This is a genomic window from Mesorhizobium sp. M5C.F.Ca.ET.164.01.1.1 (assembly GCF_004792125.1).
Lineage (GTDB): Bacteria > Pseudomonadota > Alphaproteobacteria > Rhizobiales > Rhizobiaceae > Mesorhizobium > Mesorhizobium wenxiniae.
Map to the genome: position 1 here is coordinate 2,623,638 of NZ_SRTG01000001.1, position 57,671 is coordinate 2,681,308.

General features: G+C 61.0%; 41 protein-coding genes and 2 pseudogenes (2 of these 43 cut by a window edge). 16 read left to right on the forward strand and 27 right to left on the reverse strand.

The genetic code is table 11. The features are described 5' to 3' along the window. The 3 genes and pseudogenes from EN807_RS12925 to EN807_RS12935 all read right to left on the reverse strand — a co-directional run. Window positions 1-2,915, reverse strand: a pseudogene (locus EN807_RS12925) (efflux RND transporter permease subunit) (its annotated part extends 121 nt beyond the left edge of the window); the annotation flags it as partial. Next, window positions 2,912-3,985, reverse strand: a complete 1,074-nt coding sequence (locus tag EN807_RS12930) for an efflux RND transporter periplasmic adaptor subunit (protein WP_135935172.1) — start codon at window positions 3,983-3,985, stop codon at window positions 2,912-2,914. The gene EN807_RS12930 and the pseudogene EN807_RS12925, both read right to left, overlap by 4 nt. Then, window positions 3,985-5,433: an efflux transporter outer membrane subunit gene (locus EN807_RS12935; RefSeq protein ID WP_246684147.1), complete on the reverse strand. Its 1,449-nt coding sequence runs from the start codon at window positions 5,431-5,433 to the stop codon at window positions 3,985-3,987. The genes EN807_RS12930 and EN807_RS12935 overlap by 1 nt, the downstream gene beginning before the upstream one ends. A 394-nt stretch (window positions 5,434-5,827) precedes the next feature. On the opposite strand from EN807_RS12935, the gene EN807_RS12940 reads away from it, so the two are divergent. The 6 genes from EN807_RS12940 (at window position 5,828) to lpxD (ending at window position 13,652) form a co-directional block, all read left to right on the forward strand. Next, entirely contained in the window at window positions 5,828-6,583 is a 756-nt protein-coding gene (locus EN807_RS12940) for a response regulator transcription factor (protein WP_065011412.1), read from the forward strand. Next, on the forward strand, window positions 6,580-7,989 hold the full coding sequence (locus tag EN807_RS12945; RefSeq protein WP_135935173.1) for an ATP-binding protein: 1,410 nt from the start codon (window positions 6,580-6,582) through the stop codon (window positions 7,987-7,989). Before EN807_RS12940 ends, EN807_RS12945 begins: the two co-directional genes overlap by 4 nt. A gap of 1,064 nt (window positions 7,990-9,053) precedes the next feature. Beyond that, complete coding sequence (locus tag EN807_RS12950; RefSeq protein WP_210239977.1) at window positions 9,054-10,091, forward strand: aspartyl/asparaginyl beta-hydroxylase domain-containing protein; 1,038 nt, start codon at window positions 9,054-9,056, stop codon at window positions 10,089-10,091. 224 nt (window positions 10,092-10,315) lie between these two features. Next, window positions 10,316-11,182 carry a MipA/OmpV family protein gene (locus EN807_RS12955; protein WP_164783766.1) on the forward strand — a complete coding sequence of 289 codons (867 nt, stop codon included), beginning with the start codon at window positions 10,316-10,318 and terminating at the stop codon, window positions 11,180-11,182. 275 nt (window positions 11,183-11,457) lie between these two features. Next, window positions 11,458-11,946 carry an SAM-dependent methyltransferase gene (locus EN807_RS12960; RefSeq protein WP_245477511.1) on the forward strand — a complete coding sequence of 163 codons (489 nt, stop codon included), beginning with the start codon at window positions 11,458-11,460 and terminating at the stop codon, window positions 11,944-11,946. A gap of 665 nt (window positions 11,947-12,611) precedes the next feature. Further along, entirely contained in the window at window positions 12,612-13,652 is a 1,041-nt protein-coding gene (gene lpxD / locus EN807_RS12965) for a UDP-3-O-(3-hydroxymyristoyl)glucosamine N-acyltransferase (protein WP_065011415.1), read from the forward strand. Window positions 13,653-14,236: 584 nt separating this feature from the next. Here lpxD and EN807_RS12970 read toward each other — a convergent pair. From EN807_RS12970 to EN807_RS12985, 3 genes and pseudogenes are all read right to left on the reverse strand, one after another. Then, window positions 14,237-14,359 (reverse strand): annotated as a pseudogene (locus tag EN807_RS12970) (integrase); the annotation flags it as partial. 949 nt (window positions 14,360-15,308) lie between these two features. Further along, the gene (locus EN807_RS12980; RefSeq protein ID WP_065011409.1) at window positions 15,309-16,100 is read right to left on the reverse strand and encodes a response regulator transcription factor; all 792 of its coding nucleotides are present in this window, start codon (window positions 16,098-16,100) and stop codon (window positions 15,309-15,311) included. A 445-nt stretch (window positions 16,101-16,545) separates the two neighbouring features. Further along, complete coding sequence (locus tag EN807_RS12985; protein WP_065011410.1) at window positions 16,546-17,253, reverse strand: Crp/Fnr family transcriptional regulator; 708 nt, start codon at window positions 17,251-17,253, stop codon at window positions 16,546-16,548. Between the two features lie 869 nt (window positions 17,254-18,122). Between EN807_RS12985 and EN807_RS12990 the strand changes: the two genes are divergently transcribed. Further along, window positions 18,123-19,955 carry a polysaccharide biosynthesis/export family protein gene (locus EN807_RS12990; protein WP_135935177.1) on the forward strand — a complete coding sequence of 611 codons (1,833 nt, stop codon included), beginning with the start codon at window positions 18,123-18,125 and terminating at the stop codon, window positions 19,953-19,955. 139 nt (window positions 19,956-20,094) lie between these two features. Here the strand turns inward: EN807_RS12990 and EN807_RS12995 are convergent, their stop codons facing one another. The 9 genes from EN807_RS12995 to EN807_RS13035 form a co-directional block, all read right to left on the reverse strand. After that, on the reverse strand, window positions 20,095-21,255 hold the full coding sequence (locus EN807_RS12995; RefSeq protein WP_135935178.1) for an NAD(P)/FAD-dependent oxidoreductase: 1,161 nt from the start codon (window positions 21,253-21,255) through the stop codon (window positions 20,095-20,097). 111 nt (window positions 21,256-21,366) lie between these two features. Next, the gene (locus EN807_RS13000) at window positions 21,367-22,548 is read right to left on the reverse strand and encodes a GNAT family N-acetyltransferase (protein ID WP_135935179.1); all 1,182 of its coding nucleotides are present in this window, start codon (window positions 22,546-22,548) and stop codon (window positions 21,367-21,369) included. A 91-nt stretch (window positions 22,549-22,639) separates the two neighbouring features. Next, window positions 22,640-23,974 carry a hypothetical protein gene (locus tag EN807_RS13005; protein WP_135935180.1) on the reverse strand — a complete coding sequence of 445 codons (1,335 nt, stop codon included), beginning with the start codon at window positions 23,972-23,974 and terminating at the stop codon, window positions 22,640-22,642. Further along, a complete protein-coding gene (locus tag EN807_RS13010; protein ID WP_135935181.1) occupies window positions 23,965-25,242 on the reverse strand; it encodes a glycosyltransferase family 4 protein in 1,278 nt (425 codons plus the stop codon). Before EN807_RS13010 ends, EN807_RS13005 begins: the two co-directional genes overlap by 10 nt. Before the next feature lie 14 nt (window positions 25,243-25,256). Then, complete coding sequence (locus tag EN807_RS13015) at window positions 25,257-26,012, reverse strand: hypothetical protein (RefSeq protein WP_135935182.1); 756 nt, start codon at window positions 26,010-26,012, stop codon at window positions 25,257-25,259. Beyond that, on the reverse strand, window positions 25,999-27,996 hold the full coding sequence (locus tag EN807_RS13020; protein ID WP_135935183.1) for a hypothetical protein: 1,998 nt from the start codon (window positions 27,994-27,996) through the stop codon (window positions 25,999-26,001). The genes EN807_RS13015 and EN807_RS13020 overlap by 14 nt, the downstream gene beginning before the upstream one ends. After that, window positions 27,972-29,117 (reverse strand): glycosyltransferase family 4 protein, encoded by a 1,146-nt coding sequence (locus EN807_RS13025; RefSeq protein WP_135935184.1) that lies wholly within the window; start codon window positions 29,115-29,117, stop codon window positions 27,972-27,974. The genes EN807_RS13020 and EN807_RS13025 overlap by 25 nt, the downstream gene beginning before the upstream one ends. Beyond that, complete coding sequence (locus EN807_RS13030) at window positions 29,117-29,935, reverse strand: glycosyltransferase family 2 protein (RefSeq protein ID WP_135935185.1); 819 nt, start codon at window positions 29,933-29,935, stop codon at window positions 29,117-29,119. Before EN807_RS13030 ends, EN807_RS13025 begins: the two co-directional genes overlap by 1 nt. A 640-nt stretch (window positions 29,936-30,575) precedes the next feature. After that, on the reverse strand, window positions 30,576-32,231 hold the full coding sequence (locus EN807_RS13035) for a hypothetical protein (RefSeq protein ID WP_135935186.1): 1,656 nt from the start codon (window positions 32,229-32,231) through the stop codon (window positions 30,576-30,578). A 358-nt stretch (window positions 32,232-32,589) separates the two neighbouring features. Between EN807_RS13035 and EN807_RS13040 the strand changes: the two genes are divergently transcribed. The 5 genes from EN807_RS13040 to EN807_RS13060 are packed head-to-tail and all read left to right on the forward strand — an operon-like array spanning window position 32,590 to window position 38,076. Continuing rightward, complete coding sequence (locus EN807_RS13040) at window positions 32,590-33,879, forward strand: cellulase family glycosylhydrolase (protein WP_246684074.1); 1,290 nt, start codon at window positions 32,590-32,592, stop codon at window positions 33,877-33,879. Then, the gene (locus tag EN807_RS13045; RefSeq protein ID WP_135935187.1) at window positions 33,876-34,412 is read left to right on the forward strand and encodes a glycosyltransferase family 2 protein; all 537 of its coding nucleotides are present in this window, start codon (window positions 33,876-33,878) and stop codon (window positions 34,410-34,412) included. The genes EN807_RS13040 and EN807_RS13045 overlap by 4 nt, the downstream gene beginning before the upstream one ends. Next, complete coding sequence (locus EN807_RS13050) at window positions 34,400-35,572, forward strand: glycosyltransferase family 2 protein (RefSeq protein ID WP_210239978.1); 1,173 nt, start codon at window positions 34,400-34,402, stop codon at window positions 35,570-35,572. Before EN807_RS13045 ends, EN807_RS13050 begins: the two co-directional genes overlap by 13 nt. Further along, window positions 35,573-37,189, forward strand: coding sequence for a GMC family oxidoreductase (locus EN807_RS13055; RefSeq protein WP_135935188.1), 1,617 nt, complete (start codon window positions 35,573-35,575; stop codon window positions 37,187-37,189). 5 nt (window positions 37,190-37,194) lie between these two features. Further along, window positions 37,195-38,076 (forward strand): NAD-dependent epimerase/dehydratase family protein, encoded by an 882-nt coding sequence (locus tag EN807_RS13060; protein WP_135935189.1) that lies wholly within the window; start codon window positions 37,195-37,197, stop codon window positions 38,074-38,076. Window positions 38,077-38,566: 490 nt separating this feature from the next. On the opposite strand, the gene EN807_RS13065 is transcribed toward EN807_RS13060, so the two are convergent. Continuing rightward, the gene (locus tag EN807_RS13065) at window positions 38,567-39,283 is read right to left on the reverse strand and encodes a class I SAM-dependent methyltransferase (RefSeq protein WP_135935190.1); all 717 of its coding nucleotides are present in this window, start codon (window positions 39,281-39,283) and stop codon (window positions 38,567-38,569) included. A gap of 1,723 nt (window positions 39,284-41,006) precedes the next feature. On the opposite strand from EN807_RS13065, the gene EN807_RS36500 reads away from it, so the two are divergent. After that, on the forward strand, window positions 41,007-42,560 hold the full coding sequence (locus EN807_RS36500; RefSeq protein WP_135935191.1) for a family 16 glycosylhydrolase: 1,554 nt from the start codon (window positions 41,007-41,009) through the stop codon (window positions 42,558-42,560). Between the two features lie 355 nt (window positions 42,561-42,915). On the opposite strand, the gene EN807_RS13075 is transcribed toward EN807_RS36500, so the two are convergent. Then, complete coding sequence (locus EN807_RS13075) at window positions 42,916-43,320, reverse strand: hypothetical protein (protein ID WP_135935192.1); 405 nt, start codon at window positions 43,318-43,320, stop codon at window positions 42,916-42,918. A 383-nt stretch (window positions 43,321-43,703) separates the two neighbouring features. On the opposite strand from EN807_RS13075, the gene EN807_RS13080 reads away from it, so the two are divergent. Then, a complete protein-coding gene (locus EN807_RS13080; protein ID WP_135935193.1) occupies window positions 43,704-44,516 on the forward strand; it encodes a response regulator transcription factor in 813 nt (270 codons plus the stop codon). A 122-nt stretch (window positions 44,517-44,638) separates the two neighbouring features. On the opposite strand, the gene EN807_RS13085 is transcribed toward EN807_RS13080, so the two are convergent. From EN807_RS13085 to EN807_RS13120, 8 genes are all read right to left on the reverse strand, one after another. Further along, on the reverse strand, window positions 44,639-44,941 hold the full coding sequence (locus EN807_RS13085; protein ID WP_348640236.1) for a PfkB family carbohydrate kinase: 303 nt from the start codon (window positions 44,939-44,941) through the stop codon (window positions 44,639-44,641). Between the two features lie 207 nt (window positions 44,942-45,148). After that, entirely contained in the window at window positions 45,149-46,231 is a 1,083-nt protein-coding gene (ugpC, locus tag EN807_RS13090; RefSeq protein WP_135935195.1) for a sn-glycerol-3-phosphate ABC transporter ATP-binding protein UgpC, read from the reverse strand. An 8-nt stretch (window positions 46,232-46,239) separates the two neighbouring features. Beyond that, the gene (locus tag EN807_RS13095) at window positions 46,240-47,286 is read right to left on the reverse strand and encodes a carbohydrate ABC transporter permease (RefSeq protein ID WP_135935196.1); all 1,047 of its coding nucleotides are present in this window, start codon (window positions 47,284-47,286) and stop codon (window positions 46,240-46,242) included. Next, the gene (locus EN807_RS13100) at window positions 47,283-48,266 is read right to left on the reverse strand and encodes a sugar ABC transporter permease (protein WP_246684148.1); all 984 of its coding nucleotides are present in this window, start codon (window positions 48,264-48,266) and stop codon (window positions 47,283-47,285) included. The genes EN807_RS13095 and EN807_RS13100 overlap by 4 nt, the downstream gene beginning before the upstream one ends. Before the next feature lie 57 nt (window positions 48,267-48,323). Further along, window positions 48,324-49,586 (reverse strand): ABC transporter substrate-binding protein, encoded by a 1,263-nt coding sequence (locus tag EN807_RS13105; protein WP_135935198.1) that lies wholly within the window; start codon window positions 49,584-49,586, stop codon window positions 48,324-48,326. Window positions 49,587-49,671: 85 nt separating this feature from the next. Then, complete coding sequence (locus tag EN807_RS13110) at window positions 49,672-52,197, reverse strand: hypothetical protein (RefSeq protein ID WP_246684075.1); 2,526 nt, start codon at window positions 52,195-52,197, stop codon at window positions 49,672-49,674. Beyond that, window positions 52,194-53,030, reverse strand: coding sequence for a 5-dehydro-4-deoxy-D-glucuronate isomerase (kduI, locus tag EN807_RS13115; RefSeq protein WP_135935199.1), 837 nt, complete (start codon window positions 53,028-53,030; stop codon window positions 52,194-52,196). The genes EN807_RS13110 and kduI overlap by 4 nt, the downstream gene beginning before the upstream one ends. Next, on the reverse strand, window positions 53,027-54,106 hold the full coding sequence (locus tag EN807_RS13120; protein ID WP_135935200.1) for a glycoside hydrolase family 88 protein: 1,080 nt from the start codon (window positions 54,104-54,106) through the stop codon (window positions 53,027-53,029). Before EN807_RS13120 ends, kduI begins: the two co-directional genes overlap by 4 nt. A 128-nt stretch (window positions 54,107-54,234) precedes the next feature. On the opposite strand from EN807_RS13120, the gene EN807_RS13125 reads away from it, so the two are divergent. After that, window positions 54,235-55,278: a LacI family DNA-binding transcriptional regulator gene (locus EN807_RS13125; protein ID WP_135935201.1), complete on the forward strand. Its 1,044-nt coding sequence runs from the start codon at window positions 54,235-54,237 to the stop codon at window positions 55,276-55,278. A gap of 38 nt (window positions 55,279-55,316) precedes the next feature. On the opposite strand, the gene EN807_RS13130 is transcribed toward EN807_RS13125, so the two are convergent. After that, complete coding sequence (locus EN807_RS13130) at window positions 55,317-55,862, reverse strand: flavin reductase family protein (RefSeq protein WP_135935861.1); 546 nt, start codon at window positions 55,860-55,862, stop codon at window positions 55,317-55,319. Between the two features lie 67 nt (window positions 55,863-55,929). Next, the gene (locus tag EN807_RS13135) at window positions 55,930-57,087 is read right to left on the reverse strand and encodes an LLM class flavin-dependent oxidoreductase (RefSeq protein WP_135935202.1); all 1,158 of its coding nucleotides are present in this window, start codon (window positions 57,085-57,087) and stop codon (window positions 55,930-55,932) included. A gap of 139 nt (window positions 57,088-57,226) precedes the next feature. Between EN807_RS13135 and EN807_RS13140 the strand changes: the two genes are divergently transcribed. After that, on the forward strand, window positions 57,227-57,671 hold the 5' portion of the coding sequence (locus EN807_RS13140; protein WP_135935862.1) for a GntR family transcriptional regulator. It continues 233 nt past the right edge of the window; 445 of the gene's 678 nt are visible here — the first part of the coding sequence; its start codon is at window positions 57,227-57,229; its stop codon lies off the right edge, out of view.

Consider the following 57,671-nt stretch of genomic DNA (forward strand, 5'->3'; position numbering starts at 1 on the left):
AAACTGGGGTCGCCGCCGCTGAGGCTGAGGGCCACGGGCAGCATGCCGCAGCCCATCGCGATCGTTGTCATGACGATCGGGCGGGCGCGCTTATGGCAGGCGTCGACGAGGGCGTCGAACCTAGAGAGGCCTGCGCGGCGTGAGATGATCGCGTATTCAACCAGCAGGATCGAATTCTTCGTCACCACGCCCATGAGCATGAGCAGCCCGATCACCACCGGCATGGAAAAGCTCGTACCGGTCAGCACCAACGGCAGGAGCGCGCCGCCGAGGGACAGCGGCAGCGCCATCAGGATCGTCAGCGGCTGAAGGAAGTCATGGAAGAGAAGAACCAGCACGGCATAGATGCAGAAGACCCCGATAGCCATGGCAATGGCAAAGTTGTCGAAGAGTTCGGAACTGCGCTCCAATTCGCCCTGCTCGACAAGTTTGACGCCTTCCGGAAGGGCCCGAAGGGCGGGCAAAGCCTTTGCCTCGCTATAGACATCGCCGAGGATGCGCCCGTTGAGTTCGACTGACAGCGTGACGTTTCTTGAACGGTCGATGCGGCTGATCTCCGACGGGCTGCCGCCGATGCCGATCTCGGCGACCGAGCCGAGATCGACGCTGCCCCTGGCGCCGGCGACGCGAAGATTGGCGATGTTGTCGAAGGCCGTCCGGTTGCTGGGATCAAACCGGACGCGGATGGAAAGCTGGCGTTGCGGCAGGTTCAGCTTTGCAAGTGAGGAGGAATAGTCGCCGTTCGTCGCTACGCGGACCGCTTCGGAAATCGCTTCCGCTGTAACACCAAGGGCGGCCGCAGGGTCGAGGTTCGGGACGATCTGGATTTCCGGCGCCTCCAGGGAGGCACTGGAGGTCACCGCGCCCGTGCCCTTGAGGGTGCGCAGTTGTTCCTCGAGCGCGGCGGCCGCCTGATCGAGCGCACCGGAATCGTCGCTGGCGAGTGTGATTTGCAATGTATTGCCGCTGCCGCCGGTGCCCACGGCGAGCCTGACACCTGGCAAAACGGCCAAGGCTTGCCGGATATCGCTTTCGATCTCCGTCTGCGTGCGGGTGCGTTCACCGATCTTCTTCAGGTCCACAACGAGTGAGGCGATCGCGGTGTCGGCGGTCGTGGTGGACTCGGTCAGATCGTCCGAAGAGGCGCTTCCGACGGCGGAGAACACCCGCGTCACGTCTGGCAGTCGGGAAACAATATCAATGGCCCGTTTGGTAATCGCGTCCGTCTGCTCGGTCGTGCTGCCGGGTTGCAGCGTCAGAGTGACCCCTGTCTGCGCATCGTCCGATGCGGGCAGGAAGCCGGAACTGAGGAACGGGATCGTCGAAAGCGAGAGACCAAGGAACAGGCAGACGCAGGCGACCGTCACTTTGCGATGATGTAGGCACGCTTCGACGACGGCCATGTAGGCGCGCATAATGCGGCCATCCCTTGTTTCGACCGGATGGGCTTTCATCAGGTAGGCCGCCATCATCGGCGTCAGCAGGCGCGCGACAACCAATGAGGCGAGAACTGCGACCGCCGCCGTCACGCCGAACTGACGGAAGATCAGGCCCGGTATGCCGCTCATGAAGGCTGTCGGCAGGAAGACCGCGACGAGCGTCAGCGTCGTGGCGATGACCGCAAGGCCGATCTCGTCAGCGGCCTCAAGCGCGGCCTGCTTCGGCGGTTTGCCCATCTGCAAGTGGCGCGCGATATTCTCGATCTCGACGATCGCATCGTCGATGAGGATGCCGACCACGAGCGAGATCGCAAGCAGCGTCACGGTGTTAAGGCTGAAATCCGCCAGGTACATCACAAGGAAGGTCGGGATAACCGATAGGGGAAGCGCCACCGCCGAGAGGAAAGTCGCCCTCCAGTCACGCAGGAAAAGCCAGACCACCACAATCGCGAGGATCGCGCCCTCGTAGAGCATGTGCATGGAGCCGTCATAGTTCTCGATGATCGGCCCGGTCGTGCTGTAGGCCGGGATAATCTCGACGTCGGGATTGGCAGCAGCGAAAGTCTGCATGGCTTTCTGGATCGCTGCCGCGACACCGGTATCTGAAAAGCCGTTCGAGCGCTTGACCTGCACGGCGATGACCGGCGTCCGGTCGAGATAGGCGATGGATGAGCGGTCAGCGAAGCTGTCCGTAACCGTGGCGATCTCGTCGAGGCGCATCAGCGCGCCGCTGGGAAGCGGGATCGCGAGCGCCCTCAACGCCTCTACCGAAGAAACCGCGCCGAGTGTGCGGATAGCTTGCTTGCTGCCGCCGATTTCGGCTCGGCCGCCCGAAGAATCCGACTGCACCGATTTGAGCCGCGCGGAAACGGTTGCCGCGCTAAGGCCAAGCGAGCTCATCAGACGAGGATCAAGATCGATATGAATTTCGCGATCGATGCCGCCGATCCGGCTGACCTCGCCGACGCCGGACAGGGCAAGCAGAGCTTTCGTCATGTGGTTGTCGACGAACCACGAAAGTTCCGTCTCGTTGAGACGGATGGAGCGCACGGCATAAGTAATGAGGGGCGAACCTTGCACCGTCGATTTCGTCACGCTTGGCGTCTGCATCTGGGCAGGCAGGTCGCCGCTCATACTGTCGACGGCATTGCGCACTTCGTTGAGCGCTGCCTCGCCGTCCTTCTCCAGCTTGAATGACACGTTGATGCTGACCGCGCCGTCGATGATCGTGGTCGTGACGTGGTCCAAGAGGCTCAGCGAAGCGAGCTTGTCCTCGATCTTGCGCGCGACTTCGGTTTCGAGCTGAGCCGGCGCGGCACCTTCAAGCGCCGCGTTGATCTGGACCGTCGGCAGAACCATGTCGGGAAAGTTCTGCACTCCCAGGCGATCGAAGGCGAGCAGACCGCCGACGGTGAGCAGGATGAACAGGAGGATGGCGGGGACCGGATTGCGGATCGACCAGGCGGAAAAGTTCATCGTGCGTCCTCCTCCACCCGGACAAGCGCCCTATCCGAAAGGAAAGTGCCGCCCGCCGCCACCACGTCGGCCCACGGATCAAGGCCTGAGAGGATTTCGACTTCGCTGCCATTGCGGCGTCCGGTTTCCACACGCACGCGTAATGCGCGTTTGTCCGAACCCACGGTGAAGACGTAGGCGATGCCGTCCCGCATGATGAGCGCCGTTTCTGGCACGGTCAGCGCCGCCGTGGCCGCGAGCTCGATCTCGCCGGTGACGTAGAGGCCGATGGGCGGGTGCGCCTGCGCAGGCAGCGCCACATAGGCGAGCGCCCGGCCGGTATCGGTGCTGACCGTTGGTGCTACAAGCCGAACGGTCCCTTGCATGCGCCGCTCGCCGGGGCCGACGATCGTGGCGATCAGGCCTGCCTTGATGAGGGGCAGATAGCGTGCGGAAATTTCGGCTTGCCACTCGACGCGCTGCTGGCGCACGAGACGAAACAGCTCCGTGCCGGAAGAGACGACAGCGCCAAGCTGTGCCGAGCGGGAGGTGATCAGTCCGTCGTCCGGGGCCCGAATGGTCGCCTGAGCGAGCTTGATCCTCTGGCTTTCCAGCGAGGCCTGGGCGGAATCGACCGCCGCGACCGCCGTCTGCTCGGCGATGAGATATTCGGTTATTTTCTCGTCGGAAAGCGCGCCGCTCCCCTGAACCTTGCGTGCCCGGTCGGCGTTTGCCCTGGCCTTCGCAAGGTCTGCCTTGGCACTTGCCAGAAGAGCCTCTTCCTTGCGCAACTCGGCGCGGACCGTCTCATCGGCAAGCCGGGCTAGGGGCTGGCCCTTCGAGACAACAGATCCGACGTCGACAAGGACGTCTGTTACACGCAGGCCGCCGATTTCCGCGGCGATCACCGCCTCATGCCATGGTCTGAGCCAGCCGCTGGCCGGTACAGTTTCGGGCCATTGGCGTTCCACGGGCTTTGCCGCGACAACGGTCAGCGCGACCGCCTCGTTCTGCTGCGCCGGAGCGGCTTGCGTGTCGAGAACAAGCTTCCCGCCGATAATAGCCGCGCAAAGAAGCTGGGAGCATCGCATCAGAGAAGGTTTTCCTTCGTCTTTCGCGGCAGGTCTTTGGGAAAGGGGGCGCTCGCATCCCAGCCGCCACCGAGTGCCTTGTAGAGGGCGATCCAGTAGCGCACGGAATCGCGACGGATCTCGATGAGCGAGACCTCCGCCGACTGCGCCGAGCGCCGGGCATCCTCACGGTCGAGGAGGCTTGCGCCACCGGCCCGCCAGTTTGAATCCACGGCTTTGAAATAGGCGCGGTAGTTGCGCGCCGCGATTCTTGCGTCGCCAATGCGCCGCCGCGAACTGTCGATCCGCACCAGCGCGGTCTCGACGTCGGCGACCGCGTCCAGCACGCCTGCTTTGTAGGTGGCCACCGCGATTTTGTATGCGGCCGCCGCGCTGCCCACTGCCGCCCGGCGCGAGCCGCCGTCGAAGAGCGGGATCGAGATGGCCGGGCCGAAGGACCAGGGAAGAGACGTTCCCGTCAGCGACGAGCTGCTGATCGTCACCGAGCCGCCGAGGCTGAGGCTCGGATAGAGATCGGCTTCCGCCGCGCCGATCTCGGCGAGCGATGCCGCAACCTCGAGTTCGAGGGCGTCGATGTCGGGGCGCTGGCGCAGGGCTTCGGCAGGCACTGCGGACAGTTTGAGGTTCGCCGGCGCGGGTAAGGCTTGCTTGCCCCTTGCCAGAATTTCTCGGACGCGGGGTTCGTCACCGCCGGTCAGGCGGGCGAGGGATTTGACGAGAACCTCACATTCCGCACGTTGGGCGGTCCGTGCCGAGGCCGAGGCTGCAGCGCTCGCCCGACCCAGAGCAAGGTCGGCGCTCGACATGAGGCCGGAGGTTGCGGCCGTTTCCATCGCCCGGATCGTCTCGCGCTGCGAAGCGAGTTCCGTGGCATAGATCTGCTCCAGCTGCCGGCAGGCGCGGTACTGCACATAGTAGTCCGCCACCTCCGCCGCGAGCGAGACGCGCGCTTCGTGCCAATCGGCGGCCCGCTCGTGCATCCGCAGCCGCGCGGCTTCGCCTCTCTGGCGCGTCTTGCCGAACAGATCGATCTCCCAGGAGGCGTCGAGGACGCCACTGGTCGTCGTTTCGGCAGCAATCTGGTTGGCTTTGTTGCCGCCCGTCCCCGCGCGCGTCAGCGAACCCGAGCCGCCTATCGCGGGAAAAAGGCCGGCCTGCGTTGACGCCAGCATGGCGCGAGCCCTTTCGATCTCCGCTGCAGCGGACTCGAGAGTGGGACTTTGCGCCTGCGCCGACGCAATGAGGGCCGTCAGGGATCGATCGGCAAATGTCGCCCACCAGGACATGAGATCGCCGGTCCGGCCGCCATGCGGCAAGGTCGCATGCCACGCCTTTGCTATTTTGACATCGGGCTCCTGTACGCTGGCGACGGTCGTGCAGCCTGAGACGATCAGGCATGCCGCGATGCCGCCCGTGCCGACAGTCCCGCGACGGGCTGGCTTTGTCACCGCGTGCAATCGGTGAGTGGTGCGGTGCGGCGTGAACCCGCCAGCAAGAAAGGCCATCGTGACGATAGCCACCAGTCGATGCATGTCTACCGCCTTGTCTGGGCCGTTGCAGGCAGGAACCATCAAGGTCTCCACGCGCGTCGGCATACTTCGCGATCGCTTGATGATCGCGTCTGGCGGCACTAACCCCGATTTGTCATTGCCGTGGATTATGTATTGTTAAGAGTTGCTAAGCCGCGGCCCCCAGGGTCATCGGCGCCGCGTTGCAAAGGTTTGCTTTCGTGGAAGCAGATGCGGTGGGTCTCGCGGGAGCGGCGCAGCAACAAAATTAAACACAATTGTTGCTGACAGCCATGATGTTGGGCGGTTATTCGGAAAGCGAAAGGGCAAGAAGATGGCCAGGCCTATGGATAACGTCGGGTGCAGCGTCCCCAGTCCACCTTCAACCCGTATCCTAGTCGTCGAGGATGATCGGGACATAGCGACGATGCTGATCGAGTTGATGAAGGATGCAGGTTATGCCGCCGAGACGGTCGGATCGGCCGTCGAGATGGACCGCGTCCTGAAAAAGAGGGAGTTCAACCTGATCGTCCTGGACGGCATGCTGCCGGGAGAGGATGGTTTCAGCATTTGCAGAAGGATCAGGGCATCCGACACCACACCTATCCTCATGCTAACCGCGCTCACGAAAGAGGTGGACAGGGTCGTTGGACTGGAAATGGGTGCTGACGACTATGTCACAAAGCCGTTCAGTTCCAGGGAACTTCTGGCGAGAATAAAGGCGCTGTTGCGTCGATCGTCCTATTCAAGCCAGGTCAAGCCAGGCCAGGACCCTATGACGTTCGCGGGCTGGCGCATCGACCCTGTCACGCGCGAACTGACTGACATGGACGGTGTCCATGTGCCGCTCACGACAGCGGAATTCGATGTACTGCTTGTGTTCTGCGAGAATCCTCGACAGGTCATGAACCGGCAAGACATACTCGCCCGCACCCACGCTGGCGCCGCCGGACCTGTCGAGCGCAGCATCGATGTGCATGTCAGTCGTATCCGGCAAAAGATAGAACCCAACTATAAGGAACCAATTTTCATCAAGACGGTGCGACTGGGCGGTTATATCTTCACGCCAGAGGTCGCGGTGGCCTCATGATCGGCCGGTTCAGACGGGCGCCCATTCGCCTTCAATTCGTCGTGCTCGCCGCGATTCCCATTCCGGCAGTGCTGCTTAGCGTCATCGCGCTGATGCCGGAGCCCTACATCTTCCAGAATGGCCCAGCCCAGCAGGCAGTTACCGTCAGACGCGCACAGATCGAATTGATCGTGGAGCAGCTTAGGAACACGGATGATGCGGGCGCCGAGAAACTGCTGCCGGCGACCGCTCCCGTCGGGTTGGAAATGAGGATTCTGCCGTGGCGCGATGTCATCGTCGCCCGCAGCGATGAAGACGATATGCAAGTCATCGCCGACAAGCTTCGCGTCGCGCTGCCTGCTGATTTTTCGGCCACGGTTCTTCCCCAGGACGCGGAACACAACGCCCTGGCAGTGCGCGTCGACGCGCAGCGTGGGCTCTTGATCCGTTTCGCGGACGCCGACACCTATCCAACGTTCTTCGGCACAATTGTCGAACTCGTTGCAAAGATACTGATTCTGATCCTGCCGATGCTTCTGCTGGTCCTCTACATAGGCGGCGTGATCACATCGCCGCTCGTGCGCTTTGCCGAAGCGGCAAAGAGCCTGCGGCTCGACGGTAACGAGGAGCAATTGTTCGCGGTCGCAGGCGCCAAGGAACTTCGCACCCTGGCAATGGCGCTCAACGATATGCGAGGTCGAATTCGCAAGATGGTCGACGACCGCACGCGGATGCTGACCGCCGTGAGCCACGACTTGAGAACGCCGCTGACGCGGCTGAGAATGCGCGTGGAGCGATCAAAGGAAATGCCGTCCAAACAAGCGATGCTGGGTGACATTGCCACATTGACGGCGATGATCGAGGAGAGCCTTCAGTACCTCAGCAGTACGGCCCGCGACGAGCCTCTTCGAAAGGTTGATATCGCAGCTCTGATGAAGACGATCGTTGCCGGATTCTCCGACCTTGGACATACGGTGATGTATGTCGGCCCTGAGCGATTCGTCTATTCATGCAAGCAGAAAGGGTTGTCGCGCGCTGTTACCAACATCGTGGAAAATGCCGTCAGATTCGGCAAGATCGTGCATGTCCAGCTCTCCAATTTCCCGTCAGACAGGGTGTCCATTGTTGTGCAGGACGATGGCCCCGGCCTTGCAGAGGGCCTCCACGAGAAGGCTCTGGAGCCATTTTTCAAGGCAGACCAGGCTCGATCCTCGAATACCAACAGCGGTTTCGGACTGGGCCTTTCGATCGCAGACGAGATCGCAAAGAGCCACGGTGGTTCTTTGTCCCTCGAGAACATATCGCCGCATGGGCTGCGCGCGACGATATCATTGCCGCTGACGCGCGTTGTTGCGCTCAGCAGCAGCAAGGCCGAGGATGTGCAGAAGCAGGCTTCCGCGAGGCAGGCGCTCGTCAAAGGCAGATAGTCGGCGACAGAGCGAGACCCTGGGGCGCGGATGGCGGGAGCGGCGTTCAAAACTGTATCACGGTGGAGAGCGTCTCCTGGACCTGGATGGCTGATCCTTCCCAGCAAGCGGGTGGGACCGCGCCACATCCTGAAGCAGTTTCTTCATCGCTCTGACGGACACCCGGTCCGCACGCATCATCTGTCTGATGAGCGGGTCTTTCAGGATGTCTGCCAGCTTTAAATCATCATCCTTGGCCATGAGGGCGTCCGCGCTTGTCTTGTCTCGACGGAGTCGCGGCCCTGACCGTTGCGATGTCAAAAGCAGGACGAAACCAAGGCAGTTGGTGAAGTTTTGTTGCCGGTCATCGTGGCCGCCACTGCCCTGAGCGGCAAGCCGTCCTCAGCCGAGATGATCATGAGATCGATAGGGTTCGCGCATTCTGACCCTAGCGGTCCGGCCGCCTTCTTCCAAATCGATCGCCGCGAATTGCTTGTTGCATTAGGCCGTATTGCGTATCGGCGCGCTATCAGTAATCGGGTAAGGCGGAATCCCTGAGGTGTTGGCGCTGGCAAAGGAGCCAAGGTCCGCCTGGTCATGGCTCGTTCACCCTTCACCGTATCTTGAGGGCAGTGTTCCCATCGACTTGCTGGGACGAGGCCTTGTCGACGAAGTCGCAATTGCTGCGAGACGTTCGTTCTAGCTAACGCGCTGGCCGACGGCGCGTTTGAAGCCCGGGAATCCCGGGCGAACTCGTTGCCGGCTAGCCGCCCACCGAGCGGAGCGGGCACCTGTGGCGCGGGGAGTGCGACACCTCAGGCGACAGTGGTTGGTCAAACGGGGCAAGGCAACCACGCCCGCACTCATCGAGGACTTAATCCCGTCAAGGGAGAGCCTGGGCTTGGCTGCTCCAGCCGGGTGCTTGCCGGCATTCATCACGACCAACTGTCAAGAGATGTGGGGCACCGAAGGCGAGGGCGCCGTTAGGATAACAACTCTTAATAATACAAAATCCAAGGCAATAACAAATCTGAACTAATGCCGCCATCCGGAGCGTGTGAGCGCGCGCTTCGGATGAAAACATCTTGAAGTGGCTGACTTGGGTCAGCGCAACGGGATCATCGATCAACATCGCGGCAACCGGCGTATTCAGGTCAAATCGCATGCTAATTCTTGTCGTCATGGTCGCGCTTGTGGCCGCGAGCATCGTGTATGTCTATCGTTTCCGGGGTAGAGCCCGTTACGAAAGCCTGTCGGAGTACATCCGCAAAGGATGGCCAATTTTCTCGCCGCTGAATTGTGCGTTGTACATGACGACGCAGCAGCGCGGATCGAAGGCTGTTCTCGACCCGGCCGATTTCCCGGATCTCGCGGTGCTGCGGCAGAACTGGCACACCATTCGCCACGAAGGCCTCGAACTGCTGCGCCAAAACTACTTCGACTCCACCAAACGGCCGGGCACCGCAGGGACCTACGACGTAGGCTTCCGGACGTTCTTCAAGTACGGTTGGAGCCGCTTCTATATCAAGTGGTACGGGTATGAGCATCATTCCGCGAGACGCCTGTGCCCCACGACCGTCAAGATACTGCGGAGCGTCCCGAGCGTGCATGGTGCGATGTTTGCCTATCTTCCCAAAGGAGCCCAACTGACCCGGCATGCCGATCCGATCGCTGTGTCGTTGCGCTACCATCTCGGTCTCGCCACTCCGAACTCCGACGCCTGCTTCATCAATGTGGATGGCCGCAACCTGAGCTGGCGCGACGGCGAGGTCATCATGTTCGATGAGACCTATCTACACTTCGTGCGCAACGATACCGAAAGCGACCGCCTCATCCTCATGTGTGATGTCAAAAGGCCTTTGAACCCGCTCGGGGAGGTGTTCAATTTCTTTTACGAAGGCCTGACGCGTGCCACCGTGGTGCCCAACACGCCGGAAGATCGTCGCGGCTTGGCCAACAGGATCTTTGCGGGGCTCGCGCCGTTGCTGACAGGCACCAAGGCGCTGAAGTCGACGAACCGACCCTTGTACCTAGTTATCAAGTGGTCGGTGAATACCTCGCTGTTGCTATTGGTGTTGGGGCTGATTGCCGGAGTAGCGCAGTTGCTGAGTCAACTGGTCTAACGCACAGTTTTGGCCTCGCTTCTGATATGCATGATCTGAGCGAAGGCCGCGCGTTTGTTGCCCCGCCATACCCGCCAGGCGTGTTGCGCCGCAACATTTCTTAACATCACAAAACCCAAAGCAACCTCGTAGTCCGAGATAGTGCGCACGCTGGGGGTACGACTGCGTCGGGCTTCCCTTTTGCCGTCTTTGAATTCCTCCACCATCCCTAGGAGCCGATTCGCATGTCAGCCAAAATGTCTCTCTCAACCCGTTCACGGCATGCTGTTGTCGCCACGAGCCTCTCAGCAGTCGCTTTTTTCCCGTTCCAAGCAGGCGCAGCTGAACCGTTCGAGAATGAGGCGGCTGCAACAGCGCCCTCTGCGGATGCTGTCGACGAGAGACGGTACGGCCCTATACGCCAGAAGCTTGCCGACTGGAACGTGATGCTTGCCGCCGGAGCTATGTACGCGCCAAAATACGAAGGATCCGACGAGTTCGAACTCGTCCCGCTACCGATGATCTCCGCAACCATTGGTCGTCTTACCATTGATCCAGGCGGCCTGAGCATCGATGTGCTGGAAACCAACGGTTTCAAGGTCTTGGTGAAGGGCGGCTATGACATTGGCGGAGGGCGAAAGGAAAAGGACTCCAAGCACCTGAAAGGCCTCGGTGATATTGACGGCGGCGGTGTCGTCGGAGCGCAGTTCTCATACGAAGTGGGGCCGATGGAATTTTATGCGTCTGTCGACAAGACGTTCGGCGGCAGCGACGGCCTGATTGGTCAAATCGGTGCAAACGTTTCCCATCACTACAATGCGTTTATTCTCTCTGCGGGCGCGTCGGCGACCTTCGCTGACAAAAACCACATGCAAAGCTATTTTGGAGTGACTGCTCTGCAGTCTGCAAGATCGGGGTTGCAGCAGTATGATGCGGGTGCAGGGCTTAAGCGCTTCGATATCGAAGCTTCGGTGACCTATATGGCATCGCAGAACTGGTTTGTCCGCGGCCAGGCAGGGGTGGGCTTCCTCACAGGCGACGCGAAGGACAGCCCCATCGTCCGGAAAGCCGCGCAGCCTTCCGGGATGCTCATGGTGGGCTATAGATTCTAGGAGTTCCGTGCCGTTCGCCGGCCCCGTCGGCAAACTGGCGGCACAACAAGCCATTGGCAACCGTCGGGGCGCCGACGCTTTGCGGTCAGCAACACCTCATCCCTTCAGAATCCGCGGCTGGCGTCTCCCGGCAGGGCTTGCGGGTGAATCAATGTTCTCTGTCGTCAATGCGGAGCTTTGCAATGTCGAACCCAACTACTCTCTTGCGAACGTGGATGTCGCATCCTTTTCGGACCGCCTTGCCCGTGCCTTCCAGGCGAGCCCTGGCGGTGGCAATGACGCGCGAGATCAGTTCCTCGCAGTCTCCGGTTGTCGAGCTCGGCCCCGGGACCGGTGTCTTCACCAGGCAGCTGATCCTGCGCGGCGTGCCGCAGGAGCGTATAGCGCTGATAGAAAACGCCGTCTCCTTTGCCCCCATGCTGCGTCGCCAGTTTCCGGCTGCCGCCTTGCTGAACGTTGATGCGACGGAGCTACGCCGATGCGATCCCTTCAATGGCGAGAAGATAGGAACGGTGATCAGCAGCCTTCCGCTTCTCACGATGCCGGCTTGGCGTGTGTTCGCCATTCTGTACGGCGCTTTCCGCATTCTTCGCCCGGAAGGCGCCTTCTTTCAATTCACCTATGGCTGGCGTTGCCCGGTGCCTGACTGCGTCCTTGACCGGGTCGGCCTCGAGGCGGCTTTCACCGAGTGGGTTTTCACCAATGCCCCGCCTGCCCAGGTTTACCGGATCGCCCGGCGTCCAGACGCGACCGGAGGAGCGTGATGGCTCAGCCGTTCGCGGTCTGGCGTCAAGGCCGAGGTCGCCCGCACGGAGAAGAAAATACCAGGTGTCGCGGGTTCGTGCGGGAGAACCCAAGCCATCGTCGATCCGAGGGTAGGGGACGCATCGATATCGCCTCAAACCAACCGGGCGCTGACTTGAGCATGCCAGAGATCGCGTGCGGGTGACAATGCCGCGTACTTCCCCTGGCCAAAATCGAAAAAAGGCGTACCAAGCGAGGCGTGGAGTGGCGTCTCGGCCATCGGGACCAGTTCATGGTCCTGATCCGCTCGACAGGACGACCGCAGAAGCATCAGCATTACGCGGGTCGCGCGGCGCGACTGTGGCCGATTGCCTCGCGTTTGCACGGAAGGCCGCCAGCCATTCGCTCGGACAGCGTGGCCGGGTGCCGCGTCACGGTCCCCGGGACACGCGCACCACCCATCCCAGTGGGTTTGCCGCCTTCGTGGACCGACAAGCCGGTACGGCCGCAAAGCCAGTAGAGCAGAATTGTATCGCGCAACACTCGTAGCCGGGTATCCGGCTTTATGGACTGCGTCGTCCGCATGCGGACCCGCGGTAAGTCGGTCGGCCTGCTCCCCCCGCCCCGGGCAGGCCGACCGACGCACGATGGCAAACCCTATGCCCAATCCTCCCATGAACCGAGCCTGACCGTGTCACCGATTCCTCAGCCAGCTGGACTAGCATTAGCCGAACTCGCACAAGAGGCCGGAGTGCCTTTGCCGGCATCCGCCGATCCAGACATGGTTTTGCAAAGTGGGGCCAGCCTTGAGGCGGCACAGTCGTGGCATATCGCCTACATTGATCATGCCCGTTATACTGACGCCCTGCGGATCACCAAGGCCGGAGCCTGCCTTGTCACAGAGCGCTTCGCCGAGATAGTCCCGTCGGGTACGGTTCCCATAACTGTGCGGGAACCCCGATTGGTTTTTGCCAGAATCCTTGCGCGCCTGCACCCCGAGGCGTTGCGCGCTGCGCCGCTCATCGGCAGTACCAATATCACTGAGAGATGTTTTGTTCATCCATCGGCTCAGGTCGGAGCCGGCGTCTTGTTCGATCCGGGGGTTGTTGTCGGAGAGCGGGTATTTATCGGGGCCGGCACCACTATCGGTGCGCATTCGGTGCTGGGTCCAGACGTGGTGATCGGCTGGGACTGCTCTATCGGCCCCAGTGTCACAATCGCGCATTGCAATATGGGCGATCGATCGATCGTTCATGCCGGAGCCCGCATAGGCCAGGATGGCTTCGGCTTCGCGATGAGCGCTTCAGGACCTGTGAAGGTACCGCAAATCGGCCGTGTCACTATTGGAAACGACGTCGAGGTTGGCGCCAACAGCACTGTTGATCGTGGCAGCGGCGGCAACACCGTCATCGGGGACGGGACTAAGATCGATAACCTCGTTCAGATTGCGCATAATGTTCGGATTGGGCGACATTGCATCATCACTGCCCAGGTCGGGATCGCGGGCTCGACTGTGCTGGAGGATTGCGTTGCGGTGGGCGGCCATAGCGCCATCGCGGGTCACCTCCACATCGGCCACGGCGCTCAAGTTGCGGCAGCATCGCGGCTCATGAGAGACGTACCGGCAGGCGAGCGCTGGGGCGGAATGCCCGCCAAGCCGCTGCGAGAATGGTTCCGCGAACTGACGACGCTTAAGAAACTAGCGAAATATCGCCGCGGCGTCTGAACTTTCCAGCGACCTCACCCCGGTCGGATTATCTTAGAGCATGAGTTTGCGTCGGGCGTCATGGGCCGATCCGTCGGCGCTGCGCATTCGGAAGGCTCTCGCATGAGACGCTTTCCCTGCAGTGCCAGATCCATATGCGACCGGCCTGGATGCCAATGATAATCGTTCCTCAATATTCTATCGTCTCAGGGGGTCGAAGAGTTCCGGTCACAGCGAGAAGCCGACAGCTGGAACATCCGTCTTGGAGGCAACGTTGAGGGCGGGCATTTCCTCTGCTGCACTTGCGGCGAGCGTGCGTCATTACCCAGGCCACTGCGGCCCGGGCGCGGGACGCGGACGAGCTGGATCGACATCTCTTACACCGCTGACAGAGCCATCATTTTGATTCAGCAGGCCGGCCACATGGATAAGATGTAGCTCACGCCTGCTGCGGAACCAAAGGAATCATACGGGAAGGTTCCTCGATACGTGCCCACAAAAAACCTAACGAAATCAATGTCTTGTGATCGCCCTACGGGCCTACCATTATCGTCATTTATCAATAGTTTACGGATAGGTTCGCCAAGCAGCGGCTTGCGGGTCACCAGCCCCACGACTCGATCCATACCTTGCACCGCCAGACGAACTTGAGATGCCTCGCGTGAATAGAGTTCCGCGTGATCGATGTCGTCGTGATCTAGCACATCCATGAGCTGCCTGGTCGAAGCTTCTGCTGCGAACTGCGAGGGGGCGCTTGCATCGTTGCGCTCATTCCGGAGCGTGTGCAGCGAGCCTGGGCTACACTATGGCAGGTGAGATGCTCCGCCATCGATAATCAGTCGCTCGTGCTCCGAGAAAGAATGCCAGATCACTTGCCGCGCGTCGCGTTCGTCCACCATCTGTCCGCACTTGGGGCAGCGGTAGAAATACTCACTTTCTTCAGCGGCAGTCTTGCCGTTGAGATGAGGCTCAAATCGGCCGAGATCGGATAGCCTTCATCATACTAACGGGTTCAAGGTTCAAAAGCCAAAATGTTCCGGAACTAAATTAGCTTTGACTGCCCCCTATGTTCGCCTTGCACCGTGCGCATCGCCAATCTACCCGCTAATCGTTTAGGGGCGGCCCAGCAGGCGCGGGCGTGACCGGTCGGCCGCTGGGCCTGACCGGCGTGTTGGGGGCCGCCAGCTGAAACGGCAGCTTAGTCCTTTTCCTATAGTTGCTAATTCAACAAAAAGGGGGATGCTCCGTAAGCGTTAGCGCCCGAATGATCCGGCCCTCTGACGGACGAGCGCCAATGAGCGGTTCGTTTCGTGATGTCCGCGGAAGCCCCAGTTACTGCTCGCTCGCGGAGTGGGAGCAACGCATCCCGCCAGTTGGTCGCAGTTCTTACGCAGCTCGATGAGGAAGTTTACTCCACGAAAGGAAAGTGGTTTCTCGAGACAGGTTTCTGGCTGCTGATCGGGCAGCGCAGGAGTTTCGACACGGTCGAGGAAGCCGTGCGTTGGGTGGCCGAGCACATGTTCTATGATCGCACTGTAGATCGATCGGCCATATTTGCGGCCGGAAGGTAGTTTGGTCGGGATCCCACAATACACTCAAGCCGAAGTGAAGTTGCTGATTGCCTCTGTGCTCACTTTCATGGATTGCCGTCTTGGCTGTTGTGAAGATGCCGGATGGTTATGTGCGACGGGAGCCTTCTTCTTGTTGGTTTCGCTCTTCAGCCAGATTTCCTTCTGTGAAAAGATCGTTGACCTTGTATGCGACTTCGGTGCGATTAGTCGCCTTCAGCTTTCTCATGATGTTTCGGATGTGTACCTTTACCGTGCTTTCGCGCAGGTTGAGTTCGTAAGCTATGATCTTGTTTGCTTTGCCACGCCGGAGCGCCTCGGCGACCTCGGCCTGCCTGAGGGTGAACATGTCTGTCAAAGGTTGCGCGTCGCGGCTGCCTGGATTTATCAGATGCCGAATTGACAGAACGCTGCTCGCCGGGACGAAGATGCCTCCCGCCGCCGCAAGGTTGACAGCCTCGACACAGACATCGATCCCAACCGAGGTCGGAATATAGCCGCGCGCGCCGCATTCGAGAGCCGCCAATATCTGCGCAAGATCTTCGGTGTCGGCCAGGATTACGACAGGGACCGACTTGAATTCGGACGAAATACGCTTGATCTTGTCTGCGACACGATTATCGGTGACCTTCTGGCCGCCAAGGTTGAAGAGAATGGCCACGAGGGGAGAAGCTGATCGCTTCTTGAAGCGCCATTCTTCGATCGAACGCATGGCGACTATCGCCATTCCGATTTCGTGGTCCAGGAGGGCTGATGCCAGGCACTCGCGGTCTATTGCCCTTTCGTCCAGGATAAGGAGATATCCCCTTTCTTCTTTTTCGTGAAGCGCTCCCGTTTCCCGGGATATAGCGACTGACCGATTAGCAGAAGTGTTACTATGCAGTCCTATCGTAGAGGTCATGATCTATCCCCAACCTTTCCCACGCAGTCCGCCTTTACGGCGGCCCAATACGGCTCCCTCGTTCCGATTTGACAGTTGATATTTTCCTCGCAAAAGATTCAGGTCGATTGCTCCAACGTTTTAGGTTTTCGAGCTGTTTCTTCACCTGGCCTTACGAGAACAGCCCGCACAGCTTACGACCTGTATATAAGCGAGCGCTAACATGGATCAATTTGGCACAATTTTTACCTCAAGGTAAGCTAATGCCCTGCGGTAGCCAAGGCCGCTATGCGCCCCGGGCTTCCCGGACGGTGGCTAAACCGAATGCGTCCGAATTTCCAAATGGACGTTTTCATGACCGCGAGGCAGGTTCTTTTCGAAACACCCTGTTCCCGCCAGGGAAGACCCAGTTGCTCGCCATCGGCTGAAGATCCTGCGCGAACGAAATCAATAAGTTAAGCCCGAGCTACAAACCATACCTGAGATACTCATTGTCGAACCCAGCCATTTTGACCAGTTTCTTGCGATTGATCAGTTGTACATGGCCAGCCTTGAAAGAGAGGAGGTCGGCGTTGCGGAGTTCCCGCAGCGTGCGGTTAACATGAACAGCGGTCATCCCGAGAATGTCAGCCAGATCGTGCTGGGTGAGGGGACAATCGTACCGTCCCTGGGCGGATATGCCAGCAATGGAGAGTCTCTCCTCCAGTTCAAGCAAGAAGTGGGCTGTGCGGGTTATCGCATTGCGCCGCCCGATATTCACTAGATGCTCTGCCAAGATAGCGTTCAGGCGAGCTAAGGAACAGGTAACCTCTTTCGCCAGCGAGCCTCCCGCAAAGATGGCCTCAGTCAGTTCCTTCCTGGAAACGTCAAAAACAGCTAACTCAGTTATGGACGATAGTGAAGCGTAGCGGGGACCTTCTACGAAACGGAAATCGATAATGTCCCCCCGAAGAGGAGTGTCAACGATCTGCCGTCCACCATTAAGCAGATCGCGATAAAGTAGGGCCCAACCCGATTTTACGATGAAGATCCTGTCGTCTTCGTCGCCCTGGTGGCATATGATCGAATGAGGTTTGTAGCTTTTTGTGACAACGCCAAAAAAACCGTTTCCCCAATCCCTTTCCGACCACGCCCGAACGGGATGCGAACGTATGAACTGTATTAGCGTCTGCATGTAAAGCCGAGCTCTCCTCCGGTTCCCTTACGCGACATCATTTTGCGTCTGGGCGAGACAACACTTCGACAAGGAGGGAGCAATCAAGTTCGTCAGCGTACAAAGCTTGCCGGTCAGCTTTAAGAAAATTAGCAATGCGAAGCGACTTCAACCTAGCCGTTTTAGCGGCCGGTCCGCGCGCTCAGCCGCTGCGATCTCCGATCGGTCGTTCATAGTGCCAACACATCAGCCAGATCTCGTGAACGTCTTCAATGAAGCGTGCCGCAGTCCTCCTCGCTTTAGGGGCAGGGTTCCACAGGCGCCGGCATATGTCGCCCTTCATTGTGATGAAGGTGGGCCAACACAACGGCCCTGACCCGCCACCATTGTCATGGCGGGCTTTCCCCGTTCCCGCGGCAGTCTTTTCGGCAAAGCATTTGGTGTTGTAGCCCCTCATCCTGGGACCGTTGCGATGGACGCTGTCGCGACGCTTTTTTGTCATTCCTTTATTCCGGCCGAGTTAGTCGATAGGCGGTCGCTTCGGTGCGGTGGCCGGGTAGGATGGTGCCGTTGAGTATTTGGAGCCGCTCCTCCAACCCCGTACCGCGCAGCCGTTGCGTTAGCGGATGTCCAAGGCGACGGAGTATGATCTTGCGGACGCCTGGTGATGGGCGAGCGCAGGACTCGGCCGACCCCGATCGCCTTCGGCGTGTGTGTCATATGCGTCGCATCCGCTCATTGAACGAGCTTGCGCCCATGAAGGACGATAATCCAAAAGGAGTGCCCACAAAGGATCATTGTGCCATTAGCGGCCAAGGCTCAAGGTGACGTCTTGCTCGCTGCCCTATCAGTCCGGGACCGGGTGGCCACCATAGTGAAAGCCACACGCCATGGTCATCGACGCAAAACGCAATTCCGAACCTGTCGCTCCACAGGCGTCTCGCAGTAAGGGGCAGGTAGCGAACGCCATCCTTATTGTCTTTGGGCTCTGCGGGCTCGCCGCCTTGGTCGGTGCAGCGGTCAGAAACTTGGATGCCGCCGAGGCCATCTCCGCGGCCGTGGCGCAGAAAGCGGAGGCTGTCTCCACAGCCGTGGTGCAGAGGACCGAGGCCGTCTCCGCAGCAGTGGCGCAGAAAGCCGAGGCGGTCTCCGCAGCCGTGGCGCAGAGGACCGAGACTGTCTCCGCAGCCGTGGTGCAGAAGGTGTTTGCCGCTATCGATAGCTGGCAAGATCAACCGGCTCAAGCCACGACCGAACCATCCCCTGCAGCCCCGCCCGGGCCCGATGCGTCGGCCGCGATGTTAGTCGAAAGGGGCATCGTCTCTACCCCCACAGCTACTAGCGCCGTCCCTAGCGCCCGCGCTGCTGCTGCTGCCGATTCAAGTGCCGAGCGCCCCAAAACCCTCAGCAATGCGCCAGGCGTGCCGATCGGAGCCCTGTTCGGCGTCGGCGACCGCCTCAAGGTCGCGTTCTACGAGCGCGTCGACGTCGAGGAAGACAAGTGGGGGCGCGCGTCCTCGGCCTTGCACGGCATCCTCCAGCGTCCGGAACTGAGCGGCGAATATATTGTCCAAGAGGACGGCACGATTTCAGTGCCCTTGCTTGGCTCCATTCCGGTCGCCAACCGGTCGACGCAGCAGGTACAGGCCGACCTGGTGGAGACCTTCAATCAACTGCTGGGCCGCGAGGGACTGGTCAACATCCTGGCGCTGGAGCGCCCGCCCATTTACGTGCTGGGACCGGTCAAGAATCCTGGCTCGTTCAAGTACGCGGCCGGCATGACGATCCTGCACGCGATCGCGCTGGCCGGCGGACTCGACCGGGCCGAGAGCGAGCCGTGGCAGAAGATCGAAGCCGTGCGTGCGACCCAGAACCGGGGCGGGGCGATCGATGCCATGTTGAAGTTGCTCGCGCGCGCGGCGGTGCTGAAAGCCGAGCGCGACGGTACGGCACCCACTATCCCGCGCCAGTTGCTGGAGCTGGCCGGCGCGACCGAAGCTGCCAACCTCGTCAACGAGCAGGTCGACCGGCGCAAGGCCGTCGCCACGGCCCGCAAGGATCGCGAGCGCGCGACGATGCGTGCGCTGGAGGCGGCCAAGCAGGATGTTGTCGCTTATGGGCGCATGGAGTCGCTCGACGAACTCGTCAAGCTGCGCCAGGAGCGCGTCAACAGCATGCGCACGCTCGTCGACCGCAAAGTTCTCAGCATGACGGTGATGGCTCAGATCCAGAGTGAGTTGTCCGACGCGGAACAGCGTCGGCAGGACGCCCTCAACCAGTACGCGAGCGCCAAGCAGCGCCTCGCTTGGCTAGAATCTGAGGTGTTGCGGACCCGGGCCGACCTCAGGAACGATCTGGAGGTCGAGATCGAGACCACGGAGAGCCAGATCGCGGCCAATGTCCGCGAGTTGAACGCCAGCGAAGGCGTCCTTTACACGTTGCCGGTGACCCGCGCCCAGTTTGCGAAGGACGCAAACAGCGCAACCTATCAAATCGTGCGGCAATCGGCAGCCGGGCCGGTCAGCATCGAGACCGTTGGGATGACCCTGTTGAAGCCAGGCGACCTCGTCAACATCATCGTGGGCGAAAGCGAGCCAAGAGAGCCGGCCGATTCGTCGGACCCGATCTTGTCGCCGACCTGCGAGGGCTTGCCGGCCGCGTGCAACCCAAGCGATGTCGACCCTGCCCGCGTGGTGAGGGAGGAGAGGATCGGTCCGAATTGATGTGGCTGCTTGTCTCCTGCCAGAATGGGCTCCTGTCAGTTGCGATGCGGTCCTGGTCGGCGCCAGCCTGACAGGCCTTCACCGCGACGAAGCGGCTTCGGCCGCGCAGGCGGGAGACGGGGCAAGCTCAGCCTGCTCCTCAACGAACTGCGCTTGCCACCATCAAGCGAAGTTGTGGGATCGAGATTCCCATCATATCGAGACCAATCCAGCCCATCCGACGAATACGCCACAAAAGCGTTGTATCGGACGCCAGTGATCGGTTGTAAAATGCTGCATCAAGCGACCATTCATCACAGGCAACTTTGACGGGATCCCTGTAGTATGTCTGAATTTTCTCGACCCCCATTCCGGGCGTGGCTAACCATGTCGGGATATGATGGCATACCCGATCAACATCGGTTAGCACTTTATTGAGACCGGTACCCGCCGCCGGATCGCTGGTAGCAAAACTGTCACCAGCCAATATCAGACCGGGTTGCTGTTCGTGATTCTGCGCGGCGTAAAGATCAACGGGTCGAATCTGAATATCGCTTGACAAGACAGCATCACCGAGGAGACGCTTCAATCGGGGCATTACCGCATACAATGCAGATAACGGCGATGTGCGCACTTCCTGACACCACGGATGGCGTATATCACCATGGTAGACGAACACATTGGCGCGCATTCTTGAACCAATCGGAAACATGCTCACATAACCCATAGGCCCTGGCTTTTCCGCAAAATATGTTAAAGCTTGAAATTTGAAACCAGCTTTAGAGGTGAGATCAAAACCAACACTGATCGAGTGGCATTTGCTGATCTCGGATCGCGTGATCGCACCCCGGACGACATTGTTTAAGCCGGTCGCCACCACAATCAATCGGGTCGACCATGTGTCACCATTTGACAGGGTAATTTTCTGCCGGTCGGAACTCGTCGTTATTTTGGTCACTTTAGCGCAGATGAATTGGACACTATCTGGAATCTGGCGGCGAATAACATTTACTAAATCCTCGTAAGCCACCCCATATTCGCAGGGCTCGCCGTGTTTCCCATGCTTTTTGCCGATGACATAACCGTGACGGGCCACCAATATCTCAGTCATCGGTGTCGCAGCCGCCAATACGGCATCCACCAGCCCGGTTTTTTTGAGCAAGTCGACTTGATCGCCATCGAGTTTTTCGCAGCGAAACTCCACCGGATAGACTTGATGGATATCAACAAGGATAGTCGAAATCCCCATCCGGCCAAGCATCGCAGCGGCTAACGAGCCGGCGGTACCACCCCCGAGGACCGCTACATCAATATTATTCAACTCCCGCTCCTACATCATCGTCTAACGCAAAGTAATCGCATTATACTATACTCTTTCTCGAAGCTCGATCGTTGTATCCCGCGCCAAGATCAAAAACTCGTGATCTGTCGGTCAGACAAACATGCGATGCAAGGATCGTCTTGTTTTACGAAGAACCTGCCGCAGCGGTGGCTTTAATAATGGCGTTTGATTATACCATGTATCCACATAATGGATCGCCATTCGCATCGCAATGACAATACGACCGCGGAAATTTCTGCTAGCAAAATGGAAAAACAATGGCAAATTGATATCGGACCAAGCAAGCTTATAGGGCTCGTCGCCGATCGTAAAATCGAACTTCTGCATCTTCTGGCCAATGGCATATTGCATCATTTCCTGAATATGCTGACGCCCGGGACTGTATTTGGCGAACTCGTCCTGATAACTGGACATCACCAGTGAATAACTGGAGTTGAACCGGAGACCCAGACCCGTCGCCACCGGAATCCCATCCACATCCAGCCGCGTGACATGGATGACCTCGCACAACCGAGGATTGGCGACAATCGCCAAATAAAATTCGCGAAAACCCGGACGTGCGAACATATCATGAACACCCATTCGGGCATAGCTGCTCCGTTTTTGTTCGATCAGCTTTGCAATGGTGCACTCGATCTCGGCCTGATCTTGCACGTCTACAAAGCGAACCGACCCGCCACCTTGCTTGGCGAGGTTTTTGGCCTTGCGCCGGTGGGTATGCAGCGTCGAATTCGAAAACTTTGACGCATAAAACCGATCCCAGTTCGCTTCCGGGAGGGTTGCGACATGTCCGCCGCAATTAGCCAGTAAGACTGGCAAGTCGAGAAAGGGATTAGGTTGAGAGCCGACAACACTGGGCATATTGTAAAATTCAACAGCGTCGAAACGAAGTTGAGGATAGTCTTGAATCGTCCGTATTATGTCTTTCCACAGGCGGCCGAATTGCCCAGGTTTCACGTGATCGCTAAAATTTATCGCCAGGATGGGCGAATTATAATCGCATAATTCCGATCCAAACCAGACCAGCCGGCGGATCAGACCATGGCGTTCGATCGCCAATGGCAGAATAAAAACCGCCACGCCGGTATCGTCGAGACCCAGCACGATCACCGGAATCAGTTTCTCTTTGGAGCCGATATGGCGATACCATTCCATCTGCCAATCAAACAATTGGAATACGGTACAATCCGCATGCTGCTCTAATGTTCTCCACTGAGCTTCCACCGCGTCCATATCGGTGAAAATTTGCAGAGCAATATTCGCCGTCGTCATTGGGTGTCCTATGCAGCAATGGTTTTAGCCAGTCCTGCTGTTAGAGAATGTTCTGCTTGAAATCCCAAACCCAGCGCCATGATCGGTGTCCTCAAGTCTGGAGCGGCGACGCGGTCGGTCGTTCGTGCGCGGGGCCGGCGGCAGAATCCAGTTTCATCGCGAAGGCCAAAATCAGGGCGGCACATGCACCCTCGATGCTGACGGCGAGCGTCCAGCCTAGGACCAGGCCTTGAAGTCCATCAAGCTTCGCCCCCGCGACCACGAAGCACAGCTCCAGCAATCCGCCAAGCGCGAACCAGCGAGATGCCTTGCGCATCCTGTCGCCCAGCCGCGCCAGCGTACAGGCATGAAATTTGAGCGTTGATCCCAACAGGCTGAAGCCGAGGAAGCGCAGGCTCGAACCGGCGATCTCCGGATAGGCCGGATTGAAGGCCGCAAGGATCTCCTGAGAAAAGGTGAAGATGAAGACGGCACAGGCCAGTGAGAAGAGCAATGACGCCGTCAGCGACAAAAGGATATCGTGCCTGGATTGTTTCGGGCTTGCTCTGACCACGGGGAACAGCACCGTGGCCATGGCTGCGGGAATCAATGAGGCCATGGAGACCAGCATCCACAACGGCACGAAGGCGGCATTGGTGGTCGGCGACAGGAGAACCAGCACAAGGTAGGGCATGATGACGCCCGGGGCCTGTGCGGCCACATCGAGCGCGTAGTGACCGAATACCTTGCGCCGAAGCGTATGGAGCAGCCGGAAATCGGGGCGCCCAACGAGGCGACGCGCACCGCCCCGGGTCAGGAGATCAAAGCCGATCCAGGACGCCGGCAGCGCGGCCACCCACGACAGAAGAATCGCGGAATTGGAGGCGTAGCCGGCAGCCGCGAGGGCGGCGATCAGCATCAGCTTGACCACGGAGAACAGCACCTGCCGGATCATCTTGCCGCTGCTCCGCAAGTGGCCGACGAGCGCCTGATCGCCCACCATGCTGAGACCAGTCAGGCCGCAGCCGAGGACGAACGCAGCGCCCACGAACCAGCCGCCGATCGGCCCGGTCGAGCTGTTGAGGTGCGCCTCCCCAAAGACAAACAACAAGGCCAGGCCGACCGCCAGCGCCACCCCGACGGACGCTGCAGCGGCCACGAGGCCGCGCCCCTTGCCGGGATGCCGTACGATTTCACCCATCAGCAGGGTCCCGAGCCCGGCCTCCCCCAGCAGGCCGACGAGCGCCATCACGGACAGGAGGGCTGAGGCCTTGCCGATCACCTCCGGCGGAAACAGCCGGGCCGCGAGCCACCAATAGACAAACCCAAGACCGGCCGCTGCAATCGTTCCGATCGCCAGAGCGCCGGAATTCAGAACGAGCGCGGCGCTCTTTCGAAGCTCTCGTCGGGCGCGAATAGTGGCCGTCCCGACGAGGCCTACCGGCATGATGGCTCTCCCGAACCTTGGTGCGCCGGCACCGCGGACCTGCTGGCGGTTGGGCGCAGGACGTCCCGGTAAACCTGCTCGATCCGGGTCACGACCGCTCCGGCCTTGAGGCGCCCAACCCTGGCGAGGCTTGTCGCCTCCAGGCGGGCAAGCAAGGCGCGGTCCTCCAGAAGTGTCTGCATCGCGTGGGCCAAGGCTGACGCATCGCCCGGCGGCACGAGAAGCCCCGTTTCGCCGTGATCGATCATATCGGGCATGCCTCCGACGTCGGTTGCGACGACGGCCTTGCCGGACGCCATCGCTTCCATGATGACGGTCGCACAGGGTTCCAGCCCGACCGATGGCGCCACGCCGAACAGTGAGCGCCGCCATGCGTGCATGACGGCGGAATGAGGCCACATGGTGAACACATGGACGTTCGGCGGAAACTCAGTCGGTGTATCGGCGAGCTGGCGCCCGATCAGGACCAGCGGAGGCGCGCGCTCGAGGTCGGCATAGGCTTGCAGGAGAGCGTCAATGCCCTTGAGGCGCATCATATCGCCGACGAACAGGATGAATCCATCCCCGGGTAACTCCCGCAGGCACGGATCTTCCGGGCCAAGCACCTCGACATCGTCGGGCACGAAATTGGTGATGACCTCGTAGGGGGCGCGGCCTTGGGTCAGGCCGTTGTGACGCGCCACCGTGTGGCTCACCGCGATGAAACGGTCCACCACACGCCGGGCGGCGAAGCTCGACCCCCAGTTGCCAAACGTGGTCACGGCTGCCTTCACGGCCCCGTAATGCCTGGCAGCGCAGGGCAGGCACTTCGCCAGTGCTGGGCCACCGCAGAGATGGGTGCCCATGTGCATGAAGTTCTTCTTGGCGCAGACAAGGCCGTAATCGTGGAGCGTAACCACGAGGCGTGCCCCACTCAGAACTTTGAGCGGCAGGAAGGACGCGTAGATCCAGTTATGGGCGTGGACGATGTCCGGCCTCTCCTGGGCGACCAGCCGCTTCAGGGCTAGCACCAGTTCGGGATCCGGGAAGGGTGGTGCGTGGCGGCGCTCGGGATCGCTGTGGAGGTCTGACAGGCGCTGGAGCGTGCCGCGCAGGCGGTGCACGCGGACCGCGCCGTCCAGCTCGGTTTCGGGCGATCCGGGATGCATAAAGGTGCCGACGCTCACGTGATGGCCCCGCTGCGCCAACGCCGCGCCGAGGTTGCGGACGTGCCGCTCCTCTCCCCCGATCACCGGAGGATAGAACTGCGACAGTAGCAGGATGCGCATGGTCGGGCTCCGTTTCAGATGTGCGGCACCAGCGTCGAAACGCTGCGATAGAGTCGGTTGTCTTCCGGCCGATAGAGCCGGGCATCTGCCTTCTGCGGGGTGGCCAAGACGGGCACCGGGATCTCCCGCGCCCAGGTCTCGCCCGGCGCGATGGTGAGCGATCGGAAGATGGCGAACGGTTGCCCGTCGAGGGTGATTTCCAGGTCGAACAGCTGAGGTTGAGTCTCGGCGCTCCTGATGCCGACGGTGATCCGGCCGGACTCGCCACTTGCCGACGGCAACAACCAGAACGCGGTGTATTTGAATTCCCGGTAGGCCGCTTCGTCCCGGACGGCCAGCGCGTAGGCTCCGGTCGCCACAAGCAGCGCTAGCATGAACGCGGCCCCCTGCCAGAGCCGGACCCGCGCCGGAGCCGGCCAGGCTGGCAGATCGGGAGTGTCGCGGCCGGCGGCAACCAGTGCCGCGGCGACCGTCACGGCCCAGAACCACACCGCCCAGCCGAGCGGCGTAAGGAAGCCTGCGGCGTTCAGGGCAAAGCCCCCGGCGATGCCGGCGGCTAGGTTTGCTCCGACCGCGTAGACGAGGTGTTGCAACGCGGAGGTGGTCCTGACGCCAATGGCCCGCAGCACTGTGTGGCCCGAGACGAGGAACACCATGGGCGCGCCCAGGGCAGTACGGATGAGCAAGCTGTCGCTGACCGCAACGGCGGCCACCGCGGCCCCCGCCCACAGGCACGCGGCCAGAAGGTCCAGCTTGCTACAAATTCTCATGCAATCCTCTCACGTCATAGATGACGATCCAGCCGTTGTCGTAGATGCGGGTGACGCCCTTGATGTCATTGAACTTGAGCAGCTCTGCGCCCGAGAGCGGCGTTCCCTGCCGTTGCCACGGCTCGAAGTAGAAGCCGAGCACCGGGGGAGCCGTCGTCAGGCGTAGGTCAATCAGCAGGAAATCGATGTCGCTTCGCGCCAAGGCCCAAAACTCGTCGGGCCTCAATGTCTCGGCCTCGAATATGCGCGCGGAATAGACGCCTTCGATGATCCTGACCCTCACGTCCTGCCGGCCGTAGCTCGCAAGCAGAAGGCGGTTGATGCGGTCGGAGGTGAAGCGGTTGCCGGCGCCGAGCCATTCCTTGGCCCAGCGTGCCGTTTCGATCCCCATGGGCTCGATTGATGCCTGATCTGCCGCCACCCTGTAGCGCCCATGGATCGGATTAATCGTAGAGCTCGCGACGCCGCCCAGGACGATGACCGCCAGAGCGACGGCCGGTGCGATGCGGCGCCACCCGCGTGGCGTGCGGCCCTGCCAGAAGTGGACGATGCTCACCGCGACGACCAGCCCGACGGCGATGAACACGAACGTTCCCATGCGGTTGCCGATTTCCCATCCGGCGATGGTCAGTCGGAAGGCCACCGAGACTGGGAGCCCGAAGGCCAGCAAGGCGAGCAGCACGAGGCGGCTGTCGCGCCAGCGGCGTTTGAGAATGTCCTGGATCGGACGCCAACCCGACCGCGCACCACTCGGCGCTGCCATGGCCAGCGACCGAAAGAATCCCGTTGCCAGGCCGAGTGCCAACAGCAGGATCGCCAGCAAGGTGGTCAGCCGCATGTAGAGGGCCTTGTCCGGCGGTCCGGGGTGCTCCGACCGTGGAGTGGGCGCGCCCAGGATCTTCCCGAGCAATGTGTCGAAGCCGGATTCGACCACCGGGCCGAGATAGCCCGTGAGAGGAATCCCACGGGCCTGCACCCAAAGGGACGGCAGGGCTATAGCCAGAAGCGCCGTGAAGCCCGCGGCGGTCCTGGCCTCAATCCGCAAGGGCCCCTGCCGGCGCAAAGCCTCGAGGGCCGCCAGCGCTCCGAAGTAGGTGGCGGTGAAAGTGGCCGAGAGGTGGTGCGTGACCGCGAGGCTCGCCAACAGCAAGGCAATCAGCCCGAGCGCCTTCAGTCTCGGTCGGCCGACGAGATCCTTGGACGCTGCTTCGACCGCGAAGGCCAGCACGCACAGCACGATGCCGAGGCTCTCGTAGGAGAACATCGACTCGAACAGGACGAAGGTTGAGCAGCCCATATAGGCCAGGCAGGCGATGGCCGAGATGCGCGGCGATCCGGTGATGCTTTCGAAGAACAGAAACAAGGCACCGATGAACGTGCCCCTGAGGACAGCCAACAATAGAGTCCCCGCCGCAAACAATGGCAAGCCCGTCAGATCGACGATCGCCGTCGCCAGGATTTCCAGGGCGGGATACGTTGGCCCGATTGGGAAAAGCGGGTTGGACAGAAATAGCCGGCGAGCCGTCATAAGATCGTCGGCTGCGATCCAGTGCAAGAACTCGTCGTAATTGATGAAGCTCGTCGGGGAATAGACCGCCTTGTAGTAGAACAGGGCTTCGGCAAGCAGAAACAGGAGGAACAAGCGCTCACCCCGGGCTACCATCGGCCAGGTGATGCGAAGGCTGGTCGGAACGACCAGGAGGACGACACCGGACCAGAAGAGCAGCGGCGCCACGTCATAGCCCCGGCGCCCGGCCGCGTGCCCGGCCACGACCAGGAGCAGAGCCGTGGCGACCGTCAGGCACAGAACCGCGATCCATCCGGAGTTGAACCGTTGCGGCGGGGCATCGGCGCTGCCGCCGCGAAGGTCGGGACCGATAACGGCCGAAACGAATTGTATCCCGCCCTGGAGTGGGTTGATCCTGGTTCCCGCGGTGAAATGAGCCCGCATCATCAGCGTCATGCCCTCGTCACAGGAGGCCACGACATCACGCCGCCGGGGGGCAAGCGGACCGTGGATCGGCGGCCCAGGACATCATAATAAACGTCGTTCAGCGATTGCGCGCAGGCATCCCAGTCCGGCAGCGCCAAATCCGGGACCTCCCGATGGGCCTCCAGTTCCTCGGCCATGGCGGCGGCCAGCTCTCCCGGACCGGCGTTGCACGGAATCGCCCGGCACAGGCCATTGGCGGCCAGCTCCCGCAGACCGGACGTGTCGCTGACGAGGACCGGACGGCGCAGCGACAGGGCTTCCATCACGGCGACCGGATGGGCTTCGTATTCGCTGAACAGCACGAATAGCGCGGCGCTCGCCAGCAGGTCTGCCATTTTCTGCCGCTCGGATCCGGGGATACCCGCAATGGTGACCCGCTTCTCGAGGCCGAGCGTCGCGACGAGGCGCCGCAATTCTCCCTCGTACGGGCCTGTTCCGACGATGTGCAGTCGCACGTCCGGTACCCGGCGGATCAGTTCGGGCAAGGCCGCGATCGCCCGGTGATGGCCCTTGTAGCGCTCCAGCCTGCCGCCCGAGACGATCAGGTGCGGATCGACCTGGACGCCGGGACTCGCAACTGGCATCGCGGCGCCGTTCGGGATGACGACAAACCGTTCCCGCGGCACGCCCATCCTCACGCTGAAGAAGTCGGCTTCGAATTCGGAGACGCCGATCAGCCGCGCGGCCCGGGCCACCAGCGGCCGGAGCAGCGCGTGCTGTGTGCCGCGCACGGCGTTGCGCAGCCGGGAGGAATGCCCGCCGCTGTGGAAGGTCAGGATGAACGGCAGGTCCCCGCGGACGGCCGCCAGCAGCCCGATCGGCGCCACGAAGCTGTTGTAACCTTGGAAATGGATCAGATCCCAAACCCCGCGCCGGATCGCGGTATAAATGCCGGGCGCAGCATAGAGGTCCAGTTCCCTCGGCCAGGCCCGCACGCGCCGCACGCGCATGCCGCGCACGTCCTCCTCAACCGGCAACTCCCCCGAGGGATCAGTGGTGAGCACGTCGACCGCGTGGCTACGCGCCACCAAGCGGGGACCGACTTCCTGGATGTGAGTTTCGATGCCGCCTATGAGGGGATAGCAGCGGGCGGCAACCATCAGGATTCGCATCAGGTTTGTCCACCGACATCACAGGCTATCGCGCTCCGCCTGTGCTGTAGGTGCACCCTCTCGCGCAGGATGGTCTTGAGGATGCGCCAGCCGTCCGGGATGGCGCGAAGATGGCTCACACCGCTGATGCGCGGAACCTCGAAACTCGCCACCTCGACGATATTGAGGTGGTTCTTCAAGGCCCGCACGTTGATGAGGGTCTCGATCTCGAACCCATCGCAATCGCAGTCCAGCGTGGCGACGTGCTTGGTCCAGAAGGCTATGTATCCGTAGCATAGATCGGAGAACCAACCGCCATAGAGCAGCCGCACGAACAGGGTCAGCCCCTTGTTGCCGAACATCCGGAGCAGCGACATGTCGTCGGTACCGGCGCCCTGGATAAAGCGTGAACCCTTGACGAGATCCGCGCCGGCCATCAGCGCACTGACAAAGACGATCGCCTCCTCCGGGACCATGGAGCCGTCAGCGTCCAGCATGACGATGATGTCGCCTGTGGCAGCCCGGAATCCCGCTTGCAGTGCAGCGCCCTTGCCCCGACGGGGCTCCATGACAACCTTCACGTCCTCGCGCAGGCGACGTGCGACCGCGACCGTATCGTCAGTCGAACGACCATCCACAATAATGATCTCATGCGCCCAGTTGGGGATGCGCGGCAGAAGCCAAGGGAGGTTCTCGGCTTCATTGAGCGTCGGGACGACGAAGCTGACTCGGGGCAGAATCAGTGATCGCCGCAGCGCGAAATTGATCGGGTCAGGCGACGATTCAGGCGACGATGTGGCACCGACGGGGGCGAGAATGCTGGAGAGACCGGCGTTCATGGCAGCGCTTTGAGATCGTACGATGGGACCCAGGGGGCGGGCTGAAAGCGCGCCAGGACTGCCGATAAGTATCGGGCGAGATGATGGGCCGCGTGATACGTCCGGTGCTCCACATCGCGCGCACACAAATGCGCGGCCAGCGACAAGCCGCAGCGGCCAGCTCCAATGACCGCCACATCCACGAATGTGCTTGATCCAACCATATGCGGACTCCCGGCCATAATGAAATGAAGATGAAATGAAAGAAGATCGGTACGCTTGCAGCCCCCTAATCTGAGTTTGTTATGCAAAGCATTACTGATGCATATCTGAAATGGAAGGACGATGGATGGTTAGAAAAGACAATAGATGATTAGCTCTTTTGGGGTATCACTTCAGGTTATTTCCAGCCCATACCACCAGCGCGGATAGTACGGCAGCGGCATCGATCACCTTCAGCAGCTGTGCTGGCAGCATTGCCAAACCCGTTTAGACCTCTGGGGCCACCTTCAACGCCAGCGAGGACATCCATCGACCCGCGGTCGGCGCTAGCTCACAAGCGAGAATTTCTACTGAGCGAGCCGTGCAGAAGGCACCGAAGGTCGTCGGCGCGAAGAAATGAACGTGGGCTCGCTCCTTCACTCGGCCGTGATTTCCGAGCTTATTCTGTGCCGGGGAAAGGTCGGGCCCGCCCGGCCCGTCTCAGGCGGGGTATCTTGCGCTCGACCACCTGGCTACGGGTGGCTGACCCGGACGAGACCGGCCAAGAGAGGGACTGCCCACACGGTCCCGAGACCCCACGCGGTCCCGAGACCGGCGCGTCGGGTACCAGCAAACGATAGGAGGTCGTGACCTCTCGCAAACCCCGGATATGCCCGAACAGGTCGATCACCTCCAAGCCAGACCGGCGGTTGTAGGTGTGACACCCCAACGCTCCGGACCAAATGCGACCGACCGGGGTCTGAGCAAACTCCGACACCCCGAGCGCATCTATCTGGCAGAACGTCACCGCGCCGCCATAGCCGCGCGCGCAGTCTTGGACCGGGCGTAGCGTGCGTCCGCCGTGTCGGATGACGGCGCCTGCGGGGCGGCTGAGCCTGGCATCGATCAGGACGGGGTTGGCGGCATGGGGCGTCCAAGATCCGGTCAGGCTCTCGGCACGGTAGAGGCTGAGGACATCCCAGGACGTGGACCTCCACAGCCTTGGGCTGACGAAAAACCAAAAGCCGCCAGCATGCCAGAGCGGCGTGGTATCGTAGCCCTCAATGCCTTCCATGAGGCAGGCCTCCCGCGTCCACCGGTAAGGGAATTCCACTGCCCGGTAGAGGCTGACATTCCTGGCCGCCCCCGATTCGGGGATCATCCAGATCTGCCCATCCCGCTCGAACACGAACGGGTATGAGAGGTGATGCGGTTCCTCCACGACGATCCGGGATGCGCCGGCTGTCCCGTCCCGGTTCACTGTCACGACCGCAATGCATCCCCGGTTCTTCGAGTAGAGGTACTGTTCGACAAAAATGAAATCCTGCCCCTGGTGCCGGAACGGGAATGGGTCGGCAAGGTAGCTGTCGGCATTTCCGGTGAGCACCCGGAAGGCTGCTTCGCCTTTGTCGAGCAGGCTCGCCGATTCATCGAAGCGCCAGCCAATCCCCCACATCCTGCCGCCCCTCGCCAGGATGTCCAAAAGCCCGATCGCCTTCGATGCAACCGTGCCGGTCGCTCTTGCAAGCGCCGAAAGCGCGCCAAACGAAGGCACTGCCGTCCGTGGGCCGGGGATACCGGACGCAGCTGAACCGGTTTCCTCACACAGGGCTTTGAGGATCAGCGGCACAGCGCAGGAAAGGGCGCTGTCGAGCCTCGCTGCCAACACTTCACGGTCTCTACTGGCAGGACGCGCCGTCCACGGCCGCAACGGGCGCGCCGTGTCATGCAGGTCGACGAGAATATCCTGATGATTCAACCAGGCCGCCACGATTCCGATCTCGCCGGGTGCGCCGTTGAAGACCGGGGTGAGCACGCGCCGCGCCGCCGGCAGCGATTCCGCCCCGCTCAGATCAATCACCACATCCACTTGGTCGGTCGGAGGCGGCGGCAGGGACCGCAGTGCCGCCTCGACGGAGTTAGTGGCGCCGTTCCCGCGAAAGCCATAGACCAGTCGTTCCAGTTCGAGCAGCAGACGGCAGGTCAACGGCAGCGGGCGGCGACCGGCCGCCAAAGCGCAGGAGACCTCGTTGCCGGGCACTTCAGCAAGCGCTTCTGCCAGCCAGAGGTGCCACCGAAGTAGCCGCGATGGATCGAGACTCAGGCAAATGCGCATTGTTGTTCCGACCGCGGATTTCAAAAGGACGCCGGCTCACAGCTTGAAGAGAACCGCCTGCGGCGATCCGCCTTACCAAGACTCCGCCGCAGGCCCGCGGGCCAGGGAGGTAGATGGACAGCGATGGCGCGTGCCACAGCGCGAGAATACTTCCCACATATTACTACCGCGGGGACTCGCCAATACGAGGAGCCGAATTCTTGGTTGGGAGCGATGTCTGCCAGCACGGGTCCATACTCGAGCGACCGGAATCGGCCAAGCACCACTATGCCCGAACGACGCCCGGGCTGTGCGAGGTCAGAGGAGGTAATCCTTCGGGGCTGTTGCACTCGGCGCCCGGCGAGAGCCACATGCCCGGGTGATTGTCGGCTGGCAACGATTGAAAAATAGGCTGCGCAACGCCGGACTGCGGGTGCTGGTGTGCGCGTTGCTGTCCGTTCCGGCAGTCGTGAGCGCCGCGGATGATCCGTCGGCAAGGTCCTTCATCAAGACTTCCGGAACGAACTTCACCTTGGACGGCAGGCCGTTCTTCGTGACCGGCGTAAACAACCACTATCTGACCTACGGGTCGCCGGATGAGGTCACCCGCGTTCTCGATGACGCGGTGGCGATGGGCGCCAATGTGGTCCGCACCTTCCTCCAGCCGGTGATCGGGTCGCTCGACGGAAGCAAGCCTACGATCTGGGATTGGCGGCTTGAAGGCGAAGCCAGCAATCTCGCGGTCAAGGGCACGTACCTGCTCTACTGGGACCCGAGCCAAAACAGGATGGCGGTCAATGACGGCGCCAACGGCATGCAGAAGGTTGATTTCCTCATCGCCGAGGCCGGCAAGCGACGCCTGAGGCTGATCATCGCCGTCCTGGATTTCTGGGCCTTCACAGGCGGCGCCCAGCAGATGCGGGCCTGGTATGGGAGCCGGGACGCCCCAGGCGTGCAGAGCCAGTACAACACCGACCTCAGCAAAGAGAAGTCGGAGTTTTTCTTCCAGGATCCGCGCACGAAGCGCGACTACAGGACCTGGGTCAGCCACGTCGTGCAGCGAGTCAACCCGCTCACCGGGCTCGCCTACCGGGATGATCCGACCATCATGGCCTGGGAGCTAATGAACGAAGGCAATGCGCAGCCGGAGGCCTTACGATTGGCTTGGACCACCGAAATGACGGCCTACGTGAAGTCGCTCGATCCCAACCATCTCGTCACCTCAGGGCACGCTAACGTCGAGTCGAAGCTAGCGGATCTGACGATCCCGACTCTCGATTTCGGGACCTGGCACGGCTACCCGCTCTACTACCAGCTCACCGTCCAGCAGTTCGACAGCTTGATCACCGAGTTCTGCCGGTTGGCAGTTCGCGCCGGAAAGCCGGTGCTTCTGGAGGAGTTCGGCTATGCCCGCTCCAATCAGAACTTTGCCCAGGCTTACGCGATGTGGCTCGACACGCTGACGCGCGAGCGCAACTGCGCCGGCTGGATGGTGTGGCGGCTGGTGTCGCGGCAGGACAGCGGACGCTATCCCGTCGACGAATATGACAAGTTCGATATTCACAACGACGGAGGTCCGCTCTGGAACATCCTCAAAGCCGCCACGGCTCGGGCGAGGCAGACACGCGAAACCAGCCCGGCCTCCGAAACCAGCCGGCAGTTGCCATGACCGAAGCCTCCGTCGTGATCTGCGCCGACACACTCGATCGCTGGGACGATTTGAACGCGGCCATCGCGTCGGTGCGCCGCCAGACCTGCCCGGCCCGCGAGATCATCCTCGTCGTCGACAACGATGAGGCGCTCTTGGAGCGCGCCCGGCGCGAGATCGAGGGTGTCGTCGTCACACCTAATACCAACGTGCGTGGACTGTGCGGCGGTCGCACGACGGGAGCCGGATTGGCGTCCGCGCCGGTCGTGGCGTTTCTCGATGACGATGCGATCGCCGATGAGCGCTGGCTGGGCGAGTTGCTGATGCCCTACACCGACCCGCGCGTGCTTGGCGTCGGCGGCCGCCTCGAGCCTCTGTGGCGCAAACCTCGGCCCTCGTGGTTTCTTTATGCTGAGAACCGGCTTCCGGGTAAGCCGAATCCAGCGCGTGGAAGTCTGGCTTTTCAAAAACCAAGACCATCGCACCGTCTATTGAAGAGCTTGGGGCAGACATTGGCAGCTCAAGTCGGGAGAATTCCTAGATGCGTATTCTGATGCTTGCGCAATCCTGTACGCCGATTGGCGTTGGCCAGCGGGGCCACGTCCGGAACCTAAGTATCGGACTCGCCCGCCGCGGTAATGACGTTGCCGTTGCCACAACCGGTCAGCCTGGATCGAAAACCGGGCAGACGGAGGATGGCGTCACCAGCGAACGCCAGCAGGCCCGCCCGACGATCTCAGTGATTATCTGTGCCTACACCGAGGACAGATGGGAGCTGATGCTTCAGTCGGTGGCCTCGGTTCAGGAGCAGACCTTGCAACCCTGTGAGATCATCGTTTGCATCGACCATAATGAGACCCTGTTCCACCGTTGTGCCGCGTACTGGGCTGACTTCGCCGCATCCACCCCTCCGATACGGGTGATCCAGAACAAGTACGACGGGCACCTGGGGTCGGCCCGAAACACGGCAGCCGAGACAGCTGCCGGAGACATTCTGGCGTTCTTGGATGACGATGCAGCGGCCGACAAGGACTGGCTCGGGATTCTCACCGACCCGTACCAGGATGAGCGCATCGGGGCCGTCGGCGGGCGTCCCATACCGGTTTTCAAGGCTGGCCGCCCGGCCTGGTTCCCTGTGCAGTTCGACTGGGTGTTCGGATGCGCTTATGACGGCCTTCCGACTATCCGAGGTCCTTTGGCTCATCTCATAGGAGCCAACATGTCGGTGCGGCGGACCCTCCTCGAGCAGGTGGGAGGGTTCCACTCCGACCATCACGACGACATGGACATGTGTCACCGCGTGACGCACCTCAGGGGCAGTGAGGCGGTCATCTATGAACCCGCGGCGGCCGTCCGCCACTTTGTACCGGCCTCACGGCCGACTTGGAAGTACTTCTGGCGCCGCTGCTTCTTCGTCAACAAAGGGAAGGTCGAGGCGTTTTCCCAGATGGGCGACGCCGCTACTCTGAGCTCAGAGGCCCGCTTCGTCTGGTACGCGCTGACCAAGGGCGTACCGCGGGAGATTTTGCAAGCGGCCAAGGGTGACGCCCACGCGCTGGCCCGGTCCGCGGCGATAGTCGTTGGCGTGGGGCTAGCCGCGGCAGGCCACGTCGCCGGCCGGATCGACCTGGTGCGGCGCTTGCGCCGGCGGCGCCAACAGGCAACCAGGCAGATCCTGGACACAGCCGCGCAAGGCGGTAGGCGCGGGAAGTAAATGCCGTCTGCGATAATCATTGGTTCGGGTCCGGCTGCAGCCGCCGCCGTGTTGGCGCTGTCCGAGAAGCCAAACGAGAAGATAACCGTGTTCGATCCAGGCACCGTGATCGATGCGGAGACGCAGGAGATAATCTCCAGGCTGTCGAAGCTGCGTGTCGACGACTGGGATGCGGAGGACGTCCGCCGGGTCAGCCTGCAGCCCAAGCAGGTCCGGTCCGATTCGCTACCTGAAAAGAGAAGCTACGGATCCGATTTCCCCTTTGTCAACAGGGGCCAACTCGACGGCGTCCACTCCGAGGGTAGAGTCAACTCAGCTGTCATATCAAGCGCCTACGGGGGGTTCAGCAATGTCTGGGGGGCTCAGATCATGCCCTTCAGCGCCGCCACGTTCAAGGGATGGCCGTTCGACTTCTCGGATATGGAAGAGCACTACCGGACCATCCTAGGTCACATTCCTTTCGCTGGAGAGTCCGACGATCTCGAGGAGTGGTTCCCGCTCATCGGATCCCCGGACCCGCTTCCGCCACTAGCGCCGCGGACGCAGATGGTCCTGGCCAACTACGACCGGCACCGCGATCGTGTGCGCTCCACGGGAATAACGATAGGCCGCGCCCGGCTCGCCTTCTCAGCGCCCGAATGCCAGCCCTGCGGCCTATGCATGACTGGGTGCCCGCGGTCGCTGATCTTTTCGGCCTCGCACAGCTTCGATGGCTTCAGGCGCAGCGGGAGGATCGACTACCGCAGCGGGCTGCTCGCGGTGCGAGTCGACCAGGAGGGCGACACGGCTGTCGTGCAGGCCCGGGAGCTGTCCAGCGGCCGGATCCAGCGATTCACAGCCGACCGGGTCTTCGTGGGCTGCGGAGCAATCGGGACCACCCGGCTGATCCTGGGCTCGCTCGGATCGGACCAGCCGGTACATCTTTCGGAATCGGCTCAGTTCGTTCTTCCAATGATGTCCATGAAGCCGACCCCCGATCCACGTACAAGGCGCGAGTTCACACTCAACCAGTTCAACATGGTCATCGGCCGAGACGAGGAGGGCTTCGATGTTTCACAGATTCACTTCTATCCGTTCAACCAGGCATACTACGATGCGCTGCCCGGCTTCCTCCAACACCGCGCCGCCGCCTTCGCGACGGATCGGCTCCTGAGCCGGTTGACGGTAGGTTTGGGCTACTTGCCATCCTGGGCATCACCCAAGGTTCGGGTCACCACCCAGGTGTCCGCAGCTCCTGATGAGCTACCCCAGATCACTCTCACTTCGGAGGGCTTCAGCGAGGCCAAGGTCAGGGGCAAAGACGTGCCTCCGATGCTCCCTGACGTACTAAAGCGGATCCGCAGGGCGGCACCTTACCTTGACTTGTGGCCAGTCACGCCGCAGATGCTGTGGTCGGGCGGGGCCAAGAGCTACCACTTTGGCGGCAGCTTTCCCCACGCCAGTGAGCCGGATTCTGGGAGTGCGACGACAGACCGGCTCGGGCGGCTGGCGCGCTGGGACCGGATCCATCTCATCGACGGGTCGGTTTTCCCAAATGTTCCAGCTACTACCTTTACCCTGACTGTGATGGCCAATTCTCATCGCATCGCCTGCGAAGCGATGCAGCTGACGGGTTGAGTTCAATGCGGGTCGGTATCACCGGGGCCAACGGATATGTCGGGACCATCCTGCGTGCCGCCTTCGCCGAAGAAGGGCATGAGGTCATCGCGTTCGCCCGTTCGAACCGGGTGACCTCCGAATCTGCCGCCGCAATGGTCGGCGTCGCCGAGCGGCGCCCATACGAGATCAAGCGCCCGCCGTCGGGGGCCGCATTCAGCGACCTAGATGTGCTCATCCACGGTGCATGGGACCTGACTCTCGTCAACGCGGGCGATGTGTGGGATGTCAATGTGTCCGGCTCGCAGCACCTCCTGCGAAATGCCGCCGACGCAGGGGTTCGCCGGGTCATTTTTATCTCCTCGATGTCCGCTTACAAGGGAACCCGACAGTTATACGGCCAGGCGAAGCTGGCCTGCGAGCGCACCGCCAGCAGTCTGGGAGGTGTCTCCACCCGCCTCGGATTGGTGTACGGCCCCGGTTGGGGCGGGATGGCAGGTGCGCTCCGAAAGCTCACCACCCTGCCGGTCACACCTCTCATCGGGGTGCGCTCCCACCAGTTCACAGTGCATGAGACGGACCTGGCAGCCGCCATGGTGCGTATTGCCGAGTCGGACATGCCCCTGCCGGAACCGGTAGGGCTGGCCAACCCCGAACCGGTGCCGTTCCGACGGCTAATGAAAGAGATCGCCGCGTCACAAGGCAGAACACTGCGCGCCGTCCCCGTGCCCTGGCAGCTTGTCAGTGGCGTCCTCAAGGCAACTGAGGCCTTGCATGTCCCCCTACCCTTCCGATCCGACTCCATCCTTGGGCTCGTGCACCCGGCGGCAGAGGTTCCCGGAGTAGAGAGGCTCAAGCAGCTCGGAATCGAGTTTCGGAGCTTCTCGCTGGAGGGCGATCGACCTTGAAAGTATGGGAGAGCGGCCCGGCCTTGCGGCGGTGGACAGTAGCAGTTTGACGTTTCCGGGAGGCCACTACAACTTTCGCCTTCGTGAGCCGCTGATACTTCGATATGAAGACGACGTGGCGATTGCAGTCCCAGCCCGTGTGGTTTGGGCCCTCAAACTCGCCCAGCGCGTTGTATGGGCAGCTGCGCAAGCACCCTGGCGAGGTGTTGCCAAGAGCGCGAGGATCAACGGCAGGATCAATTGAATCTCTGGCGCCGACTTGCGGTGGCACATCAATCAGGGGCCGCGTTGCCCGTTTTTTGAGTCCTCAAATCTAACGACCCCGGATTCGCCGGTGTATGGCTACTCTGGGGTGCGTGGGGGAACCCGAGATTGGTGGAGAGGAAAGGCGCCAGCGTCGAGCAAAATTCGATACCGCAGCGTCTCGCCCCTTGGCATTTCCCTTGCCGCCACTCCCAGTCGGTTGTTCTGACGCGTGCCTAACGCCACCTCAGCTAGTGAGGACCATCAGCGAGGCACCGCCGAGTAAGCGCACCGACAGGTCCTCTCCGGCGATAGTCCGGACAATGCGCCGTGCCGCGTTACCGAGGATGGCTGTCGTGGTTCGCCATTCGGGATGGACCTGCAGGATATCTTCCGTCCTAGTGTACTGTGCGTCAATAATCTTAAAGCCCGTGTCGCGCAGAGTCGCTAGAGCTGTGGCCTGATCAAAGTAATGCAGGTGACCGACCTCCTTGCGCTGCTTAAGGTGCTGTCCGCGCAGAAGGCCGACGATACTAATATCGAGAGGAATATGAAACGCATAGTATTTCGAATGTCCTCTGAGCTTCCGAAGAAATCCCATATAGTCATCGATGTGCTCGAACACATCGATGCACAGAAGAAGATCGTAATTTTCGTTGGTTTGCAGGAAGTCGCTGCAGTGAAATCTTAGATTGTTTCTTTCTCGCTGTTTGGCCAAATTTATAGCATAGGGAGCGATATCGTAGCCGATTGCCTCTGAGCCTCGGAAGATATCATGCTGAAGAAGGGCATTCAGAACGCCTCCCGTCCCGCAACCTGTGTCGACGATTTTCTGGCAACTGATGTTGTTCGCGCGCACGATCTTGGCGATGTTCGCGGCCTTAACACCGCCGTCTTCATCATGCCACGTCGGATTGGCAGCGGCGTAATCTTTTCCGGTATAGAGGTCATTACTTGACATCATCTCTACCCATCTTAATGTGTTTGAGCCAGATTAAGTTGCCTCTTGGAATGCTTCGAGCTAATAATTGCTTGTGGCTTTGACCGAAAACGACCAGCGATCGAAATCTCTGCATGGCCCCAAGGCCAGATCCAGAAGGGAAAGCCTAAGTCGCCCCTTGTTGATCGAACTTCACGTTTCGGGAAATGAACGGATCTTACGACGGCACCGGTCCGCCTTGAGGTCGCACCAGAGTTCGAGAGTTCCTCCCTTGCCCGGGCTGCACGCTAGGTGCGAACCGCGCACCTCAGAAAGTGGGCGCAACCGGATAAAAACAAAACCTAATCATTACAAATGTAACGACACTCTCGACGCCGTCAAGGCACCTCCTGCGAAGCTTCCGGGGAGGAACCTTAAAAGCACGCGGCCCATCTGGGGTAGCTCGTGAGAACCAAACTCTCCGCGTTCCACAGCGACGCTGATGATAGAATATTGTCGCCGATCAGGGACAAGCGATGCCGCATCATCGGCTCTGTGTTCTGAACGAACACGGCCAATTCATGGGCGCGGTCAACCTAGCCTGCATAGACGACGATGCAGCGAAAGAGCACGCTAACCGGTTAGCACTTGGCCACAGGTGGAGCTTTGGCGGCTTGTTGCGCGGTTCAAATTCGGGCCGTCCCAGCGAGAAAGCGCCCTCGCGCCCTAGGGGTCATGTATTAGCCATTTCCACAAGCCGCTTAAGCGATCGTACTTCCCTTGGATGCGGGTGCAGCTTTTGGCGCTGTTCGATGCAGGCACGTTTGCGTTGCAGTTGAACGGCCTGTCCGGTACTGTAGGGGCTGAGCTCGATAACGGTGCGAGTCCCACCTTCGATCATAGGAAGGCGGATGATCCGGGACGTCGCTGGTGTGCCGCGCGACATCGCTCAGCAACACGTGTAGAGACTGGAGCGTAGTCAACGCCTCAACGGCGGACCTTGGCCGGCGCACTGGCCGCGCAAACGGCACGGTCAAACATCGGGACCGGCAGCTCCAGCCATCGATTCGACGGTTCGCCCTGCAAATGAGGTCGTCGGGAAGGATGGCAGGGATGTCTCCGAGTTGCGTGGCGAACGACCCGCTCGCACCACGGCCCCAAAAGTCGACGGACACGGTTTTCGTAGGACGCGTCCGGAAGCCTGTTTCGGTGCGGCTGTTCGACGCAGCAGCTATATTAGAAGGTGTTAATAAGTTTTTCGCCCAGCCTCATTCTCGCCGCAAACAGCAGTAAGGCTGCGTACATCGTCCTTAATGATCGCTTCACGTATAGTATAGAATGGTGTGCGGATGAGTCCGCAAGCGGACATGCCTACGTTTTACTTAGGGCGCCGTTGAAATTAAAACAAGAAGACGCAATTACTAAGGTATCTACTGTGCTTTTACTAACCGGAAAGCTTGGCGATGCATCCGCCGAACGAGCTGCGCTCGACTTCAATTTGGCTGTGGCTCGAACCTCTGAACACCTTGCGCGCGCGGCAGCGACCCCCTTCCAAGGGAGGACCCGATGAGCATTCCCACCGACAAAACTCGCCTTCGATGGCGAGTTCAACGTCTCGACAATAATAATGTCTGGGCGAGGATTTCCAAATCTCCGCTACTTTGAAATCCGCTCGCGGTGCCCAACTGCGAGCGTGCGATATGTCGCGCGCCTTGGCGATGCGCGGCAGTAGAATCCCCTGTTTTCAACGCCAAAGAAGGATCACGGAATGACTCTTTCCGCACCCGCAGGCTTTGCCTCTAGCGATCTCGTCTTCGAGGAGAGCTTCTCCGGTACGGCGCTCGACAGCGACTGGAATACCTACATCACCAGCAATGCCGCCAACGGCTGGCCATGGAATAGCAATGGATCAGGAGGAAGCAACGCAGGCTCGCAGTATTATGCCGACTACGATGTGCCGAGCCAAGTGTCCGTGAGCAACGGGAAGTTAGATCTCACGGCGATCAAGCAGCCCATCAGCGGCATAAGAGATGGGACGACACAGACATACCCGGTCACGTCCGGCGCCGTCAGCAGCTACGGCAACTTCGAATTCAATGGCGGCTACCTTCAGATCAGCATGAAGGCGCCGAGCGGCGACGGCGCATGGCCAGCCCTCTGGATGTTGCCCGGCCAAGGTGCCGGCAGCAGCGGTGACAATTTCGAGATCGATATACAGGAGGGCGGGTTTACCGAAAGCTCCGGCCCGGTTGACAATAACTTCACTTGGCACCTTCACGGCCCATCTGGATGGGTCGGCGCGAGCATCGACAGCGGGGTCGACCTCACGGCCGGCTTCCACACCTACGGCATCAACTGGGATCCCGGTAAATCGATCACCTGGTATCTCGACGGGAAGCAGATGGCGCAGGTCACCAGCGCACAGGCAACGATCCCGAATGAGCCGATGGAATTGATCATGAACAATGGGGTCGCCAATTCGAACACGGCCGGATGGCACACGACTCTGGATAGTTCGACTCCCTCGTCGATGCAGATGCAAGTCGATGAGATCCAGCTGTATCAGAAGGCAGGCAGCGGCGACACTGTCACGGGTGCCAACGTCACTCCCCCGACCACTGGCGCGATCGGGACCGAGACTGGGTCTGGGACCGGGACTGTCCTTCCTTCCGGCGGCACCAGCGATGGCACCTTGTACGGCACCAGCGGCGCCGATGTACTTCGGGAAACCGGTGCCAACACCATGATCGGCTATGGCGGCAGCGACGAATACTATGTCGACAATGCCGGCGACAAGGTGGTCGAGGCCTCTGGCCAAGGTCAAGACAGGGTGTGGACCTCTGTGAGCTATGCGCTCTCAGCCGGCTTGTCGATTGAAGTACTTGGCACCACAAAGGACGCCGGCACCACGGCAATCAACCTGACCGGCAACGGGTTGGCCCAAACCATCCAGGGCAATGCCGGCGCCAACGTCATCAACGGCGGCGGCGGTGCCGATAAGTTGAGCGGCTTCGGCGGCAACGACACTTTCGTCTTCAATAGCGCCCTTGGTAACGGCAATGTCGACAGGATTACCGACTTCAACAAGGACAAGATCCACCTCGACGACGCCGTTTTTGCCGGGCTTAAGTTGGGGGGGCTTTCATCGGACGCTTTCTTTGCCGGTAGGGCCGCGCATGACAGTTCCGACCATATCATCTACAACAGTTCGACTGGAGCGCTCTCCTACGACAGCGACGGCACAGGCGGCGCAGCTCAGACACAGTTCGCCACTCTTTCTCCAGGTCTGTCGCTTACGGCAGGTGCATTCTTTGTGACCTGAAGGAGCTAGCGAGAAGCGACTATCGCGCGAGGGCCGCGGTCACCAACAGAGACAGGTGGATAAACTGCACCTTGAAGCCTGTCTCTTTCCGGCGAGCGTGGATGAGCCGGCGTTGAAAGGATCGTTGCCGCGGGCGTATTCGTTGAGCTCCATCGCGCCGGTCGAGTTCGTAAACTCATAGGCCTTGGACGGTTGCATCTAATCGATAGTCGATATCACCATTCGGGGAAGGCCATGTGGGCGGCCTCGGCCAGCATCGCGACCTCCTGAGCTGTATGGCCAGAGCAGTCGTGGGTCGAGCGGCACCCAGCCGCCGGCCGCCGCCATCGCCTTGTCGAGCGCCGCATCGCTGACATTATAGCAGGCGCAGCAGGCGCGGAAAGGCAGAACGTGCGTGGCGAGGAAGGCTTGCATGCGCGTTCACGGCCTCGCCGGCAGTTGCCGCGTCGGTGCGGATCGTGTGCGACCACATCACGGCGCTCTTTGGGTTCAGCAAGCGACGTTGGAATAGCTGCCATGGGCGCCCTGGGAATATCCCATTGCCCAGCGTATGGCCGGGCACGAAGACCCGAGAATGCCGCCAGGTCGCGGCGCATTTCGGCGCAGCAGCTGGCGTCGCCACCTGGGTGGCGTCGATCGGCAAGCCGTCGATCTGCGGCGGCAGTGGCATGGCCGCCGTTCTGCGGATATAGTCGCCGGTCACCAGATTGTCGGCCAGCGGTCCGAATGGCCCGGCTTTGACGCGCTGGCGCTCATGCAAGAAATCGCCCTGACCATAGAGGCGCGATCTATGGACTATCAATTGCGGTCACGTCGGAAAACCTGAGGCAGCACTATCGGACCGGTTTCTTGGTTGAAAGCGCGCCGGTTTGCGATCCTTTGTTCCCTCAACTAAACTAAACTAAACTAAATTAAACTAAACTAAACTAAACTACGCCTCCTTCTAATGCGTGACGTGCGTCCGGGCGGGCGCAGTGAGAACCTTGGGCCGGCCATCTACTCCTAATGAGGTATTTTGAAATTCGGCGTTCGCGGCGTAAGGTAATACGGTTAAATACCATTTTTGCAGCCGCATGGAGAACCAAACAAGAGTACCTCATAAGTGTCATAGGTTGTTAACTAGTGTACCAGGGGAGGCTACCGATGGGACGACAATCTTTTTTGACGTTACTTGTCGGACCGAGTGGATTACTCCGAGAGAGCCTAATTCGGATCCTAGATAAATCGAAGTTTCGTATTGCTTTCTCAGCAGATTCTGTTCACGACCTCCTTCTCAAACCGTTGCCGCAATGCCGGCCTATCTTGCTTATAATTGATGTCGATTGCTCCGATGCCAGTTCTGGATTTGAACAAATTGCAGATTTCAAGGAAAATTATCCTGATAGCCATGTAGTTGTTTTGGCTGATCACTATCAATTGGACGATGTCGTCTCAGCTTTTCGTTCCGGTGCAAATGCTTATTTGACAAAATTCACCGCTTACGACACGTTCATCAAATCTCTTGAATTAGTGTTGCTTGGACAATCCATGTTGCCTGCGGAGGCGTTGCCATTTTTACCGTCTGTGAAGCAAAATCTGGAACCTGAACATAAACAAAATCCAAGCAATCCTGGCGTTATCCCGGAGCATGAGGAGCGCGTCCTCTCGATGCTGTCGCCTCGCGAAATATGTGTTCTCGGTTGCTTAACTGAAGGTAAGTCTAATAAAATCATCGCGCGTAAGTTCCATATCGCCGACGCAACGGTGAAGGTGCACGTGAAGACGATTCTTCGAAAGATTCGGGTCCGCAACCGGACTCAAGCTGCAGTTTGGGCTATGAATAACGGGTTGTTAACCAACACTGTGTCTGGCCACGCCTGGGCAAGCGATCAATATATGACGGCCGAGCCTCGCGATACACAAGATCTAGTTGAGAGACATGCTGACGGCCATTTCGAAAGTACGCATCCCATTTGAATCAGCTCTCCTTCTTGAGCGACAGTCGAGGAATTGGTCAGCGAGCTCGCCATCAAGGTGTCGCGCGATTCGAGATAGGGAGCGCATCTCGACCAGATTGATGTGCCCGAACCTGGTTGGCTTCAGGTAATCAGCCCTTGCTCCGGGTCGCGCAGGATGGCCGTTCCACCGGCCGCCTGAACGGCGAGGCTGCCGAACGTAACGCCCGCGGCGAGGCAGGTTTGCGCGTTCTCGCCTGAGAGCCAAGCATGGATGAAGCCAGTGTTAAAGGCGTCTCCGGCGCCGGTGGTGTCCACATCCGGAACCTTCTTCGATCCTCTTTGCAGCAGTGTCCCAAACATTTTGAGCCACGCGCCGCCGGCTCCCGCCTTCAGCGCAACGACAGGAAATGCCTCGCCTAGTCTAGCAGAGATCTTTCGGATCAACTTGGTCGGCGTGAGATGGAAGAAGTAGTCTCGGCAGACGTCGTCGATCGGGATTATGGCTCCCCATTATACTGGTCCATCATCAATAGGAATGCGGTATTCATGCTTCACCCGTCAGCCTCCCGAGTCGAGCCGTCGCCAGGTTCGTTCAGAATGTGGGCCCGCCCAGTCATTCTCCAACGCCACCCGGGCAGGGTTCACCGAGTTCTAACTCACAGCGATGCGCAAGCCGGTGTTATCGAAAAGATGCAGATGGCTGGTATCGAACTTCAGATCCACCGTGTCGCCTGAAGCCACCGAACATTGTCCGGCGACAACCGCAAGCATGGTCCGGCCGCTGCTTATCTTGGCGTGGACGATTGTCTCGGAGCCGAGCGCCTCCACCAGCGCGACGGACGCCGCAATGTCTCCCTTGCCGGCGTCGGCGAGGCCGACGTGATGCGGCCGTAGCCCGAGCGTCACGTCGCCATTCGCCGCGCTGACGTTCCCGTCGATCTCGAATCCAGCTGAACCGTCCAGCGTGAGGCTTGACCGGCCAGTGCCCCCGGGTGCCAGCTTTACCGGTAGGAGGTTCATACGCGGTGCACCGATGAAACCGGCGACGAACAGATTGGCCGGATGATTGTAGAGGTCGAGCGGCGTGCCAATCTGCTCGATGCGGCCGGCGCGCAGCACAACGATGCGGTCGGCAAGCGTCATCGCCTCGATCTGGTCGTGCGTGACATATACCATCGTCGCCGAAAGCCGCTCGTGCAGGGCGGCCAGTTCGGCGCGTGTCGAGATGCGCAGTTCGGCGTCGAGATTGGACAGCGGCTCGTCAAGCAGGAAAGCGGTTGGATTGCGCACGATGGCGCGGCCGATCGCGACGCGCTGGCGCTGGCCGCCGGAGAGCTGGCCGGGGCGCCGGTCGAGATACGGCGCGATTTCCAGCATCCGCGCGGCTTCGGCGATGCGCGCATCGATTTCGGCGCGCGCCATACGGGCGTTCTCCAGTCCGAAGGCCAGGTTCTGGCGCACGCTCATGTGCGGGTAAAGTGCGTAGGATTGGAACACCATCGCCAATCCCCTGTCGGCGGCCGGGACGGTGGTCACGTCCTTGCCGTCGATCGCGATGGCGCCGCCTGTCGGCCGATCAAGCCCGGCGATGAGCCGCAGCAGCGTGGACTTGCCGCAGCCGGAGGGGCCGACGAAGACGATCAGCTCACCGTCAAGAATATCGAGATTTATGTCGTGCAGCACGCCGATCTTGCCGAATGCCCTCGATACGTCGGTGAGTGTGATCTGGCTCATGGTAGCCTCTATTTCAGACCGGAGCCGGCAATGCCGGTGGTGATGAAGCGCTGAAGGAAAACGAACACCAGCACGACCGGGATCATGGTGACGACAGTCATGGCCAGGATGTAATGCCATTGCACGTTGAGTTCGCCGGCATAGGTGTTGAGACCAACCTGCAGCGTATAGACCTCCTTGCGCGACAAAACGATCAGCGGCCACAGGAAGTCGTTCCAGCGCCAGACGACGGAAAAGATCGCGAGTACCGCCAGCGCGGGGGCGGTCAGCGGCAGGATGATGCGCCAGTAGATCTGCCATTCGGACGCTTTGTCCATGCGCGCTGCATCGATCAGCTCGTCGGGGATCGTCAGCATGTACTGGCGTAGCATGAAGACGCCCGTGGGCGTCGCCACTGTGGGCAGGATCACGCCCCATAACGAGTTGAACAGTCCCATCGCCGAGATGACCGAATAGAGCGGCACCAGAATGACGGAGAGCGGCACCATCAGCGTCGCGACGATGAGCATCATCACAGCCGAACGTCCCCGAAAATTGTACTTCGACAGTGCGAACGCAGCCATCGAATTGGTCAGGAGGGTAATCAGGGTCGCGACCACGGTGACGAAGACCGAGTTGCGCAGATAGAGGAAGAAGTCAAAGGCGAGGAAAGGCTGGACATAATTGTCGAGCGCGAAGGCGATGCTGCGCTTGGGCGTACGGTTGTTGACGCGTATGATCGCGCCCGGGTTGGCGGGATCGACCATCTGCGCGATGGTGCCGAGGCGGCGCACTTCGGCGAGCACGCGCACGCTGCCGTCGTCATTGCGCACTTCGAAGAGCTTCAGCGGCTCCTCGTACCCTTCTACGATAGCTTCGGCGGTGACATAGGGCAAAATTGTCGGCGGAAACTCCGCCAGCGCGGCAGGCGTCTTGAACGACGAGTTGACCAGCCAGAGCGCCGGGCCGAACATGACAATCAGCCCACCTATCAGCCAGAACCAGGTGAAAACGTCCGTCCAGTGCCAGCCGGCGCCGCCGCGACGGCGGAACAGGAATTCCGCAACCCTGCTCATCGCGTTTTGCCCCGCTGTTCGTTGCGCCTTGCGATGCCAAGCTGGATCAAGGTCAGCACGACCAACACCGCTCCCATGAGAATCGAGGCAGCGGAGGCGAGCCCCGGATTGCGCAGCAGCGAGGCGAAGCCGACCTCGTAGATGTACTGCGTGAGGAACAGCGTGCTCGTCCCGGGACCACCGCCGGTCAGCACATAGACTTCGTCGAATATCTGCACGGCGCGGATGAGCGTCAGCACCAGCACGACCAGGAGGTTGGGCGCCAGCAAGGGCAGCGTTATCCGCCAGAAGACGCGCAAGGGCCGGGTGCCGTCCATCTCGGCGGCCTCGTAGAGGTCTTTCGGAATGGCTTGAAGGCCGGCGAGAAGGATCAGCGCATAGAAGCCGACATGGGCCCAGACCGACACCATGATCGTGGCCACGAAGGCCCAGTTGCGCTCCACCAGCCAGTTGACCGGGGTTCCGCCCGCCTCGAACACCATCAGGTTGAGCAGTCCCTGCCGCTGCAGGATCCAGCGCCAGATGAGACCGACCACGACCGGCGACAAAAGGACAGGGAAGAAGAACACAGCGCGCCAGAAACTGCGCGCACGCAACTCACGGTTGAGTACGAGTGCGGTGACAAGCGCTACAGTCACCATCATCGCCACTTGCAACACAACGAAGGTCAGGGTGTTCCAAACCGCGATCCAGAAGAGGTCCTCGGTGCAGCTCTTCGGATCGAGATAGCTGCCGCAACTGAACAGCCGCCCATACTGATCGGCGCCGACGAAGGTGCGGTCGCCGAGGAACAGCGCCCCGCCACCGGTCATCGAATACAGGATGTTGATGACCAGCGGAAACAGCACGAAAATGCCGAACACCAGCATGTTCGGCGCCAGGAAGAAAACGGCCATGCCATTGCTGCCCGTGCGCCGTTGCAACATGCGCAGTGGCGCATCGAAAACATTCGCAAGCCAGCCGACCGGCGCCAGGATCATGGCGCCGGCGCGGGTTGCTATGCCGTTTCGGACGTCTCCCATGACACTGCCGCGACGCTACTTCGATGCCTCGGCCACCTTTGCCTTGATGTCCTCGTCGATGCGGACGAAAGCCTCGTCGAGCTTCAGCTCGCCCGCCATGACCTGACTGATGCGGGTCACCAGCGCGCCATAAACCGGAGTTCCCCATTTCCACGCCGGCAGGGCGGCGGCATTCGGCGCGATCTTGCCCGATGCCTTTAAAAACGCTTCGAGCGACGCCTTGACGTTCTCGTCATCGGTCTTGAAATGGATCTTGCCAGCGAGAACGCCCTTGTGTGCGGGCAGGAACAGGGTGCGCTCGGTGAACTCGCGCACGATGTCCTCGCGGCCCAGGAAGTCCATCACCTTGCCGACTTCAGATGCGTTCTTCGTGTATTTGATGGCGACGAGCGCGGCGCCGCCCGGCATACCGGTGCAGGCGGCGGGGCCGCACGGCGAACCCGTCGCCACCCAGTCGAAGTTCTTGCCGATCTTGCCGGCAAGGTTGGCAACCTGCCAACTGCCCGAATAGTAGTAGGCAATTTGCCCATTGATGAAGTCGTCGGCCCCGGCGCGATAGGTGGTGCCTGACGCTGATACCCAAATTTCCTTGTTCATGCGGCCGTCGGCAACCCAATTGACCAGCTTTTCGGCGAAAGCTTTCGTGCCGGCATCGATCGGCGCCGGCAGTCCATCACTGCCGATATAATTGGCGCCATAAGAGATGTTCGGCGCCGAGATACGATGGCCGCTGCGGTCGATGGCAAAGGCAGCGTTGAGCTGCTGACTCTGCTGCACCTTGCCGGCGGCATCGATCCATTCGTCCCAGGTTGCGGTGCCGGCCGGGATCGGCACGTCGGCCTGTTCAAAAAGCGTCTTGTTGACGAAGCCGCCGGTCAGCGTGATCTGGGTCATGAAGCCCGGAATGATCTTGGAACCGTCAGGGCGCATCCAGTCGAACTGGTCGCCGAAATTCGTCTGCCAGTATGCTGGATCGGCCACCACAGGCGTCAGGTCGAGCCAATGATCGGCGAGTTCCTTGATATTGGTGACGCGGGCGATATCAGGACCACGTCCTGCCTCGAGTTCGACCGGAAGCTGCTCCTGGATAACCTTGTAGGCGACATTGTCGAGAATGACGTTGATGCCCGGATTGTCTTTCATGAAGCGGTTGAGCAGATCCTGTATGACCTCGCCCTCGACGCCATCCGAATACCACATCACGCGAACGTCGCCTGCGAACGCCGTCGACGACAGAAGGCCCACCGAAAGGCCCAGGATTATCGAATTCATTCTCATGGTTCACTCCTCCACTTTTTGCGGTTTTCACCCCGCTTGATTGTCGCTGTCCGAGCTGCTTGTCCTGCTCCTTTTGATCCGATCCTCACCTGGTTGCGATGGCGTCGGCTATGAAGAACGTGGCTTCGCCCGTGACCTGCCAGTCGGCCGGATCGATCACACGGTCCTCAGCCTCTATGCGGCCATCCGGATGGAACAGCACGTCGCCATATTCCGGGTCATTGACATGCAGAACGTCGTTTTTTCCGTGGCCGAGCGCGAGCTGAGAAAACTGCGCCTCGAATTGCTCCAGCGACCCGTATTGCCGGCGCCGGCCCAAGCGGATGATCCATGCGGCTTGATGGCCCGGCACGCGCAACTCGTTTCCAGCGGTCGGCCCCCGGCCGATCAGCTCGAAGGCGCTATCGGCCTTCAGCATCGCGAACCCATCGCCGCCGCGCGCCGAAGCGATATTTTTCTTGACCCACGCTTCATCGAACGCGCTCTGTGGGAACCAGGCATGGGTAAAGTCGGGCTGCTCGGCAGCGCAGCTGAACAGCACAACCGCCAGGTCGCGGTATTGATGCACGCGCGGCAGAGATCCGGAGCCGCCCCAGTAGGACGGACGGCCATAGCCCGAATGAATCGTCTCGCCCGGATGGTTGATCCATATCTGCGCGTCGGGATTGCCGCCGAGGCGCAGGTGCAGCACCGTTTCCTGATAACCCCATTCGTTCCAGCGATAGGCTGCTGCGCTTCCCATGGCGAAATCGCGGGTCTTGTAGTGGTAGAGCTTGGCGATCCGGTTCTGGCCCTGCGCGAAGCACCATTCCTGCGCGTCATCGCCCTCCATGCAAGCGATGCCGGTCAGCTCTTGCGGGACGTGGAGCCCATGGTCGCGCAGGCAGAGCGCGAGCTGCGGCAGGGCGTGGAAGCGCATGCCATAAAAGCCTTTGCCCCACAGCATGCGTGCAATGCCGGAAAGTTCCAGCGAACGGGCGGCGCGTAGCGTGTGTTCGTAGGAGCGTCCTTGCGCGCCGGTAAGCATGCCCTGCTGAGCGGAGCGAGCGACGATCTCGAGCAGGCGGTTGATCGCAGCCCCAGCGCGCCGGCGAACGTCGGCATCTGGCCCAAGCGCGTATAGGATCGTCAACCCCTTGAGATCGATCGGGAAATAAGGGGCGGAGTTGAATTCCGCCATTTCCCATTCCTCGAAATGATCGAGCCAAGCGCGCACGCGCGCAAGGCCCACGGTCGACTGCTCCGCGCCGGTGCGCCCCGAGCGGACAAAGCGGGCATCGGGCAAGAGATGGCCGCCGAGATAAGCCGCGGTGTGAAACAGAAGTGCATGGTTTTCGGAGAAGTACCACTGCACGTCGTTACCCGGCTCATCCATCCAATAGCGGTAATTGAGGATCGCCTCGTCAATGCGGTGACGGAGATCGACCGCGATCGAGTCGCCATAGGCACGACGGCACCACAGCAGTGGAACCAGGATGAAATCGGCGCAGTCGTGGCAATCTTCGATCGCCGGCAGTGCAGCAGCAATGATGGTGTCGGTTTCGGCTCCGCCGCGGCCCGTCGCCAGCCGCGCCAGCCCACGCACGGTATCGGCCTCTGCGAAATTGGAGACCTGTTCCAGGGCTTCGCCGATCCTGTCGGCAAGGATAGCAGGGGCGCGGCCCTGGCGCGCCGCATGACAGATCTCCACGCCGAAGACCCGCTGGGCAACAAAGCCTGAAGATGAGAGCGATACGGCAAAATGCCGGAAGTCGGCGGGAAGGTCTTCCGTGGCGGCAATAGTGATGCGTCTTGCCCCCGCTTCGATGCGGCGGCGGAAGATCACGGGCGCTTCGATCGACATGAAGTCGCCCTCGATCACGATCGCTACATCCACCGCAACCGGCAGCGGGACATCCGTCACCAGAGCCACTTCGCCGCCGGAATAAAATGGACGCTCGAAATGCATCGCGTCGAGAGCGGCTTCCATGGCCGCCGCGACGTCGCCTTTGACGGTCGTGGGCAAGACCTGTTCGGCAGTTGGGCCCGACAGATAGTCGAGTTGGAAGAAGTAGCGTGCGTCACGCTCGGCGAGATCATCGAACCAGATGCTGATCTCGTTGGCGCCGGCGACGAGATCGACCTCGAAATCCTGAGAAGCCTCGAGATTGCGCCCGTAGGCCGCCATCCACCCGGCTTCTATCCCGTTGACGAACAAAACGGCGCCGCCGCAGGTGCGCAGCCGCAGCCGCGCCCGGCCGTCCGAGCCTGCATCGAGCACGGTACTTGCCCAGGTGGCGATCACGGTCGGGCGGAACCAGAAGCCCGACAGGTCGACGCGTGGCGAACCGAACGGAAGCCAGACACGGTCCGGCTGGAACACTCCCTGCGGCTCAGGCCGTTTCCCGCAGCGTTCGGCGGCAAACTCGGTTCGGCAGGGATATTCGTGTGGGATGAAATTCTTGTGCTTGGTCAGGAAGAAGAAGGGGTCCATCTCCCCTTGCATCGGCTGATCTGCAACATCGTAGCGCTGCTCAGACGTCGCGCCGACGAGCCAGTAAACGACAGGACCGCCGAATGCGAGCGGCCGGCGCAGCGTAAGATCGTGCTTGATCGGTTCCACGGTGTTCATCGCAGCGTCTCAACAGGCACGGGCGACACGTCGTTATAGGCCTGGTTCTCGCCCGTCATGCCCCAGACGAAGGCGTAGGGGCCGGTCCCGCTGCCCATATGGATCGACCAGGCCGGCGAGATGACACAGTCGCCATTGGCCACGATCAGATGGCGGGTGTTGTCCGGCCGTCCCATCAGATGGACGACCCGGTCTTCCGCCGCGACATCGAAATAGAGGTAGGCTTCCATGCGCCGCTCATGCAGGTGAGGGGGCATGGTGTTCCAGACGCTGCCCGGAGCGAGATCCGTGATGCCCATCAGCAGCAGACAGGAAGGCGCGACTTCCGGATGAATGTACATGCGCAGTGTGCGCTTGTTGGCGCGTCGCTCCTCGCCGAGTTCAAGCGGCTTCGCCTCGGATTTCGCGATCAGCCGATGCTTGATGTCTGCGCCGGCCGGAACCGAGTTCATATAGAACCAGGCGGGGTGCGCGGCGCTGTCGCTTTCGAGCGTCACTTGTTTAGCGCCGCGCCCGACATAGAGCACATCGCGGTTGGCGAGCGTGAAGCGCTGCTGGTCGACGCTCACCGTTCCTGCGCCGCCGAGATTGGCGATGCCCATCTCCCGCGCAGTGAAGAGATGCGGCGTGCCGACGTCCGCGCCATCGCCGAAACTCAGCGGCTCTCCGGTTGGGCACGCGCCGCCGACGATCATGCGGTCGACATGGGTGTAAGCGAAGGCGATGCGGCCAGGCTCGAACAGCCGCTCCACCAGAAACTCGGCGCGTAGCCGCTCCGTCCCGTAGCCATCGATGTCGCCCGGACCGGCGCCGAAGAGAACGCGCATCGTCATGCCGCCGCCTCGGCAGCTTCGGCATGGATCATCCCCTCTGTGACGCAGAGGATCGCCAGGGCCTGGCCGTAGCCGGTAGGCTGAATCGGGATGTCGCGGTAGAACTGGAGATCATGGCCCATGCGGGTGCCGTAGGAAACATTTCCGAGCACGCCGTTCTCGTCGATGCTGGCCAGAACCGCCTCGAGTGCGCGCAGGCCCGCCTGACCGCACCCCTTAGGCCCGATGCCTATGCGCGCAGCTTTCATGAGACCATAGCCAATGCCGGCCGTGGCCGACATCTCTTCATAGGATGTCGGGTCATCGAGCAAAGTGTGCCATGCTCCCGATGGCGCCTGCAGGCGCAGCAGCGCTTCGATCTGCGCTTCCAGCACCCCGAGCAGATAGGCTTCGACTGGCTTCCCGATACCGCCATTTTCGATCAGGTCGAGAATGCCGACGGTGATCCAGGCGTTGCCGCGGGCCCAGAGCGCGCGGGCAAAATTATGTCGTCCGGCAAATGTCCAGCCGTGGAACCACAGGCCCGTTTTCGGGTCGGCGAGATAGCGAGCATGGACGAGGAACTGACGAACGGCCTCGTCGATGCAAGATTGCCGGCCGGCCGCGCGTCCGTGGAAAGCGAGGAACAGGCCTGCCATGAACAACGTGTCGTCCCACAATTCGTCGTCGTTGATCTTGTCTGAGACATTGTGTTGGAACCCGCCCTCGGGCGTGCGAGGCATGTCGCGAAGCAGCCTTTCGGCCCATTGGCCGAGAGGGGTTTCCCAGCGCGGATCGCGTGTCTCGCCCCAGAGCAGTGCCAGCGCCATCATCGGAGCGGTGGTGTTGATGTTCATCGGCGGCAGGCCGGCCCTTAAATGGCGCTCGTACCAGCCTTCGATTGTCTTCAAAAGCTTCGGGTCGCGATTGTGCCGCCAGAGGCAAACGAGGCCGTAGAGCCCCACACCCTGCGGCCATTCCCAGGAGTCGAAGCTAATGTAGTCGCCGGCCGTGCCGTCGAGGTTGGGCTCGTCGAAACGGCCATCATGGCGCAGGCCCGTCATGCCGCGCACGAGCAGGTCGAGCTTTGAGCGCATATCTCTCGTTGACGACGCCACTACTCCTCCCAAGTTTGCGCGATGCCGGGCAAATGGGTGCCACAGGCATTTTTGTTGCGCAATCTGAAATTTTTTTGCAGCATGAAGGTCTGGTGAGGAAACAGCCGATGGTCGTGAAGGTCGAAAGCGGGAAGCGCGGCACGCTCAGCCGGCGCGTGCGGCTCGAAGATGTCGCCGCGCGCTGTGGCGTTTCCGTCAGCACGGCGTCGCGGGCGCTTGCCGGCGGCAAGGGCGTGCGCGGCGATCTTCGGTCGATGATCATCGAAACCGCCAAGAAGCTGAACTACACGATCCCCACCTCGATCGCCGGCCGCAAGGTGATCCTCGCCGCAAGCAACGCTGCGAGGATCGACTATGTCCGCAACCAGTTCACCTTCTATGTGCTCGACGGACTGAACGAGCGCGCACGAACTCTCGGCGTCGAGCTGGTGTCGCGCTCCATAGCCGACGCCGGTGAGCAGATCGCGCTGCTCGATGAGGCCAGGCAAGACAAGAGCGTCGTCGGCTGCCTGTTTCTGACGCTTGACGACGAGGCGGTGCTGACGCTGACCGGCGGTTTCGGCAAGCCGATCGTGCTCATAAACGGCGACGACCCGGCGATGCACCATTCGAGCTTGACGCCATGCAACCGCTCCGCGGCACATCTCGCGACGCAGCACCTGCTCGACCTCGGCCACCGGCGCATCCTGTTCCTGATGCGGCGCGGGCGGCGCACGATCGAGCGTCGCTTCGAGGGCTGGCAGGATGCACTGCGAGAGCGCGGCCTGGCGGCCGGCGACTTGGCTGTGGAGGTGGCGGATTGGCTGCCGGACCTTGCGGCGGAAGCGATCGCGCGGCGCATTGAGGCGCGTGGCCTCGACTTCACAGCCGTGCTCGCCGCGGGCGACAGCCTCGCTATCGGCGCGATGATGGCGATCCGGAAGTCGGGTTACGAGGTGCCTGCCGACGTGTCGGTCATGGGCATGGATGACCTTCCGCAGGCGGCTTTCCAAAATCCGCCCCTCACGACGATGCATATCCCGATGCGCGAGATCGGCGCGGCGTCGCTCGACCTCCTGCTCGCCGATCTCGGCGGGGACCTGCCGCCGCGCCGTATCGAATTCGCCTGCCATATCGTGCAACGCCAGTCGACCGGCCCGGTTCGCGCCTGAGACGTATGGTTGACACCGTTGTCCGGGCCAGGCCATCACTACATCGATGGGGGCACGTTGGAACCGTCTTCGAAGCGTCCATAACCTCCGCCGAAGAAAAGCAGAGGTTCGCCGTCTCGCAAGATCGCGGCGGTTACGCGGGCAACGACGATCAAATGGTCGCCGCCCGCATGCCCGGAGATCCGCGTGCATTCGAACCGCGACAGGCAGCCACCCAGCAGCGGCACGCCGGCATCGTTCAGGTCATGCGGGAGACCGTCGAAGGCTTGACCGACGCGAGCGAAGCGCTTGCTCAGCTCAATCTGCTCCGCGCCCAAAACATGAACCGCGAAATGTTCGCAACCTGCGAAGGCGGCAAAGCGCCTCGAATGCCGGCCGATCGACCAGAGCACGATCGGCGGGTCGAGGGACACCGATGCGAAGCTGTTCGCTGTGATGCCGACGGGACCATCGGGTGTCATCGTGGTGACGACGGTGATACCGGTCGCAAACCGGCCGAGGGCGTCGCGGAACTCGCGCTTGCGGTCGGGGCCGGGCACGAAGCTTTTCATCGGTTGCCGCTCGGGGTTGAGGAAGTGGTACATCACGCGCCCTCCTGGCCAAGGGCTGCGGTGGAGGCTTCAATCTCGTTGAGGCGCATTCGCAGCATCATCATCGCCGTTCCCCGGTTCCGAGCGGAGTAGCCGGGGTGATTTCCGGTACCCGGCCATAGGCATGCGGCAGCGAGCAGGTGTTGATGTTCGGCAGCACGCGCTTGCCGAAGGACAAGGCCTCGTCGAGATGCGGATAGCCTGAGAAGATGAAGGCGCGGATGCCCATTTTCCGGTATTCCTCGATCTCGCACATCACTTGGTCGGTCGAGCCGACGATCGCGGCGCCGCAACCGGAGCGGGCGCGGCCAACGCCGGTCCACAGATGCCGCTCGACATAGCCTTGTGCGTCGGCGCCGGCGCGGTTCTTTGCCTGGTGCGCGACGCCCAGGGATGTCGCGTCCAGTGCGCGGGCGCGGATAACTCTGCCCTGCTCGTCGTCGAGTTTCGAAACCAACTCCTCGGCATATTCGCGGGCTTCGGCTTCGGTGTCGCGCACAATCACGTGGACGCGCAGGCCGTAATCCAATGTGCGGCCATGGGCGGCTGCACGCGCGTGAACATCACGCATGCGGTGCGCCAATACGTCCTTCGTCTCCGGCCACATCAGATATACGTCACACTGTGCGCCGCAGAGTTCGAGCGCGTCGGGCGAATAGCCGCCGAAATAGAGTAGCGGCCCGCCATTCTGCTGGTAGGGCTTTGCGGGGTCGGCAGTTACTTTCCCGAATTGATAGACTTCGCCCTGATGGTCGATTTCGTCGCGCGTCCAGGCCTGACGCAAGATCTCGATGACCTCGCGCGAACGCTGATAGCGGAAGCGGCTATCGGCGAGTTCGCCGGGAAAGTCGGAAGAGATGACGTTGACCGTCAACCTGCCCTTTAGCATGTGGTCGAGCGTTGCGAGCGTGCGCGCCAGCATGACCGGTTGCATTTCGCCGCAACGCACCGCCGCGAGAAGGTTGATCGTCGAGGTTATCGGAGCGCAGCCCGCCACGAAGGACAGAGTATCCTGGCCGACCTGATAGGACGAGGGACACAGGATATTGCGAAAGCCCAGTCCTTCGGCTGTCTTGACGATATCGGAGCAGTGCTCCCAACTCGACCGCAGCGCGCCATCCGGTACGCCGAGATAGCGGAAATCATCGGAGCACAAAGCAGAAAACCACGACACTTCAGCAGCGTCGAGATCAGCGGACGTCACCGGAACGACCGTCAATGTCCGCACCCCCTTCGTCAATTGCTGCCGCGACTATCTTTCCCTGTTGAATATCATTTGTTTTTGTGTAGATCAATAGTGTATCAATTTTCGCGTTGGAGACAATTTGACCACGTCCAGAAACGCCTACGCGCTTCCGATGCATCAGCAGGTCAGCGAAATGCTCATCCGCGAGATCGCGGCTGGCCGGATGATCGAGGGCGAGAAGCTTCCGCCGGAGCGCGACATGGCTGCGGGCCTCGGCATAGCGGTCGGTACGTTGCGCAAGGCGCTCGGCGATCTCGAGCGCAAGGGCTTGCTCAGTCGCATCCAGGGTTCCGGCAACTACGTACGTTCGCAACCCGACGTGGCCAGTGTCTATTCCATGTTCCGGCTGGAACTCCTGGAGGGAGGCGGGCTGCCGACGGCGCGCGTTCTGTCAGTCGATCGGCTGGCGAAACCGATGGACCTTCCGGTGTTCGGGTCGAGCAGCGAGGCCCATAGAATAAGGCGGCTGCGGAGCCTCGGCGGCAAGCCGGCGGCGCTGGAGGAGATCTGGCTCGACGGTTCCCGTGCGGAGACGGTAGCTATCGAAGAACTGTCGG

What these genes read in the sequence shown, in the direction of transcription:
- EN807_RS12930 (WP_135935172.1), bottom strand. Translation starts at nt 3,985, where the DNA reads ATGCGATGCTCCCAGCTTCTTTGCGCGGCTATTATCGGCGGGAAGCTT.
- EN807_RS12940 (WP_065011412.1), top strand. Translation starts at nt 5,828, where the DNA reads ATGGCCAGGCCTATGGATAACGTCGGGTGCAGCGTCCCCAGTCCACCT.
- EN807_RS12945 (WP_135935173.1), top strand. Translation starts at nt 6,580, where the DNA reads ATGATCGGCCGGTTCAGACGGGCGCCCATTCGCCTTCAATTCGTCGTG.
- EN807_RS12955 (WP_164783766.1), top strand. Translation starts at nt 10,316, where the DNA reads ATGTCAGCCAAAATGTCTCTCTCAACCCGTTCACGGCATGCTGTTGTC.
- EN807_RS12960 (WP_245477511.1), top strand. Translation starts at nt 11,458, where the DNA reads ATGACGCGCGAGATCAGTTCCTCGCAGTCTCCGGTTGTCGAGCTCGGC.
- EN807_RS12980 (WP_065011409.1), bottom strand. Translation starts at nt 16,100, where the DNA reads ATGACCTCTACGATAGGACTGCATAGTAACACTTCTGCTAATCGGTCA.
- EN807_RS12985 (WP_065011410.1), bottom strand. Translation starts at nt 17,253, where the DNA reads ATGCAGACGCTAATACAGTTCATACGTTCGCATCCCGTTCGGGCGTGG.
- EN807_RS12990 (WP_135935177.1), top strand. Translation starts at nt 18,123, where the DNA reads ATGGTCATCGACGCAAAACGCAATTCCGAACCTGTCGCTCCACAGGCG.
- EN807_RS13000 (WP_135935179.1), bottom strand. Translation starts at nt 22,548, where the DNA reads ATGACGACGGCGAATATTGCTCTGCAAATTTTCACCGATATGGACGCG.
- EN807_RS13005 (WP_135935180.1), bottom strand. Translation starts at nt 23,974, where the DNA reads ATGCCGGTAGGCCTCGTCGGGACGGCCACTATTCGCGCCCGACGAGAG.
- EN807_RS13010 (WP_135935181.1), bottom strand. Translation starts at nt 25,242, where the DNA reads ATGCGCATCCTGCTACTGTCGCAGTTCTATCCTCCGGTGATCGGGGGA.
- EN807_RS13015 (WP_135935182.1), bottom strand. Translation starts at nt 26,012, where the DNA reads ATGAGAATTTGTAGCAAGCTGGACCTTCTGGCCGCGTGCCTGTGGGCG.
- EN807_RS13025 (WP_135935184.1), bottom strand. Translation starts at nt 29,117, where the DNA reads ATGCGAATCCTGATGGTTGCCGCCCGCTGCTATCCCCTCATAGGCGGC.
- EN807_RS13030 (WP_135935185.1), bottom strand. Translation starts at nt 29,935, where the DNA reads ATGAACGCCGGTCTCTCCAGCATTCTCGCCCCCGTCGGTGCCACATCG.
- EN807_RS13035 (WP_135935186.1), bottom strand. Translation starts at nt 32,231, where the DNA reads ATGCGCATTTGCCTGAGTCTCGATCCATCGCGGCTACTTCGGTGGCAC.
- EN807_RS13045 (WP_135935187.1), top strand. Translation starts at nt 33,876, where the DNA reads ATGACCGAAGCCTCCGTCGTGATCTGCGCCGACACACTCGATCGCTGG.
- EN807_RS13050 (WP_210239978.1), top strand. Translation starts at nt 34,400, where the DNA reads ATGCGTATTCTGATGCTTGCGCAATCCTGTACGCCGATTGGCGTTGGC.
- EN807_RS13055 (WP_135935188.1), top strand. Translation starts at nt 35,573, where the DNA reads ATGCCGTCTGCGATAATCATTGGTTCGGGTCCGGCTGCAGCCGCCGCC.
- EN807_RS13060 (WP_135935189.1), top strand. Translation starts at nt 37,195, where the DNA reads ATGCGGGTCGGTATCACCGGGGCCAACGGATATGTCGGGACCATCCTG.
- EN807_RS13065 (WP_135935190.1), bottom strand. Translation starts at nt 39,283, where the DNA reads ATGATGTCAAGTAATGACCTCTATACCGGAAAAGATTACGCCGCTGCC.
- EN807_RS36500 (WP_135935191.1), top strand. Translation starts at nt 41,007, where the DNA reads ATGACTCTTTCCGCACCCGCAGGCTTTGCCTCTAGCGATCTCGTCTTC.
- EN807_RS13080 (WP_135935193.1), top strand. Translation starts at nt 43,704, where the DNA reads ATGGGACGACAATCTTTTTTGACGTTACTTGTCGGACCGAGTGGATTA.
- ugpC (WP_135935195.1), bottom strand. Translation starts at nt 46,231, where the DNA reads ATGAGCCAGATCACACTCACCGACGTATCGAGGGCATTCGGCAAGATC.
- EN807_RS13095 (WP_135935196.1), bottom strand. Translation starts at nt 47,286, where the DNA reads ATGAGCAGGGTTGCGGAATTCCTGTTCCGCCGTCGCGGCGGCGCCGGC.
- EN807_RS13100 (WP_246684148.1), bottom strand. Translation starts at nt 48,266, where the DNA reads ATGATCCTGGCGCCGGTCGGCTGGCTTGCGAATGTTTTCGATGCGCCA.
- EN807_RS13105 (WP_135935198.1), bottom strand. Translation starts at nt 49,586, where the DNA reads ATGAGAATGAATTCGATAATCCTGGGCCTTTCGGTGGGCCTTCTGTCG.
- EN807_RS13110 (WP_246684075.1), bottom strand. Translation starts at nt 52,197, where the DNA reads ATGAACACCGTGGAACCGATCAAGCACGATCTTACGCTGCGCCGGCCG.
- kduI (WP_135935199.1), bottom strand. Translation starts at nt 53,030, where the DNA reads ATGACGATGCGCGTTCTCTTCGGCGCCGGTCCGGGCGACATCGATGGC.
- EN807_RS13120 (WP_135935200.1), bottom strand. Translation starts at nt 54,106, where the DNA reads ATGCGCTCAAAGCTCGACCTGCTCGTGCGCGGCATGACGGGCCTGCGC.
- EN807_RS13125 (WP_135935201.1), top strand. Translation starts at nt 54,235, where the DNA reads ATGGTCGTGAAGGTCGAAAGCGGGAAGCGCGGCACGCTCAGCCGGCGC.
- EN807_RS13130 (WP_135935861.1), bottom strand. Translation starts at nt 55,862, where the DNA reads ATGTACCACTTCCTCAACCCCGAGCGGCAACCGATGAAAAGCTTCGTG.